The 54,975-nt window shown below is 63.1% G+C and carries 48 protein-coding genes (1 of these 48 only partly in view); 24 read left to right on the plus strand and 24 right to left on the minus strand.

Annotated elements, in window-relative coordinates; all coding sequences use genetic code 11:
* A protein-coding gene (locus MTR64_RS02945) for a cyclic nucleotide-binding domain-containing protein (RefSeq protein WP_243990594.1) crosses the window boundary here: on the minus strand, nt 1-1,346 show its 5' portion. Its footprint begins 1,144 nt before the window's first position; the window shows 1,346 of its 2,490 coding nt (coding positions 1-1,346); it begins with the start codon at nt 1,344-1,346; its stop codon lies off the left edge, out of view.
* Nucleotides 1,347-1,432: 86 nt separating this feature from the next.
* Here MTR64_RS02945 and MTR64_RS02950 point away from each other — a divergent pair, with 86 nt between their 5' ends.
* Nucleotides 1,433-2,365: a tetratricopeptide repeat protein gene (locus MTR64_RS02950; protein ID WP_243990595.1), complete on the plus strand. Its 933-nt coding sequence runs from the start codon at nt 1,433-1,435 to the stop codon at nt 2,363-2,365.
* A 7-nt stretch (nt 2,366-2,372) separates the two neighbouring features.
* Here MTR64_RS02950 and MTR64_RS02955 read toward each other — a convergent pair whose 3' ends face one another.
* Complete coding sequence (locus tag MTR64_RS02955) at nt 2,373-2,936, minus strand: Pycsar system effector family protein (RefSeq protein ID WP_243990596.1); 564 nt, start codon at nt 2,934-2,936, stop codon at nt 2,373-2,375.
* A 6-nt stretch (nt 2,937-2,942) separates the two neighbouring features.
* The gene (gdhA, locus tag MTR64_RS02960; RefSeq protein WP_243990597.1) at nt 2,943-4,298 is read right to left on the minus strand and encodes an NADP-specific glutamate dehydrogenase; all 1,356 of its coding nucleotides are present in this window, start codon (nt 4,296-4,298) and stop codon (nt 2,943-2,945) included.
* Between the two features lie 454 nt (nt 4,299-4,752).
* Here gdhA and MTR64_RS02965 point away from each other — a divergent pair, with 454 nt between their 5' ends.
* From MTR64_RS02965 to MTR64_RS02975, 3 genes are read left to right on the plus strand one after another with little or no spacing between them, the layout of a single operon-like run.
* The gene (locus MTR64_RS02965) at nt 4,753-5,901 is read left to right on the plus strand and encodes an efflux RND transporter periplasmic adaptor subunit (protein ID WP_243990703.1); all 1,149 of its coding nucleotides are present in this window, start codon (nt 4,753-4,755) and stop codon (nt 5,899-5,901) included.
* A 7-nt stretch (nt 5,902-5,908) separates the two neighbouring features.
* A complete protein-coding gene (locus MTR64_RS02970; RefSeq protein ID WP_243990598.1) occupies nt 5,909-9,106 on the plus strand; it encodes an efflux RND transporter permease subunit in 3,198 nt (1,065 codons plus the stop codon).
* The gene (locus MTR64_RS02975; protein WP_243990599.1) at nt 9,103-10,518 is read left to right on the plus strand and encodes an efflux transporter outer membrane subunit; all 1,416 of its coding nucleotides are present in this window, start codon (nt 9,103-9,105) and stop codon (nt 10,516-10,518) included. The genes MTR64_RS02970 and MTR64_RS02975 overlap by 4 nt, the downstream gene beginning before the upstream one ends.
* Here the strand turns inward: MTR64_RS02975 and MTR64_RS02980 are convergent.
* The 3 genes from MTR64_RS02980 to MTR64_RS02990 form a co-directional block, all read right to left on the minus strand.
* Nucleotides 10,509-11,555: a dihydrodipicolinate reductase gene (locus tag MTR64_RS02980; RefSeq protein WP_243990601.1), complete on the minus strand. Its 1,047-nt coding sequence runs from the start codon at nt 11,553-11,555 to the stop codon at nt 10,509-10,511. The two genes, MTR64_RS02975 and MTR64_RS02980, sit on opposite strands and share 10 nt — an antisense overlap.
* Nucleotides 11,556-11,682: 127 nt before the next feature.
* The gene (locus MTR64_RS02985; protein WP_243990603.1) at nt 11,683-13,971 is read right to left on the minus strand and encodes a TonB-dependent receptor; all 2,289 of its coding nucleotides are present in this window, start codon (nt 13,969-13,971) and stop codon (nt 11,683-11,685) included.
* A gap of 137 nt (nt 13,972-14,108) precedes the next feature.
* On the minus strand, nt 14,109-15,779 hold the full coding sequence (locus MTR64_RS02990) for an MFS transporter (protein ID WP_243990605.1): 1,671 nt from the start codon (nt 15,777-15,779) through the stop codon (nt 14,109-14,111).
* A gap of 240 nt (nt 15,780-16,019) precedes the next feature.
* Between MTR64_RS02990 and MTR64_RS02995 the strand changes: the two genes are divergently transcribed.
* Nucleotides 16,020-17,270 (plus strand): acetyl-CoA C-acetyltransferase, encoded by a 1,251-nt coding sequence (locus MTR64_RS02995; protein ID WP_243990607.1) that lies wholly within the window; start codon nt 16,020-16,022, stop codon nt 17,268-17,270.
* A gap of 33 nt (nt 17,271-17,303) precedes the next feature.
* Nucleotides 17,304-17,792, plus strand: coding sequence for a MarR family winged helix-turn-helix transcriptional regulator (locus tag MTR64_RS03000; protein ID WP_243990609.1), 489 nt, complete (start codon nt 17,304-17,306; stop codon nt 17,790-17,792).
* A 133-nt stretch (nt 17,793-17,925) separates the two neighbouring features.
* On the opposite strand, the gene MTR64_RS03005 is transcribed toward MTR64_RS03000, so the two are convergent.
* Entirely contained in the window at nt 17,926-18,246 is a 321-nt protein-coding gene (locus MTR64_RS03005; RefSeq protein WP_243990611.1) for a hypothetical protein, read from the minus strand.
* Nucleotides 18,247-18,582: 336 nt separating this feature from the next.
* On the opposite strand from MTR64_RS03005, the gene MTR64_RS03010 reads away from it, so the two are divergent.
* The 6 genes from MTR64_RS03010 to MTR64_RS03035 all read left to right on the plus strand — a co-directional run bounded on the left by MTR64_RS03010 (nt 18,583) and on the right by MTR64_RS03035 (nt 25,598).
* Nucleotides 18,583-19,812 carry a CaiB/BaiF CoA transferase family protein gene (locus MTR64_RS03010; protein ID WP_243990613.1) on the plus strand — a complete coding sequence of 410 codons (1,230 nt, stop codon included), beginning with the start codon at nt 18,583-18,585 and terminating at the stop codon, nt 19,810-19,812.
* Between the two features lie 46 nt (nt 19,813-19,858).
* Nucleotides 19,859-21,085, plus strand: coding sequence for a CaiB/BaiF CoA transferase family protein (locus MTR64_RS03015; protein ID WP_243990615.1), 1,227 nt, complete (start codon nt 19,859-19,861; stop codon nt 21,083-21,085).
* Between the two features lie 61 nt (nt 21,086-21,146).
* Nucleotides 21,147-21,437, plus strand: coding sequence for a hypothetical protein (locus MTR64_RS03020; RefSeq protein WP_243990617.1), 291 nt, complete (start codon nt 21,147-21,149; stop codon nt 21,435-21,437).
* Between the two features lie 42 nt (nt 21,438-21,479).
* The gene (locus MTR64_RS03025; protein WP_243990619.1) at nt 21,480-22,979 is read left to right on the plus strand and encodes a class I adenylate-forming enzyme family protein; all 1,500 of its coding nucleotides are present in this window, start codon (nt 21,480-21,482) and stop codon (nt 22,977-22,979) included.
* Entirely contained in the window at nt 22,969-24,177 is a 1,209-nt protein-coding gene (locus tag MTR64_RS03030) for a CoA transferase (RefSeq protein WP_243990622.1), read from the plus strand. The genes MTR64_RS03025 and MTR64_RS03030 overlap by 11 nt, the downstream gene beginning before the upstream one ends.
* Entirely contained in the window at nt 24,171-25,598 is a 1,428-nt protein-coding gene (locus MTR64_RS03035; protein WP_243990623.1) for an amidohydrolase family protein, read from the plus strand. Before MTR64_RS03030 ends, MTR64_RS03035 begins: the two co-directional genes overlap by 7 nt.
* Here the strand turns inward: MTR64_RS03035 and MTR64_RS03040 are convergent.
* Nucleotides 25,524-26,477: an enoyl-CoA hydratase/isomerase family protein gene (locus MTR64_RS03040; protein WP_243990625.1), complete on the minus strand. Its 954-nt coding sequence runs from the start codon at nt 26,475-26,477 to the stop codon at nt 25,524-25,526. The genes MTR64_RS03035 and MTR64_RS03040 overlap by 75 nt on opposite strands.
* A 331-nt stretch (nt 26,478-26,808) precedes the next feature.
* On the opposite strand from MTR64_RS03040, the gene MTR64_RS03045 reads away from it, so the two are divergent.
* Nucleotides 26,809-27,615: a helix-turn-helix domain-containing protein gene (locus tag MTR64_RS03045; protein WP_243990631.1), complete on the plus strand. Its 807-nt coding sequence runs from the start codon at nt 26,809-26,811 to the stop codon at nt 27,613-27,615.
* Nucleotides 27,616-27,716: 101 nt separating this feature from the next.
* Here MTR64_RS03045 and MTR64_RS03050 read toward each other — a convergent pair whose 3' ends face one another.
* Together MTR64_RS03050 and MTR64_RS03055 are read right to left on the minus strand one after the other, a co-directional pair.
* Nucleotides 27,717-29,057, minus strand: coding sequence for an amidohydrolase family protein (locus MTR64_RS03050; protein ID WP_243990632.1), 1,341 nt, complete (start codon nt 29,055-29,057; stop codon nt 27,717-27,719).
* A 44-nt stretch (nt 29,058-29,101) separates the two neighbouring features.
* A complete protein-coding gene (locus MTR64_RS03055; protein ID WP_243990633.1) occupies nt 29,102-29,803 on the minus strand; it encodes a DUF2889 domain-containing protein in 702 nt (233 codons plus the stop codon).
* A gap of 300 nt (nt 29,804-30,103) precedes the next feature.
* Here MTR64_RS03055 and MTR64_RS03060 point away from each other — a divergent pair, with 300 nt between their 5' ends.
* Nucleotides 30,104-32,314, plus strand: coding sequence for an acyl-CoA dehydrogenase (locus MTR64_RS03060; RefSeq protein WP_243990634.1), 2,211 nt, complete (start codon nt 30,104-30,106; stop codon nt 32,312-32,314).
* A 12-nt stretch (nt 32,315-32,326) separates the two neighbouring features.
* Entirely contained in the window at nt 32,327-33,151 is an 825-nt protein-coding gene (locus MTR64_RS03065; protein ID WP_243990635.1) for an enoyl-CoA hydratase/isomerase family protein, read from the plus strand.
* An 89-nt stretch (nt 33,152-33,240) separates the two neighbouring features.
* Here MTR64_RS03065 and MTR64_RS03070 read toward each other — a convergent pair whose 3' ends face one another.
* From MTR64_RS03070 to MTR64_RS03100, 7 genes are all read right to left on the minus strand, one after another.
* Complete coding sequence (locus MTR64_RS03070; protein ID WP_243990636.1) at nt 33,241-33,972, minus strand: TetR/AcrR family transcriptional regulator; 732 nt, start codon at nt 33,970-33,972, stop codon at nt 33,241-33,243.
* A gap of 76 nt (nt 33,973-34,048) precedes the next feature.
* Nucleotides 34,049-35,530, minus strand: coding sequence for an aldehyde dehydrogenase family protein (locus MTR64_RS03075; RefSeq protein ID WP_243990637.1), 1,482 nt, complete (start codon nt 35,528-35,530; stop codon nt 34,049-34,051).
* 64 nt (nt 35,531-35,594) lie between these two features.
* Nucleotides 35,595-36,335, minus strand: a complete 741-nt coding sequence (locus MTR64_RS03080) for an SDR family oxidoreductase (RefSeq protein WP_243990644.1) — start codon at nt 36,333-36,335, stop codon at nt 35,595-35,597.
* Nucleotides 36,336-36,493: 158 nt separating this feature from the next.
* Entirely contained in the window at nt 36,494-36,940 is a 447-nt protein-coding gene (locus MTR64_RS03085) for a MarR family winged helix-turn-helix transcriptional regulator (protein ID WP_243990646.1), read from the minus strand.
* 64 nt (nt 36,941-37,004) lie between these two features.
* Nucleotides 37,005-37,433, minus strand: a complete 429-nt coding sequence (locus tag MTR64_RS03090; protein ID WP_243990648.1) for a nuclear transport factor 2 family protein — start codon at nt 37,431-37,433, stop codon at nt 37,005-37,007.
* A 14-nt stretch (nt 37,434-37,447) separates the two neighbouring features.
* The gene (locus MTR64_RS03095) at nt 37,448-39,160 is read right to left on the minus strand and encodes a class I adenylate-forming enzyme family protein (protein WP_243990650.1); all 1,713 of its coding nucleotides are present in this window, start codon (nt 39,158-39,160) and stop codon (nt 37,448-37,450) included.
* Between the two features lie 102 nt (nt 39,161-39,262).
* Nucleotides 39,263-40,246: an MDR family oxidoreductase gene (locus MTR64_RS03100; RefSeq protein ID WP_243990652.1), complete on the minus strand. Its 984-nt coding sequence runs from the start codon at nt 40,244-40,246 to the stop codon at nt 39,263-39,265.
* On the opposite strand from MTR64_RS03100, the gene MTR64_RS03105 reads away from it, so the two are divergent.
* Nucleotides 40,245-40,394: a hypothetical protein gene (locus MTR64_RS03105; RefSeq protein ID WP_243990654.1), complete on the plus strand. Its 150-nt coding sequence runs from the start codon at nt 40,245-40,247 to the stop codon at nt 40,392-40,394. The genes MTR64_RS03100 and MTR64_RS03105 overlap by 2 nt on opposite strands.
* Nucleotides 40,395-40,404: 10 nt before the next feature.
* Here the strand turns inward: MTR64_RS03105 and MTR64_RS03110 are convergent, their stop codons facing one another.
* A complete protein-coding gene (locus MTR64_RS03110) occupies nt 40,405-41,040 on the minus strand; it encodes a TetR/AcrR family transcriptional regulator (protein WP_243990656.1) in 636 nt (211 codons plus the stop codon).
* A 196-nt stretch (nt 41,041-41,236) separates the two neighbouring features.
* Nucleotides 41,237-42,523, minus strand: coding sequence for a phosphopyruvate hydratase (gene eno / locus MTR64_RS03115; protein ID WP_243990658.1), 1,287 nt, complete (start codon nt 42,521-42,523; stop codon nt 41,237-41,239).
* Between the two features lie 176 nt (nt 42,524-42,699).
* Between eno and MTR64_RS03120 the strand changes: the two genes are divergently transcribed.
* The 5 genes from MTR64_RS03120 (at nt 42,700) to MTR64_RS03140 (ending at nt 44,846) form a co-directional block, all read left to right on the plus strand.
* Entirely contained in the window at nt 42,700-43,215 is a 516-nt protein-coding gene (locus MTR64_RS03120; protein WP_243990660.1) for a hypothetical protein, read from the plus strand.
* Between the two features lie 18 nt (nt 43,216-43,233).
* On the plus strand, nt 43,234-43,629 hold the full coding sequence (locus tag MTR64_RS03125; protein WP_243990661.1) for a phage holin family protein: 396 nt from the start codon (nt 43,234-43,236) through the stop codon (nt 43,627-43,629).
* Nucleotides 43,629-43,952: a hypothetical protein gene (locus MTR64_RS03130; protein ID WP_243990662.1), complete on the plus strand. Its 324-nt coding sequence runs from the start codon at nt 43,629-43,631 to the stop codon at nt 43,950-43,952. The genes MTR64_RS03125 and MTR64_RS03130 overlap by 1 nt, the downstream gene beginning before the upstream one ends.
* On the plus strand, nt 43,939-44,493 hold the full coding sequence (locus MTR64_RS03135) for a hypothetical protein (RefSeq protein ID WP_243990663.1): 555 nt from the start codon (nt 43,939-43,941) through the stop codon (nt 44,491-44,493). The genes MTR64_RS03130 and MTR64_RS03135 overlap by 14 nt, the downstream gene beginning before the upstream one ends.
* Before the next feature lie 131 nt (nt 44,494-44,624).
* Complete coding sequence (locus MTR64_RS03140) at nt 44,625-44,846, plus strand: DUF4170 domain-containing protein (protein WP_243990664.1); 222 nt, start codon at nt 44,625-44,627, stop codon at nt 44,844-44,846.
* Between the two features lie 97 nt (nt 44,847-44,943).
* Here MTR64_RS03140 and greA read toward each other — a convergent pair whose 3' ends face one another.
* From greA to carA, 5 genes are all read right to left on the minus strand, one after another.
* Complete coding sequence (greA, locus tag MTR64_RS03145; protein WP_243990665.1) at nt 44,944-45,420, minus strand: transcription elongation factor GreA; 477 nt, start codon at nt 45,418-45,420, stop codon at nt 44,944-44,946.
* A 106-nt stretch (nt 45,421-45,526) separates the two neighbouring features.
* Nucleotides 45,527-48,850: a carbamoyl-phosphate synthase large subunit gene (gene carB, locus MTR64_RS03150; protein WP_243990669.1), complete on the minus strand. Its 3,324-nt coding sequence runs from the start codon at nt 48,848-48,850 to the stop codon at nt 45,527-45,529.
* 53 nt (nt 48,851-48,903) lie between these two features.
* Nucleotides 48,904-49,281 (minus strand): hypothetical protein, encoded by a 378-nt coding sequence (locus MTR64_RS03155; RefSeq protein WP_243990671.1) that lies wholly within the window; start codon nt 49,279-49,281, stop codon nt 48,904-48,906.
* Nucleotides 49,278-49,541 (minus strand): hypothetical protein, encoded by a 264-nt coding sequence (locus tag MTR64_RS03160; protein ID WP_243990673.1) that lies wholly within the window; start codon nt 49,539-49,541, stop codon nt 49,278-49,280. Before MTR64_RS03160 ends, MTR64_RS03155 begins: the two co-directional genes overlap by 4 nt.
* 32 nt (nt 49,542-49,573) lie before the next feature.
* On the minus strand, nt 49,574-50,740 hold the full coding sequence (gene carA, locus MTR64_RS03165) for a glutamine-hydrolyzing carbamoyl-phosphate synthase small subunit (RefSeq protein ID WP_243990683.1): 1,167 nt from the start codon (nt 50,738-50,740) through the stop codon (nt 49,574-49,576).
* 161 nt (nt 50,741-50,901) lie between these two features.
* Here carA and MTR64_RS03170 point away from each other — a divergent pair, with 161 nt between their 5' ends.
* From MTR64_RS03170 to rpoD, 3 genes are all read left to right on the plus strand, one after another.
* The gene (locus tag MTR64_RS03170) at nt 50,902-51,354 is read left to right on the plus strand and encodes a GatB/YqeY domain-containing protein (protein ID WP_243990685.1); all 453 of its coding nucleotides are present in this window, start codon (nt 50,902-50,904) and stop codon (nt 51,352-51,354) included.
* Nucleotides 51,355-51,379: 25 nt separating this feature from the next.
* Nucleotides 51,380-53,248, plus strand: a complete 1,869-nt coding sequence (gene dnaG, locus MTR64_RS03175; protein WP_243990688.1) for a DNA primase — start codon at nt 51,380-51,382, stop codon at nt 53,246-53,248.
* A gap of 57 nt (nt 53,249-53,305) precedes the next feature.
* On the plus strand, nt 53,306-54,975 hold a 1,670-nt coding region (gene rpoD / locus MTR64_RS03180), incomplete at its 3' end, for an RNA polymerase sigma factor RpoD (protein WP_243990690.1).

Here is a 54,975-nt window from a genome sequence, read left to right on the forward strand (position 1 = left end):
GTCGCGCCGCGGCGGCGGCCCGAGATCAGGCCGACCTCGCCGAAAATCGAGCCTTCCTGGATCGGCACGGTGATGCTGGGATTGTCCTTGACGACTTCGACCAGCACCGATCCCTGCCCGATGGCAAACAGCGAGGAACCGGGCTCGTTGCGCTCGAACACCGCCTGCCCCTTGGTGAAGGCCTGGACATCGGAATCGAGCATGAGTTCGCGCAGCTGCAGCGCCGAGATGTCACGGAAAATGTCGATCTTCGATCCGAACAGATCGAGCCATTCGGACACGCTGCGATTGCCCGGCAACGGCGCGAACTTTTCGGCCAGGATCGGCTCATCGGCCGGCTTGAGCGTCGCATTGCCGTTCAGGAACTCGACGACGTCATAGCCCTGGTTCATGCAGTGCTTGATGAGCGGGTAGCCGGCCAGCGCGCCAATCACGTGAATGCCGGGGCGCGTCGTCTCGAACACCGGCGACAACACCGGAAAGGCCTCACGCTCGGGGCTGGTGAATTCGACCCCGCAAGCCTCGACGAACTTGCGCGGCGGTGCAGAACCGGTGCGGGCAATGATGCGGTCGCACCTGATCGTCTCCTGTCCGTCGCGGGTATCGAGCACGAATTCACCTGCCCGCACTTCGGCAGGCGTGGTCTCGTAGCGGACGATGACCCGTCCGGCGGCTTCCGCCTCCTGCAACAGCTTGACGTTGGCCGCCTTGGCGCGCGCGAATTCGGTGCCTCTGTTGAGGATCGTCACCACGTTGCCCTGCGCCGGGTCCGCCGCAAGGCCAAGCGCGTTCTCGATGCCCGCGTCACCCGTGCCGACCACGGTGATGTGCTCGTCGACGTATTCAGTGGGATCGTCGAGCTGGTACTGCACATGGGGCAGCTCGGCGCCACCGCAACGCAGCAGATTCGGGTTGCCCTGCGTGCCGATGGCCAGAATCACAGCTTCGGCCCGGATCGTATCCCCACCCTTCAGCGACAACACGAAAGCGCCCTTCTCGCCCTCGATCTTCACGACATCGGCATTGTAGCGGACATCGATCTTCAGGCTGGCAGTCTGTTCGTCCCAGATATCAAGGATGGCTTCGCGCTTGCCCGCCTCGAAATCGAGATCGGAGCGCAGCACCAGAGAGCTGGGCGTCGCCATGACGTGCTTGCCCTTCTGGTACTTGTAGATCGTGTCCGAGAGGTGGTCGGTCTTTTCCAGCAACACGTGGCTGATGCCAAGTTGCGCGGCACGGCCCGCGGCACTCAGGCCAGCGGGACCCGACCCGACGATGGCAATGCGTACTCTGACTTCCACCACTTCCCCCTCGCCGCCGCTTGCAGCCATCACCGGCGATTGCATTCCCCTGCAAAAGCCCGCATCTGGCGCGAACACCCTGCCCGGCAAATTCCGGCGGTCGATAAAGCAGTAATGGACGGAAATCGGCGATGACACAACAGAGCAAGAACAGAATTCGTTTCGATCGCATCGCCCTGATACTGGCCGCATTGATTGTTGCGGGCATCGTTACCTATCGATTCACCACCAAACCCGGCGGGACTGCGATGTCTTCCGCCACTGCAGCCCAGAGTGCGCCGCAAACTCTCGCCGATCTGGAAAAAAATACGACCGATCATCCGGATGACAGCGAGGCATGGCGGAACCTCGGCGTTGCGTATTACAGCGAGCAGCGTTTCGCGGACGCTGTGCGCGCCTATGATCGCGCCGCCACACTCAAGCCCGACGATGCCGCACTGTGGTCGGCGCTGGGCGAAGCGCGCGTGATGGCGAGCGACCATGACCCAATGCCCGCCGATGCAGCCGCCGCGTTCACCAAAGCACTGGAACTGGACCCCAAGGACTCCCGCGCGCGCTATTTCGATGCTGTCAGGAAGGATCTGACCGGCGACCATGAAGCGGCGCTGACGCAGTGGCTGGCCCTGCTGGCCGACACGCCATCCGACGCCCCCTGGCATAACGATCTCGTCCGCACGATCGACCAGGTGGGCAAGATCAACAAGATCGACGTGGCGGACCGGATCGCCACCGCACAAACGCAGGCCCCTGCCCCGTCGTCACAGGCGGCCTCAATGCCCAAAGCGGCACAGGCCATTCCCGGGCCGACGCAACAGGATCTCGCACGCGCCTCGGCCATGCGCCCGGACGACCAGCAGGCGATGGTTCAGGGAATGGTCGAGCGGCTGGAAAACCGGCTGAAGGATGATCCGTCGAATGTCGACGGCTGGATCATGCTGATGCGCAGCCGTACCACTCTGAACGAGCCGGACAAGGCCGCCAGGGCCCTGTCGGACGCAATCGCCGCCAATCCCGCCAAAGCCGATTACCTGCGCCAGCAGGCAGGCGTGCTCGGCATCCGGTAATGCCGGCTCAGATCGGCGGAGCCACGCTTACGCTGCCAAACAGCAGATAGACAGCCAGTGTTGCGGTAAGACCGAAAAGGAAAATCCGGTAGGCGTAGCCGAGGTACCGGTACTTCTTCTTCTGCAGCACCTGCCCGTTCTGATAGACATCGCGCAGCATCGTGCGGAACATCCCCTCGTCGGTGGCAAGGCGTTCAACCACGAGTTCGGTAAATTCGTGCTCCGTCATCTGCGTGAACACACCGAAGAACAGAATGTTGGACGTGTCCAGATCCAGCGGCGGCTGGCGGGTGGCCGGCATCACCACCATGACCGCACAGACCGCCGAGAGGAACGCAAAGCAGGACAGGACGAGCAGCGGCAGCGGCAGATGACCCTGGCTCGACTGCCCCACGGTGATGGAGAAGACGATGAAAGTCGCCCCCATAAGGATGCTGGCCTTCTGGTCCGCCATCTGGCTGAGCACCAGATGCGACTGGATGGCCGTGCGCACCAGCTGCACGGCCTGCGTGGGATATGTCTTGCGCTGCGCCGACGGCCCACTGGCCGCCGGTATATCAACGTCTGCCATGCCCCCTCATACCACGCCGAAGGCCAGCATGGCATCGGCAACTTTCTTGAAACCGGCGATATTGGCGCCTTTCACGTAGTCGACATAACCGCCGCCCCGGTCACCGTATGTCAGGCAACGCTCGTGGATGCCTTTCATGATATCCTTCAGCATGTCCTGCAGCTCGGTCTCGGTCCACGAACGCCGCGCGGAATTCTGGCTCATCTCGAGACCGGAAACGGCAACGCCACCCGCATTGGCCGCCTTGCCCGGCGCGAACATGATTTTTGCTGCCTTGAACGCGTGCACGGCCTCAAGATCAGAGGGCATATTGGCGCCTTCGGACACGGCGATGCAGCCATTGGCGATCAACGCCCGCGCATCATCTCCCAGAAGCTCGTTCTGGGTGGCGCAAGGCAACGCGACGTCACAGGGAACATGCCAGGGCGTCTTGCCCTCATGGAACGTCGCCCCGGGGAACTCGTCGACATATTCCGAAATACGGCCGCGGCGATGGGTCTTGTGATGCTTGACCCAGTTGATCTTCTCGAGCGTCAGCCCATCAGGGTCGTGGATGAAACCGCCTGAATCCGACAGCGTCACCGGCTTGCCCCCCAGATGCACGATCTTTTCCGCGGCATGGGTCGCGACATTGCCCGATCCTGAAATCACCGCTGTCTTGCCCTCAAGGTCCATCCCCTTGGCCGACAGCATGTTGGCCATGAAGTAGACCGCGCCATAGCCCGTCGCCTCGGGCCGGATCAGCGAACCGCCATATTCGAGGCCCTTGCCGGTCAGAACGCCGGTGAAGTGGTTGGTTATGCGCTTGTACTGGCCGAACATGAAGCCGATCTCGCGCCCGCCCACGCCGATGTCACCCGCCGGCACATCGACGTCGGCGCCGATGTGCCGATAGAGTTCAGTCATGAACGACTGGCAGAAGCGCATGATCTCGCGCACGCTCTTGCCCTTGGGATTGAAGTTCGATCCGCCCTTGCCTCCACCCATGGGCAGACCGGTCAGCGCGTTCTTGAAGGTTTGCTCGAAGGCGAGGAACTTGAGCACGCTTTCGGTCACCGACGGATGGAAACGAATGCCGCCCTTGTACGGTCCGATTGCGTTGTTGTTCTGCACGCGCCAGCCCCGCTGCACGCGGATGTTGCCTTTGTCGTCTTCCCAGCAGACCCGGAAGCTGACGACGCGATCCGGCTCTGCAATGCGGCGCAGGATCTGCTGTTCGTGGTACTCCTCCTTGTCGCCAATGAAGTCGAAAATATCCTCCGCGACTTCCTGCACGGCCTGAACGAATTCCGGCTGATAGGGATTGCGCCGCTTCACGCCTTCCATAAAGCCATTGAAATCAACATGGTCTGAAACCGCCATGGTACTCCCCTCTTCATTTCAGGCTCGTGCCTGCCACCTGTTTTTCGAGCAGGACAGTAGTCGCACAAATCATGGCCGTACAGACGATCCGTCGAAAATTTTTAAATGCCGACCAAGACTTAACCTGTCAGTTGAAGAACTTGTACTGCAAGAGCTGAGACCATGAATGCCGTACAAAGGCCCCTGCCCTCCGGGACCGTTTCCCCATGTGCTGTGCCCGTACATCCTGACCAGCCGGCACGAAATGTCCCGGCCCGACGACTTTGCCCCGACACGTGACAGGACAACGTCATAGTTCGTCGTAAAGTGTCGCAAGCGCGTATGGGTGCTTGCAGACGGCCCGGAATGCCTCGATAGCGCCCTCAGTGGTCAGAAAGCATAGAAATTGAAATCCATTTCAACCTCCCCCTCCGCCCCCCGATCGCCCAACATTTCGTTCCGTCTTACTCTCGGCCTGCTGCTTGCGTCCGGTCTCGCCGCCTGTTCCAACGGAAAGAATGACGAGCAGAAGCGCCCGGCCGCACAGGTCGGCTTCGTCGTCGCGGCTGTTTCCGAAGTCCCCGTAGGCGTTTCGCTAAGCGGCCGCACCGTGGCGTTCGAAACATCGGAAGTCCGCCCCCAGGTTGCCGGCGTCATCCGCAAGCGATACTTCACGGAAGGAGGCTACGTCCGCGCCGGACAGCCGCTGTTCCAGATCGATCCCAGCCTCTACCAGGCAGCCGTCAATCAGGCCCAGGCCAACCTCGCCAGCGCGAGGGCCTCAGCCGATGCTGCAGGAGCGAAGGCCGATCGCTACAAGCCGCTGGCCGACATGGAAGCTGTCGCCAAGCAGGATTATACCGATGCCCTGGCCAGTGCCCGCGTCGCCAAGGCCTCGGTGGCGCAAATGGCGGCAGCGCTCGACACGGCCAAGGTCAACCTGCGATTCACGACTGTGCCCGCGCCGATCAGCGGCCGTATCGGCCGTTCACTGTTCACTGTCGGCGCCCTTGCGAGCGCCAGCCAGACCGATCCTCTGGCGGTGATCCAGCGGACTGACCCCATCTATGTCGACATGCAGCAATCCGCTGCTGAACTGACGGCCCTGCGCCGCAAGCTTGCCGCAGGCGGCGTCAAGCCCGGCAACACGCAGGTCCGGCTGAAACTGGATGACGGGACGGAATATGCCGCTTCCGGAACGGTCCAGTTTTCCGAAGTGACAGTCGATGAAAGTACCGGAACCGTCACCCTGCGCGCTCGCTTTCCCAATCCGGACGGGATGCTGCTGCCCGGAATGTTCGTCACGGCCATGTTCGATCAGGCCACTGACCCGAACGCCATTCTGATCCCGCAGAACGCAGTCCAGCGCGATTTCGACGGCAGCGCCTACGTCATGGTAGTCGGCGCCGGCAACAAGGCCGCGCGCCGCACCGTAACAGCCGACCGTACTTACGGTTCGGACTCGGTGGTCACCTCTGGCCTGCAAAAGGGCGACAAGGTCATCGTGCAGGGGCTGAACGGACTCAAGCAAGGCGTCACGATCAAACCGGTCGAAGCTTCCAGCCCGCAACCTGTGGTGCCGGCGAAGGCAGGCGGCGACACTTCCACGAACAAGGGTCATTGAGCCCAGTATGTCGCGTATTTTCATCGACCGGCCCATCTTCGCATGGGTTCTCGCAATCGTCGTGATGCTGGCGGGCATCGGTGCACTGAAATTCCTGCCGAATGAACAGTATCCGGACATCGCTCCGACCCAGGTCAACATCCGTGCGACCTATCCCGGCGCCTCGGCGGAAACGATCGAAAACAGCGTCACCCAGATCATCGAGCAGCAGCTTACCGGCATCGACGGGCTGCTCTACTTCAGTTCGCAATCCTCCAACCGCGGGCAGGCCACGATCAGCGCGGTCTTCGCCAAGGGCACCGACCCGGACATTGCGCAGGTCCAGGTGCAGAACAAGGTCCAGACCGCTCTTTCCCGGCTGCCGCAATCGGTGCAGAATCAGGGCGTGCGGGTCACCAAGTCGAACCCCGACCAGCTTCTCCTGGTCGCGGTCTATGATACGACCGACACACGCTCCAATCAGGATGTATCGGACTACCTGTCGTCCAACATCCAGGATCCCCTTTCACGGATCGAAGGTGTCGGCGAAGTCAACGTCTTTGGCTCGCCGCACGCCATGCGCATCTGGCTCAATCCCAACAAGCTGGCAGCCGTCTCGCTGATGCCCAGCGATGTGATCTCTGCGATCCAGGCGCAGAACACCGAAGTGGCTGCAGGTGAACTCGGCGGCCTTCCTGCACCGGCCGGTCAGGCCATCGATGCCATCGTCACGGCCGGCTCGCGGCTACAGACGGTCGAGCAGTTCCGCGATATCGTGCTCAAGACCAACAGCGATGGCTCTACCGTCACCGTAGGCGATGTCGCACGCGTCGAAATCGGGGCCGAAAGCTACACGGCTTCCAGCCGGTTCAGCGCCCATCCCGGTGCAGGCATCTCGATCTCGTTGTCCCCCGGTGCCGACGCGCTGGCAACAGCGGAGGCCGTGAAGGCCAAGATGGAGCAGCTCTCCGCCAACATGCCCGACGGGTTGGAATACACCTACGGAAACGACTCCACTGAATTCATCAAGCTTTCGGTTTCTGAAGTTGAGAAGGCGCTGTTCGAAGCGATCATCCTCGTTGTGATCGTAATGTTCGTGTTCCTGCAGAGCTGGCGCGCCACACTTATCCCCGCGATCGCGGTACCGGTCGTGCTGCTCGGCACTTTCGCGATCTTCTATCTGGTCGGCTTCTCGATCAACACGATGACACTGTTTGGCCTCGTGCTGGCGATCGGCCTGCTGGTCGACGACGCCATCGTCGTGGTCGAGAATGTCGAGCGGCTGATGGAAGAAAATCCCGGCATGTCGGCGCGCGAGGCCACCATCAAGTCGATGGAGGAGATCCAGGTCGCGCTGATCGCCATCGCGCTTGTGCTTTCGGCGGTGTTCCTGCCCATGGCCTTCTTCGGCGGATCAACCGGCGTGATCTACCGCCAGTTTTCGCTGACGATCGTCTCGGCCATGGTGCTTTCGGTTCTCGTCGCGCTGATTCTGAGCCCGGCCCTGACGGCGACGCTGCTCAAGCCCAAGCAGGCAGACGGTCACACCGTACCGCCCCAAATCGAACACCGCGCCCCGAAACTGGCCCGCGGCTGGGAGAAGTTCCACACCGCGTTCAACAGCTCCTTCGAACGCGTGACCAACGCCTATGTGCGCCGAACCGAGCGAGTGGTCGAACACAAGTGGCGGTGGCTGGGCGTCTTCGCGCTTGTCTGCGTTGCCACGCTGATGCTGTTTGAACGTTTGCCCACCGGCTTCCTGCCCAACGAGGATCAGGGCAACGTTATGGTCCAGTGGCGCATGCCCGCCGGCACACCTCGCGAAAAAACCGAGAAAATCCAGCGCGAGGTGGAAAACTACTTTCTAACGCACGAAAAGAACAATGTGCGCGGCATCTTCACTGTTGCCGGTGGCGGCATGGGCGCCACGGGACAGAACACCGGCCAAGGCTTCGTCAAGCTCAAGTACTGGGACGAGCGGAAGGGTCAGGAAAATAGCGCGGATGCTATCGTTCAACGCGCGTCCGTCGCCTTCCGCGGCCTTCGTGACGCACAGGTTTTCACACTTGTCCCCGGTGCAATTCGCGGCCTCGGGCAATCTTCAGGTTTTACGCTGGAGCTGCAAAATCGCACCGGAATGAGTCGCGAGAAATTCGAGCAAGCCCGTGACAAGCTCCTGAGCGAGGCAATGCAAGACAATCGACTCGCCAGCGTTCGCCTGAGCGACCTGCCCGACGTTTCGACCCTAAAGGTCAGCACCGATACGCGGGCACTGACAGCATATGGCCTCACTGCAAGCAATGTGAACTCCACTCTCGCCACAGCCTGGGGTGGAACGTACGTGAACGATTTTATCGACAAGGGCCGTGTCAAGAAAGTCTATGTGCAGGGCGATGCCCCGTTCCGCTCGCGTCCGGAAGATCTGTCTCAATGGTTCGTGCGCGGGACTGCCGGTCAGATGGCTCCCTTCTCCGCCTTCTCGACCGTTGGCTGGTCAACCGCACCGAGTTCGACATCACGCTTCAACGGCCTTCAGGCTTATGAATTCTCTGGCACACCCGCACCAGGAGTCAGCTCGGGTACAGCGATGGATGTGATGGAAAAACTGGCTTCGGAAATCCCCGGCACCAGTGTCGCCTGGTCGGGTTCCTCCTATCAGGAGCGGCTGTCCTCGGGACAGGCGCCGGTGCTCTATGCGCTGTCACTCCTGGTCGTATTCCTTTGCCTCGCCGCACTCTATGAGAGCTGGTCGATCCCAGTGGCCGTCGTCATGGTCATTCCGCTTGGTCTGCTGGGCGCCATTGCGTTTACCACGCTGCGCGGGTTGCAGAACGACGTGTACCTGCAAATCGGCCTGCTTACGACCATGGGCCTCGCCGCCAAGAACGCCATCCTCATGATCGAATTCGCCGAGCAGGCCGAAAAGCAGGGGATGCGTGTGATCGAGGCGGCGCTGCTGGCGGCGCGCATCCGCTTGCGCCCCATCCTGATGACGAGCTTTGCCTTCATCTTCGGCGTGCTGCCACTGGTCACGGCCACAGGCGCAGGTGCCAACAGCCGCATTGCGATCGGCACCGCCGTGGTGGGCGGCATGCTGACCGCAACCCTGCTCGCGATCTTCTACATCCCGCTGTTCTTCGTGCTCGTGCGCCGCAGCGTACGCGACGGGCTTGCCGCCACCAGAAACTGGATGCGCAAGCACGACCTTTCCGGAGACGCGGCATGAGGATCATCATCAAGTCGATGAAACCGGCACTCTGCATACTACCCGCCCTGGCTTTGGGCGCCTGTTCGCTGGCACCCAAATACGTCGCGCCGGGACAGCCGGTGCCCGCTTCCTGGCCAGCCGGCGATGCCTATCTTGCCCAGAGCGAGGCGGGGCTGCCGCTGGTTTCGTACAGGGATATCTTCACCGATCTCCGCCTCCAGACCCTGATCGAGCAGGCCCTGCTCAACAACCGGGACCTGCGCGTAGCCGCGGCCAATGTCGCGGCAGCCCGCGCCCAGCTGACGGTCACGCGCGCCAACCAGTTTCCGGCCCTCAGTGTAAGCGGCACGGCAACCCGCTCCGAAACGGGCGGCGTCACGAGTGGAGACGGCTGGTCCTATTCAGCACAGGGCGGCATATCGAGTTTCGAACTGGACCTGTTCGGCAAGCTCCGGAACGCAACCGAAGCGCAGCGCAATACCGCCCTTTCGACAGAAGCTTCGGCGCGCACGGTACGCCTGAGCCTCGTCGCCAATCTGGCACAGGCCTGGGCCGCCTATGCCGCCGACAAGGATCTGCTGGCGATCGCGCAATCCACGGTCGCCAATGCCGAGGATAGCGTCCGGCTGACCACCGCGCGGCTCAAGGGTGGCATCGCACCGCGCACCGACCTGAGCCAGTCACAGCAGGTGCTGGAAACGGCCAGGGGCGATGTCGCATCGCAGACGACCGCGCTGGCACAGGACGTCAACGCCATACGCCTGCTGGTAGGGGCAGATTTCGACCCGTCGCTGCTCCCCGGCGGTATGGATGAGGTCAACAAGGGACTGGCGGTGCTGCCTGCCGGCACCAGATCAGAGGTCCTGCTTCGTCGGCCGGACGTGGTTTCCGCAGAATATGATCTGCGTGCGGCCAATGCCGATATCGGCGTGGCGCGAGCCGAACTGTTCCCCAGCATCTCGCTGACCGGCCTCCTCGGCTTTGCCAGCGATGCGCTCTCGTCCCTGTTCGATCATGGGTCTTTCACCACAACGGCGAGCGGCACGGCAAGCTGGTCGATCTTCAATGCGGGCGGCAAGGCGGCCAATGTAAAAGTGGCCAAGGCCCAGCGCGACGCTGCACTGGCCACATACGAGAAGACGATCCAGACCGCTTTCAGCGAAGTGGCAGACGCGCTGGCAGATCAGGGCACCCTAACCGAGCGGCTCCGCGCCGCAAGCGCCTACACGGCCGCTGCGCAGGATACCGCGCGACTGACAGAGGCGACCTACAAGCAGGGCATCGCCAGTTCGCTGGACAATCTCGATGCCCAGCGCAGCCTCTACACCGCACGCAAGGCGGAAGTGGCCGTGCATCTGCAAGCGGCCACCAACCGGATCACACTCTACCGCGTGCTGGGCGGCGATCAGGCAACGGCTCGTCAGGAATAGAGCGGAATGATCTGTGGCAGCTCCACCGTGGTGCGGATGCCCGGTGCTGCTGCGCAAACCGCCGGGATCGCGTTGATCGGCCGATGCGCCGTCAGCCCGGGAGTGTAGGCGGCGTAATCTTCCTCGGCGACAGGAAAGGTGATGTCGATTTTCACCGGGGTATCGCCCTCGGTGGTGATCCGCCAGCCGGATTCGCGCAGGTCCCAGTCCTCGTTCTCGATATCGGTGGTGACGTACCAGTTGGCCCGGAAGCGCAGAACCGGTTTACCCTTGTGCTTGCAGGTGATGGTGGTGCGCATGGCGCCCACCGTGCCCGCAGGCACCGTGCCAGCCGCGATCTGAAGGTCGGACTTCGTCGCGGACAGTTCGCCGAAAGCCTCAATCTCATCGGCAGGCAGCCCTATGGCGTCCGCCACTTGCGACAGCGAGCTGCCGAAGTCCCCCTTGAGATGCTCGGCACGGCGCTGGTCGAACGGCGCCATCGGGGCCGCAAAGCCCATGATGTGGAACAGCATGTCCGGGGAATCGCGGCTGGAAACGTCGGCGTATTCGTCGATCGTCAGCAGGCCATGCTCACGCTGGAGCGAGAGCAGAGGGATCGCCAGCGCCTCGGTCACGAAACCCGGACTGGAGCCGGTCGAATAGATCGACGTGCCGCCCCGGGCACAAGCCTCCTCGATCCGTGCCCGTTTCGCGGGATCCATCATCGGCGGATAGTGGAAGTCGCCGCGCGTGGTGACGACGTTCTTGCCCGAGGCGAGCAGCGCGCACAGCGCGTCGTAGTCGGTGCCCTGCGGCATGAAGAGCACGCAATCGGCGTCGAGCGCGACAATCTCCTCAAGAGAGTTGGTGGCCTTGATCCCGGTCCCGGCATCGAGCCCGGCCAGTTCGCCAGCGTCCTTGCCCGCTTTTTCCGGCGAGTTCACCCACAGCCCGGTCAGTTCCATGCGCGGATGTTCGATAATGGCGCGAAGCGCCCGGCTTCCGATGTTGCCGGTGGCCCACTGGATCACACGGTAAATTCTGTCTTTTCGCATGTGTCATCACTCCTGCCGCGCCAAAGAGCAAACGCCGGGCCAGATGAAGCCGGCCCGGCGTTTCCGTCGTGCTGATAAGGCCAGCACGGCTGCCATTCACACAATCCCCGGATGGGGACGCATGGGATCAGAACTTGAAACCGACTTCCACGCCATAAGTGACCGGCGAGTTCCACGTGGCGCCCATGCCGTAGTTGGAATAGGTGGCCAGCGTCACGTAGCGGCTGTTGGTGACATTATCCCCCCACAGGGCGATGAAGTACCGGTCATCGGCGCCGTTCCACTGCGCCCGCAGCGAGAGCGTTTCGTACCCGTCCTGCTTGAACTGCGTGCCCGAGGGCCCGAAGTAGAAGCTCGACGTGTAGTAGAGGTTACCCGACAAAGCGAGTTCGCCGGTTCCGATGTCGATACCATAGCGCGCGCCGAGCGATCCGGTGAACTCGGGAGTACGCTGCATCCGGCTGTCACGAATGTCCTGGCCGAGGACAAGGAACGTGAGGTAGTTCGGGGCGCAAATGTTCGTCTGAGTATATGCATCTAGATCGGAACAGCGGGTATAGACCGGCGCGTTGTCGAACTTGCGGTAGCGGGCATGAACCCATGAGGCGCCGCCGTTAAGCTGGAAATGCGGGGTAACCTTGTAGGTGAACTGGCCTTCGAGACCATAGATGCGCGAGTTGGCCGCATTGACGATGGCCGCCGTTCCCGCCTCGTAAAGCGAAACCTGCAGATCCTTGTAGTCGTAGTAGAACGCGGCGGCTTCCAGCGAGAGACCGCTAACACTGTACTTGGCGCCGACTTCAAAAGCGTCGATCGATTCCGGCTTCACGCGGTTGCATTCATAGGGCGAATTCTGACAGGTTCCGCCCACATCCATGATCGCTGCCTTGTAGCCCTTGGTATAGGAGGCATAGATGCTGGTATCCTGATCAAGCTTGTAGCGAAGCACGATACGCGGGGTGATCTTGTCCTTCTTCGCGGCGGCAACCGCACCGGGTTCGCAGTCCGCGATATAGACCCGGCCGTTCACCGGCGTGCAGATGTCCCCGTTGGTCAGGACGATCGGCGTGTTGGACAGGTAGCGGGTGTTAAAATACGCGTCATCGACCTGATCGCGGGCATAGCGGACACCCGCGGTGACGAAGAGCTGCGGCATCACTTCATACGTCGCATCGAGGAAGGCCGCATAGCTGCGCGTCACGGTGCCCGAACCGCCAAAACGGATACGGCTGTTGGGATCCGATCCGAGGTTGTCGATGAAGGTGAGGTACTGGTCCGAGTTCTCAAAATAGAACAGACCCGCCGTCCACTGCAGTGGACCGCCCGGCTTGGAGTTCAGGAGGAATTCCTGGCTCCACGTCTCATTGTTGTTCGGCAGACCGAGTTGCAGGATGTCCAGCCCGGAATAGTCGATTTCGATCGACTGGTTCACCTTCTCGTTACGATACTGCGAAAGCGAGGTAAGATCCGCAAAACCAAGATCCGCCCGCAACGTGACCTGAACCACATCGCTGTTCGACCGGAAGAATTCCGGGATCGAGCCGCTGGCGATCTTGTTCTTGTCGGTGGTGTAGGTTCCCGGGATTCCGCCAAAGGGCGCTGCCAGGCCAAAATCGCTGGTATTCAGCGTGTTCTGCAGATTGCCGCGGGGATCGTCATTCTGGGAATGCGACCAGCGCACCAGCAGGTCGATGCTGTCGGTCAAATCAGCCTTCATGCCGACCCGCAGGCCCCAGTTCTCGTAGTCCCCGACGCGCTTGCCGGTGCTGATGTCGTGCTGCCAGCCGTCGCCGCGAAGAAGCTGTCCCTCGACCGAGAAGGCCACCCGGTCGGACACCGCGAAGTTCATCAGGCTACGCGCCTTGAACTCGTTGTAGCGGCCGAACGACAGCTTGCCTTCCACCGTGTTCCCATCCGTCGACGGTTCACGCGTGGTTACAAGGATCGCGCCGCCAGTCGTATTGCGGCCGAAAAGCGTGCCCTGAGGCCCCTTGAGCACCTGAATGCTGTCGACACTGAGCAGGTCGAAATCAGCAGCAAGCGGATTGGGCGAATAAAAGCCATCAACGTAGATACCAACATTGGCGCCGCCACCCGATGTCGTCACCGCCGTGCCAATGCCGCGAATGCTGGGCTGCACGAACCCGCCACCATTGGAATCGAAACGCAGCGCAGGCGTAACCTTGGCAATGTCAGCCAGTTCCGTGACGTTCGCCGTAGAAAGCGCATCGCTGGAAATGCTGGTGATCGAGATTGGCACATCGACCTGCGCTTCGGCGCGGCGCTGTGCGGTCACGATGATCACATCATTGTTTGCAACCGCCTGTTCGCTCTGCTGGGCAAACGCCTGGCTGGGGCACAGTGCCGTCACCCCCATGAGACCGAAAATGGACGCAGTTGTCCTCAGTGCTTTCACGGTATCCCTCCCTCTTAGTTATTCATTTCAGACTAGAGCGATGCCGCGCAATTTTCCAGTACCCGGCTTGACACTTGTCGAATTTAATCATCCGTGCAGCTTTGCTGCAACAGATGCAGCATCTTGAGAACTGCCGTTCAGGGACCGATGTAACCCACGGTTTCCTGATGCGGATCGTACGACTCTGCCTTCCAGCGGACGGAGCCGAACGGCCGCTCCAGACGGCGGTGAACCCGGCGGCCTTCCTTTGACCGATTGTAGGAATCGGCCTCGGTCTGCACATCATAGTCGGCCTGCGTGTAACGGCCGCGCATCCGCAGGTAATCACCCCATGTCGGGCAATGATACCTCTCGGTCCACAATGCCGGATTGGCGATGTCGCGCGCAATCGACCAGTCGAAAGCGCCAATCCGGCTGCGCATCCCCTGCATCCGCATCATGACACCATAGAAGTCGCGTGCCTGCTCGGGATCGACATCGTATTCCACCTCGACCACGACGGGGCCTGAGCGCATCGTCAGCGCCAGCCCCACTTCCGGTTCGTAACCGATGTCGATGGAATCGGTGTCCATCATCTGGTCCCGGGCGATCGGCAGCACCCAGCCGAGCAGGGCCGTCGCGCAGACGGCGACACCCGACGCAACGACCGCGAAAGCGACATCGTTATGCGCGGCGACCACACCCCAGCCCCACGCGCCAATGCCGATTCCGGCCGTGATCGCCGACGAGAACAGCGACAGCGCGCGCGCCGTAACCCAGCGTGGCGCGGACAGTTGGACAGTCACGTTCAACATGGCGATGGTCAGGATATTGCAGGCACCCACGACCAGGAACGCCGCGCACGACACCGCCAGCGAATGGCTGAACCCGATGGCCACGAGAGCGATACCGGAACCCACGGCAAAGAGACGCACGGCCAGTTCGGTCGACAGGCGGGCGCGAATGGCGCTGACGAAGAGCGCACCGCCGACCGCACCCATGCCCTGCGCGCCCAGCAGGATGCCGAAAGTCGCGGCATCGCCGTGCAGCAGGTCCTTGGCGATCAGCGGCGCCAGCGCAGAAGCGGTTGCCGTTGAAAGCCCGAACGCGAGTACACGCGCCAAAGCCGTGCGGATCGCCGGTGCATGGAGCGCGTAGCGCGCACCGCCAATCATCGCGCGGTCCAGCCGCTCCGGCGGCAGGCGCGAAGGCACATGCGCGCGCCGCCAGAACACGAAAGCGGTCAGCAACGGCAAATAGAGCACCGAGGTCATCCCGAATACCGTCTTGGCACCATAGATGACGACGATCAGACCGCCCAGCGCCGGCCCGAAGCTACGGGCGAGGTTGTAGCTGATCGTGCCGAGCGCCACGGCCGCAGGCAGATGCGCACGGGAAACCTGTTCCGGAATGGAGGCCTGCCAAGACGGCGAATAGAGAGCCACGCCTGCGCCGATCAGCACGCAGAACGACAGCAGAATCCACGGCGTGATCAGCCCGAAGTGCGAAATCGTCGCGAGTACACCGGCACAGACAGCACTGAATCCCAGCCCGCTGATCGCGATGCGGCGGCGGTCGAACATGTCGGCGATGGCCCCGGCAGGCAATGTGACCAGCATCAGCGGGACCATCATTGCCGTCTGCACCAGAGCCACCATGCTCGGCGAGTTCGACAGGCGCGTCATTTCCCACGCGGCCCCCACACCGAGAAACAACTGCCCAAAGTTGGAGAAGAGGCTGGCCGACCAGATGTTGCGGAACACCGGCTCCCGCAGCGGCGCAAAGGCGCCGCCGCTTTCCGGATCGCGAACCTCCGTATTGTCGCTCATCCTGCCTTCGCCCCCTGTCTGTCGTATTTGCACACGATCTTGTCCCGGGCCTGAAATACGTCAAGCCGCGCATCGCTAAGACGATCGATTGGCGCAACCTATCCCCGGCACAATATACTGACCCACGATAGCAATCGCCGCCGCGATAGGGCGGGCCGGACCGATTGCTTTTCCTCATGCAGCCTAGCATGACCGGCGCAAACAGCGCTGATGCGCGAAGGGATTTCGAGGAGACCGACCGTGACCGAAGCCTACATCATCGATACCGTCCGGACCCCGCGCGGGATCGGCAAGATGGGCAAGGGCGCGCTCTCGCAGATGCATCCGGAACACCTTTCCGCCACCGTTCTGGCCGCCCTGAAAGAGCGTAACGGTTTCGACACTGCCGACGTCGACGATGTGATCTGGGGGGTTTCGGCGGCGCTTGGCCTGCAGGCCGGCGACATCGGCCGTATGGCCGCGCTCGATGCAGGTTACGATGTGCGCGCGGGCGGCGTCACTCTCAACCGCTTCTGCGGCTCCAGCATTACCTCCACCAACTTCGCGGCGGCCATGATCATGTCCGGCATGGCGGGCCTGATGGTCTCGGGCGGCATGGACATGCTCTCCTACGCCAATGCTTACGGCATGAAGATGCGCGAAGCTGGGTTCGGCGGTGGCATGGGCGTCGGCAATCCGCGCCTTCAGGCCAAACACCCGCAGTCGAACCAGGGTGTATGCGCCGATGCCATTGCGGCCATGGAAGGCATTACCCGCGCAGAGCTGGAGCAGCTCGGCGTCGAAAGCCAGCGGCGTGCCGCCATCGCGCTTGCCGAAGGCCGCTTCGCCAAGTCGACCATCGTCGTGAAGGACGATGAAGGCAACGTCATCCTCGACCACGAGGAATATCCCCGCCCGGACACCACCGCCGAAAGCCTGGCCCAGTTGAAGCCCGCCTTCGAGATGTTTCTGAACATGCCCTCGCAGCCGGGCGGCAAGACTTATGCGGAACTGATCAACCAGGTCTATCCCGGCGTCGATATCAAGCCGATCCACCATGTCGGCATTTCCTCGGGCGTTGTGGACGGCGCCGCGGCGATCCTGCTCGCCTCGAAGGACTACGCCGAGAAGCATGGCCTCAAGCCGCGCGCGCGCATCGTTGCGATGGCGGAAACCGGCGACTGCCCGACGCTGATGCTCAACGGCCCCGTCCCCGCCGCCAAGAAGGTTCTGGAAAAGGCCGGTCTCACCAAGGATGATATCGACACCTGGGAAGTGAACGAAGCCTTTGCCGTCGTGGTTGAAAAGTTCATCCGTGACCTTGATCTGGACCGCACCAAGGTCAATCCCAACGGCGGCTCGATCGCTCTCGGCCATCCTATCGCAGGCACCGGCGCCATCCTGATCGGTACGGCACTCGACGAGCTCGAGCGCACCGGCGGACGCTATGGCCTCATTACCATGTGCGCCGCGGGCGGCATGGCCCCGGCGATCATCATCGAGCGCATCTGATCACCGGCCCCGCCGGACAGCAAGGAGTGACGCGTGGCGATCGACGCCGAAAATAAGCCGACAGAACCTCTAAAGGACCTGTTCGGCATCCGTGAGGAAAGTCCCAAGCGGCAGGTTGGCCTGCGCATGACGATCATCGCGCGTCTCCAGCGCAACAGCTTTGACCGCAAGGTCGCGGCACTGAACGTCACCCGTTCTCAATGGGCGATGATCGCAATCGTTTCGCGCCATCCCGGCTCCACCCAGCGTACGATCGCAGAATTCCTGGAGATGTCGGAAGCCTCGGCCGGGCGTCTGATCGACAGGCTATGCGCCGACGGGCTGCTTGAACGCCGCGACCGCCGCGATGACCGGCGCGCCCGAGCCGTTTACGTGACGGATAAGGCTGAACCCCTGCTGGCCAAGCTGGGAGCCATCGCGTCCGAGAGCGAACAGCGCATGTTCAGCGGGTTTTCGGATCAGGAGATCGAACAGCTGCTGAATTTCATGGACCGCATCTACGAAAACGTCAGCCGCGGGTAACCAGGTGTCAGGCCCAACATTCGGATAAGTGCCGGATCCTTCCGAAAGGAACGGCGGACCAATTTTTTTGAAAGCACAAACAGAAAGGGCGGCCGCAAGGACCGCCCTTTCCGTCTTGAGAGCTCGTAAAAGCTTACTTCGCGCTGGCGACTTCCTTCTTCGACAGCGAGGTGGTCACCTTGCCCTCGACTTCGCTCACGGTCGAAGCAGGAACGGTCACCAGACGGCCGTTCAGAATGACCTGCGGGTTGCCGTCCGCATTGACGCGGTAGATCGGGGCAATGCGGTAGCCGTTCGAAGCGTAGAGCATCATGCCGGCGTTCAGCTGAACCGGGGCAGCGGCTTCTTCAGTCACTTCGTGAACGGCCTGGGTCGTTTCAGCGAAGACCGCAGTCGGGACGAAAGCGAGGGTCGCGACAGTGGCGAGGGCGGCGAGAGGGGCAAACTTGTTCATCGTGCAAACTCCAAAATGTTTTGTGCGTTTCTGCAACTTACTAACCTAGGTTAGGAGTTGCCTCCCCAAAAGTCAATTGCAATTGTTGCAAACGCAAAAGCAGTTTCCTCAACACGCAAAAACTAACGGTTTTCCAGACATTTCCACCTCTGCTGCGGCGCATCATTTGTTTGCAAGAGGCGCGAATCTCCTCCCCATGATCGTCCGCACGATGGGGTCCGAGGTTGATCCTCAAGGGGTTTCCGCGCAAATCGGAGAGAACTTCAGAACCGGCTCCTGCAGCTCGTTTTCACGAGCATCAGGGGACGCAAGAACATATCTAGGGACTGGCAGCAAATGTCGACAAAGGTCATGGAGGGCGTGCGGGTCCTCGAAGTAGCACAGTTCACCTTCACCCCCGCCGCCGGTGCGATTCTCGCTGACTGGGGCGCGGACGTGATCAAGATCGAGCACCCGGTGCGCGGCGACACGCAGCGCGGCTTCCTGAACATGGGCGGCGTCACGCTCGACCCGCAGCGCCACACCTTGTTCGAGCACCCCAACCGCGGCAAGCGCAGCGTCGGCATCGACCTGTCCACGCCGGAGGGCCAGGAAGTGCTCTACGAACTTGCCAAGCAGTGCGACGTATTCCTGACCAACTACCTTCCGCAGGTGCGCCAGAAGAACAAGTTCGACGTTGAACATATCCGCGCCGTCAATCCGGACATCATCTACGCGCGCGGCTCGGCGCTCGGCAACAAGGGCCCCGAACGTCTGGTCGGCGGCTTCGACGGCACCTGTTTCTGGTCGCGCAGCGGCGTTGCCTATTCGATGACCCCGGAAGAACTTCCGGGCCCGCTCTCACAAGGTATTCCGGCGTTCGGCGATTCCATCGGCGGCATGTTCATCGCCGGCGGCATTTCGGCCGCGCTCTATCACCGTGAGAAGACTGGTGAGACTTCCGAACTCGACGTGTCGCTGCTGAGCACCGCGGCATGGGCCTCGGGCGCACTGATCGCGCAAGTTGCGGAAACCGGCGTGCTCACCCGCAATCCGATGCCGGGTTCGGGCGGCGCGGCGCGCAATCCGTTCATGGGCAACTACCAGACCTCGGACAACGGCACGATCAACCTCTGCACGATTTCGCCCACCGGCCACATCAAGAGCCTGTTCGAGCATATCGGCGTTCCCGAAGCGGCGGACGATCCACGCTTCTCCGATCCGCGCGCGCTGTTTGAGAACGCCGGCGCCGCGAGCGACATCCTGGTGAAGGCTTTCGCCGAAAAGCCGTTCGAATACTGGCGCCAGCATCTCAAGACCTTCTCAGGCCAGTGGGCTCCGATCCAGAGCTTCGCCGACCTGCTCACCGATGAACAGGCCCTCGCCAACGACATGATCGTCGAAGTCGAGGCGGCCGACGGCGGCGCCCCGCTCAAGTTGGTCCGCGGACCTGTGCAGTGGAACGGCGAAGCGCTCGAAACCACCCGCTCTCCGCAGGCATCGGAGCACACCGAAATCGTGCTCATGGAAATGGGCGTCGAATGGGACAAGATCGAAGAATGGAAGGCCAAGGGCGCCATCGCCTGAGGCGGCGCACTTTTTCCTGAGCCTTTAAAGGGAGACGAAAGCGGACATGAAGCAGGTGATGAAAGGCGTCAGGGTGCTCGAAGTCGCCCAGTTCGTCTTCGTCCCTGCGGCCGGAGCGGTTCTGGCGGACTGGGGCGCCGACGTCATCAAGGTCGAGCATCCCGTACGGGGCGACACCCAGCGCGGGATGCTGACGATCGCGGGGGCCAGGCTTGATCCCGTCGTCAACCCGATGATCGAGCATCCCAACCGGGGCAAGCGCAGCATCGGCATCGACGTCGCCACACCTGAGGGGCAGGCCCTGATCTACGAGTTGGCCAAGAGCGCCGACGTGTTCCTGACCAACTACCTCCCGTCTGCCCGGCAGAAGCTCAAGATCGACGTCGAGCATATCCGTGCGGTCAATCCGGACATCATCTATGCCCGCGGCAGCGGTTTCGGCGACAAGGGACCGGACCGCGATCGCGGCGCCTTCGACGCCACCGCGTTCTGGATCCATTCGGGCCTTGCCCATGCATGCACACCGCAAGAGTTTGACGTGCCACTGACCATGGGCGTGGGCGGGTTCGGCGATTCCATCAGCGGGATGTATCTGGCAGGCGGCATCGCTGCAGCACTCTATAACCGCACGCAGACAGGCGAGACATCCGAAGTCGACGTGTCGCTCTTCAACAGCGCGATGTGGTCGATGGGTCAGGTGGCCGGCACCTATCTTCACACAGGCAAGATGATGCGCGTCAGCACCCCTCAGGCTGGCGGCGCTGCAGTCAATCCGTTCCTTGGCCATTTCAAGACTGCCGACGGGCGCGTCATCAGCCTGTTCATCATGGTCCCCGGCCCTTACATCCGCGACACCTTCACGCATCTCGGCATTCCCGAGGCCGCCGACGACCCGCGCTTTGCCGATGCTCTTTCGCTAATGGAAAACAGCGCAGCAGCGAGCGAGCTCATTACCAGTGCCATTGCCGCAAAGCCGTTCGCCTACTGGTGCGAGCACCTGCAGACCATGCGCGGCCAATGGGCCGCCGTGCAGACTATGCTGGACCTTGGGAGCGACCCGCAGGCGATCGCGAACGACACATTCATGGAAGTCGACCCGATTGACGGCTCATCGCCCATGCGGATCGTGCGCAGTCCGGTTCAATTTGATCACGAACCCTTTGCAACGCCTCGTGCCCCGCAGCTATCGGAACATACTGAGACGGTACTGCTGGAGCTCGGCCTTGAATGGGACGATATCGAGCGCCTAAAGTCCAGCGGTGCAATTGCATGACGGACCGCAAGCCCCACATGCAAAAAAACAAAGCAGATAACACGATACAAAGGAAATCGAGATGAAGCCTGGAACCCGCCTGAAGAGCGCCGCCTGCGACACCGAAGTCATGGTGATCCGCTGCGCCGACGGCCAGATCGAATGCGGCGGTGCACCGATGGGCGAAGCCAAGCCCGCTGAAGCTGCGCCGCTGTCCTCCGACTTCTCGGCCGGCACACTGATGGGCAAGCGCTATGTCGATGCCGACGGCAAGTACGAGCTGCTCTGTGTGAAGCCCGGCAAGGGCTCGCTTTCGGTCGATGGCGTCGCGCTGGTCGTCAAGGACGCCAAGCCGCTCCCCGCTTCCGACTGATCCCGGCAACAGCCCAACGTTACGCCAAGGCCGCAATAGACAATGAACATCGCTCTCCTTCTCGAAATGGCGGCAGAAGCCGCATCCGACCGCGTCGCCCTCGTATGCGACGGCAAGCGGTGGACTTACGGAGATCTGCTCGATGCCGCGCGCGGCGCGTTCGAGCTGATCCAGGAAAGCGAGGCCGAATACGTCGCCCTGCTCGATGAGAGCAGCGAAGCGGCAGTGATTGCCGTGTTCGGTGCAGCGCTTGCCGGCGTGCCCTACTGCCCGCTCAATTACCGCCTGCCCGACGCCGACCTTGCCGCCCTGCTTGGCCGGGTCGCCCCGGCGCTGGTGGTCGGCGACGAGGAACGCATCACCCGCATCGCGGGCGATCAGGGCCACACGATCTTCTCGCGCGAGGAATTCACGCTCAAGGTGCAGGAAACCGTGCCCGAGCCGGATTCGCGCGAATACGATCCGGGCGAAGGCATAGCCATCCAGCTCTTCACCAGCGGCACCACCGCAGCGCCCAAGGCTGCGATCCTGCGTCACTCGAACCTGCTGGGCTACATCCTCGGCACCGTCGAGTTTGCCTCCGCCGACGAGGCCGACGCCGCGCTGGTCGTCGTGCCTCCGTACCACATCGCGGGCATCTCGGCGCTGATGAGCTCGATCTACTCGCTGCGCAAGATCGTGATGCTGCCTAACTTCTCGCCCGAAGGCTGGCTGGAACTGGTGCATAGCGAAGCCGTCACCAACGCCTTCGTGGTGCCGACCATGCTAGCGCGCATTGTCGATGCCATGGAAAAGGGCGTGACCGTAAACACCGGCAGCTTGCGCGCCATTGCCTATGGCGGTGGCAAGATGCCGCTTGAGGTGATCCACAAGGCGCTCGAGCGCTTCCCCGGAGCTGGCTTCACCAATGCCTATGGCCTCACCGAAACCAGCTCGACAGTGGCTCTGCTCGGCCCGGACGATCACCGCGAGGCGCTGGCATCCGACGATCCCAAGGTCCGTGCGCGCCTGACTTCGCTGGGCAAGCCCATCCCAACGGTCGAGATGCAGATCCGCGGCGAGAACGGCGAAGTGCTCGGTCCCAACGAGGCGGGCGAAATCTATGTGCGCGGCGATCAGGTCTCGGGCGAATACAAGGAAAAGAGCGCGCTCGACGCCGAGGGCTGGTTCCCCACCCGCGACGCCGGGTACATGGACGAGCACGGCTACCTCTTCCTCTCGGGCCGCGCCGACGATGTGATCGTGCGCGGCGGCGAGAACATGTCGCCCGGCGAAATCGAGGACGTGCTGCTCACGCACCCCGCCATTGCCGATGCCTGCGCCTGCGCCATTCCCTCGGTGGAATGGGGGGAAACCGTAGGGGCCGCCCTCGTCACCCGCGAGGGGCATGACGCACCGAGCGAGGATGAACTGAAAACCCTGGTCCGCTCACGGCTGCGCTCCTCGCGCGTGCCCGAGAAGATCAGGTTCGTGGACGAGTTGCCCTACAACGAAATGGGCAAGCTGCTGCGGCGCAAGGTCAAGGAAGTCCTTGCCAACTGACATCCAGCCATCCGGCCCGGCGCTGCCACTGGCGCGCTGGGCCGGCCGGCAGCTCAGAGCCATGGCGCATGACTATGGCCTGCCAGCAATTGCAGCACTCGACGGTGCAACGCTGATGGGCGAGCGCGGGTCGAACAACGGCTATACCATCAGCGGACGCACTTCAGCGGGGCTCGGCGGAAGCCGCCTGCTGCCAACCCGTGACGGCGGATGGTTCGCTCTCACGCTGATCCGCGACATCGACCGCGAGTTGCTGCCCGCCCTGTTTTGCGATGCCGGTTTCGATCACACTGCCGAAGGCGCGATCGATGCCGCGGTGGTCCGCTTCGATTGTGCCGAACTGGTTGAGCGCGGGAGAGCGCTCGGTCTGCCGGTAGCTTCGGCTGACGAATTCCCTGCCTCGCCACCCGTTGAAGTCATGGTGCAAGGCGAACATCGCCAACGCGTAGGAGGTGACCGACGGCTGGTTATCGACCTTTCCGCCATTTGGGCAGGCCCGCTGGCCGGACACCTGTTCTGGCAGGCCGACATGGAAGTCGTAAAAGTCGAGAGTCGCACACGCCCCGACCTGATCCGTCGCGACGATCCAGCAACTTTCGACCTGATCAATCAGGGCAAGGCCAACATTCTCGTCGATTTCGCCAGCGAGCAGGAGAAAGCCGCACTTATTGCCCTCATCCGCCGCGCCGATGTGGTCATCGAATCCTCTCGCCCACGCGCGCTCCGCCATCTCGGCATCGACGCCGATGCGCTGGTGCGAGAGGTGCCCGGGCTTGTCTGGCTTTCGGTCACCGGGCATGGTGCAAGTGAGGAACCCGCCAACTGGGTCGGCATCGGCAATGACTGCGGCGTAGCGGGCGGCCTTTCGCGAGCCATGGCCGAGCTGACCGGTGAGATCGGCTACGTGGGCGATGCCATTGCCGACCCACTCACCGGCATCGTCGCCGCGCGCGAAGGCCTTGCCGCACTGCGCAGTGGCAAGGCCCAGCGCATCGGCCTGTCGATGAGCGCGATCGTTGCCATGGCTCTAGCCGAGGAACAGGCTCACGACCGGGCGGCCTTAGACGCCGAACTCCGGGCGTGGGGCACCTCGGTGGGAGCACCCTTCCCTAACGTCCCGCGCCGCGCCATTCAGGGCGAAGTGCGAGCAACCGGCGCCGACACTGCCCGTTATCTGCCGGAACTCGCGCAGTGCTGATCCGCAACGCAGAAGTTTGGGGTATTGGCCTGCAGGACGTCCGGATCGCGGGCACCAGCATCGCCGAGACCGGCACTTTGCCTCCCCTTCCCGGCGAAGCCGTCGTGGACGCCCGTCGCGGCGCGCTGCTGCCCGGTCTGCACGACCATCATATACACCTCGCCGGTCTCGCGGCGGACAAGGCCTCGATCGCTTGCGGACCACCGGACGTCAGGGACGCCGAGGGCCTAGCCCGCGCTCTGGCGCGACCTGGCGCTGGCTGGATCAGGGGCACCGGGTTTCACGAGAGCGTTCTGGGCGGCACCTTGCCCGACGCCGCCACGCTCGATCGGCTCGTCCAGCACCGTCCGCTGCGGCTGCAGCACCGGACCGGCCGGATGTGGCTGCTCAACTCTCTGGCGCTTGACGACTTGCTGTCGCGATCCGTACCACCCGATGGCCTCGAACGTGAAAGCGGACGTTTCACCGGCCGCCTGTTCGACGAGGATGCATGGCTGCGTCAGGCGCTGGGCAGCCGCCCTCCCGATTTTGGCGAGGTAAGCCACAACCTCACCGCCTGTGGGGTTACCGGCGTGACCGACATGTCCCCGCGCAACGACCCGGAAATGGCCCGGCACTTCGCCGCACAGATAGCCGGGGGATCATTGCTGCAAGCGACCTTACTGGCAGGCGCGCTTTCGCTCGCCGAAGCGCCGCAGGAAGGCTGGCGCCTCGGTCCGCTCAAGCTCCATCTGCACGAGGCCGCTTTCCCCGACTTCGAGGACACGCTTGCGTTCATCCGCGCAGGCCACGCGCAAGGACGGCCGCTGGCGGTCCATTGCGTGACCGAAGCCGAACTCGTCTTCACGCTGGCATTGCTGGAGGAATGCGGCGCGCTGCCCGGCGACCGAATCGAACATGTCTCGGTAGCACCACCCGAACTGGTGGCGCGTATGGCCGCACTGGGCGTGCAGGCGTGCGTGCAGCCGCACTTCATCGCTGAACGCGGGGATCGCTATCTGGCAGATGTCGAGCCGCGCCATCACGGTGACCTTTACCTGCTGCGCAGCTTGCACGACGCCGGCCTCGCCCTGGCAGGCGGCAGCGATGCGCCATACGGCCGCCACGATCCCTGGACCGCGATGGCTGCGGCCGTCAGCCGCAAGACGTCAGGCGGGGCAACCATCGGCGCTGGGGAGGCGCTCACACCTGAGGAAGCCTTGTCGCTCTATCTCGCCGATCCGCTTGACTTCGCCCGGCAGCGCCGCATCGCACCCGGCGAAACGGCCGACTTGTGCCTGCTCGACTGCCCGTGGACACAAGCGCGGGAACGGCTCACCAGTTCTGACGTCGCGGCGGCGTGGATTTCAGGAAATCTCGTCCATCAACGCATCGATCAGCCCCCAATCGAGTGCCCGGCTGGCCTTGATACGGCGCCCTGACAGGATCATCAGCAAGGCCCTCTGGCGCCCGATGCGCCGCGTCAGCGACACACAGCCGCCTGCGCCGGGCAGGATGCCCATGGCCAGTTCTGGAAGCTGGAACCAGGAACGGCGCGTGGCGGTAATCCTGCGCGCATAGGCCGCCAGTTCAAGCCCGGCACCCACACAGGCACCGTCGACCTCCACTTCGAGCCGTCCGGCGCACCGCACCGCCTCTCGCGCCGGAAGCGTCAGGCAGCGAATCCGGTGGGCCGTGGCCGGATCGGTCGTCGTGCCGAATTCCGAAAGTTCCGCGCCGAGGCTGAACGCCTTGCCCTTGGCTCGCAACACGATGCGCGCAATCGTCTCGTCGACATTGGCCAGTCCGAAAGCCTCGTGCAGGCGATCGCGCATCGCACGGTCAATGGCATTGCCCGCCTCCGGCCGGTCAAGCGTAACGACAAGATCATCATTGACGCGTGACAGATCGACACGCCCTTCCGGCTTGGCTTCGCGCAACGGCTGCACGGCTATCCATGCCCTGTGGGCTGCACTGCCCTGCAACATGGCATAGGCCATGGATTCCGCTGCAAGCCCCTCTTCGAGTGAGAGCGACGGCACCAATCGCAGGAGCTGCGTGACCGCCGCAGCAGCCAACGGCTGGCGCGCGATGGCATCGGCAATGGCGGCGGCCTCAAAACCGGCTTCAACGATTGTATCCATCCGGTGCGCCAGGCGATGATCGCGCGGTCCAATCCCGATCACCGGGCACGGCGGAAGCACCAATTCCGAAACATCGTTCTCCTCCTGACCGAGATCGACGAAGGCTGCTGGCTCGCGCCACTGCCCGGCTTCTCTGGCCAGATCCGCCGCTGATACCCCGAGTACCCCGAAAAACATGGCTTTCGCGTTACTCCCTCACGTCTGACGTTTGTCGTGCGCCAGCCATGGCCTGCCGGATCGGCATTGACCAGCCCCGTTCGTAGTTCGACAATCACCCTCAGGATCATGCCGGTGTGCCGGACCCCTCACATCGCAATGCTTCCGAATGCAAGTTTCTTGAGCCAGTATATATATCGCCCCCTTGATCAACAGCATTGTTGATGCTAACCAAGCTGAGCAAAAAACGAATTAAGCTCATTTTTTCTGGGCTCGACTCGGACAAAATGAAACCGGGACCCACTCGGGGAAGAAGCGAATTCCACATCCACTCGGAGGGAGGAGAGACCTCATGGCTGGTAAGTCGTCGTCATCATCGAACAAGGCAAAGATCGCGCGCAGGGTGATCGAGGTACTGGAGTACTTCGACGACACGCACCGGGAAGCGACGGTCATGGATATCGTGCGCCGGTATAACCGGCCTCAGTCTAGCACCTCGGAGCTCCTTTCCAGCCTCGTCGAGCTGGGCCTGCTTCGCAAGGATCCCTATTCCCGCGCCTACAGCCTCACGCCGCGTGCGGCGCTGCTCGGCACCTCCGGCCAGCCCGAGCTGGTTCGCGACGGGCGCATCGTCCGCCTCATGGACCGCCTCGTTTCGCAAACCGGCCTGTCGGTCGCGCTGCTCTCGATGGTGGGCCTCGATGCCCAGATCGTCAGCTGGCGCCACAGCCCGCGGGCACTGGCCGCCACGCGGGAACTGGCCGGCGGCGTGAAGGAACCACTGGTCGGCACCGCGGCAGGCTGGCTGATGCTTTCGACCGTGGCGCGCCAGCGCTGCGAAGGCATGGTCCGCCGCCTCAACGCAGAAGCGGACGAGCTGAGCAAGTTCAACTTCTCGGACATGATGCAGCGCATCGACGCCTGCCGCGAGCCGCGCCACGTGTTCGGGCCGACCGGCTTCAATACCGGTGCCGATTCCCTCTGCGCACTGCTCCCGCGCCAGCCTGAAGGCCATCCGCTGGTCGTGGCCGTGGTTTATGGCAAGGACGACAAGGTCAATCCGGACGGACTGATCCAGTGCATGGGCGACGCGATGCGCGCCAGCCTGCCGGACCCCGAAGTGACCACGAACGTGGAGCAGTTCTCGCACGCCGCCTGACACGGCCGCGGACCGCCCTCGGCGCAATCACCCTATCCCAACGAAAAGGGGCCCCGCGAGAGTTCTCGCGGGGCCCCTGATCATTTGGAGCCAGGACGCCGTCAGGAGTCCTGATCGGCCATGCGGCTCAACCGGTCCGCATCCTCATGACGCATGAACATCTTCATGATGTCGCCCGAGGTGACGGGACGCACTTCGCCTTCAGCCAGCGGGCGTTCGCCCAGCGAGGACTTCGGCGTGGTATCGACGCCCTCTTCCTCGGCCTTCTTGCGCAGCGCGCCGACGGTCAGCTGTTCCTTGGGAATGTGCTTGAACGGATCGAAGCGGAACCAGCGCATCGCGTTGCCGTGCGTGATCTTGTCGATCTGTGCGTCGGTCAGGTGCTTGATGGTCGGCCACAGGCGCTCGGGCACTTCCGGCCAGAGCGTGTCGGAGTGCGGATAGTCGCACTCGTAGGCGATGTTGTCCTCACCGATGTAGTCGACGTTATCCAGGCCGAAGGCATCGTCAATGAAGCAGTTGAGGAAGTGCTTCTTGAACATGTCGCTCGGCTTGGTGTTCTGGAACAGCGAGTGCGTCCAGTACTTGTGGCGCGAATTCGAGAAGTCGGCGCGCTCCATGAAGTAGGGCACCCATCCGATCGAGCCTTCCGAAAGCGCGATGCGCATATCGGGATAGTCGTGCAGCGCCTTGAGATTCAGCCAGTCCGACGCGGCATAGGCGATCGACATCGGCATCGTCGAAATCCACGCCTCGATGGGCGTTTCCATCGACGCGTGCGGCGCCGGATTGCCGCCACCGATGTGCAGGCAGATCGTCATGTCGAGATCGTTGATCGCCTTGTAGAAGGGATCCCAGTACGCGTTGTGGATCGACGGCAGACCCTGGCAGGTCGGGTTCTCGCTGATCGAAACGGTGTAGCAGCCCTTGTCGCTCACGCGCTTCAGCTCGGCGATGGTCGCGTCCATGTCCCAGGTCGGCAGGATCGCGCAGGGAATGAACCGTCCCGGATGGGCTGCACACCATTCGTCGATGTGCCAGTCGTTGTAGGCAGAGACGTGCTTCACCGCGAGCTTCTTGTCCGGCACGCGGTGCAGGCGGCCGCCGGCGAAATCGAACACCGAACCGAAGTTCAGCGACGCGGCGATGCCGTTGATGTCCATGTCCTTGACGCGCTCATCGACCATGTAAACGCCGTCACGCAGCTGATCGAGCGAAGTCGGCTCCATGCCGTATTCCTCGAACGGGCGGCCGACCACGGCATTGAGCGCCACCGAAGCGAAGCTCTGCCCCTGATAGACCCAGATATCCTTGCCGTTGTCGTCCTTGACCATCTTCGGCGCGGATTCGAGAAGTTCGCCCGAAAGGTGGTTCTTGAACATGTCGGGCGGTTCGCTGATGTGATCATCCACACTGATGATCACCATATCATTCATTTCCATATGACTTCTCCCACTTGGTAGTATTCGCCGAATATTCCCCGGTTTCAGGAACCGAAGACCGCCTCGAACCTGTCACGCAGGCCTTCGAGCGGTTCGCGCCCGCCTGCGCTGAAATCGTGTATCCCGCCAGCCATGCGCGCCTGCGGCGCGCGATCCGGCTGCATGGTAAAACAGCTTGGGCGCAGGCCCAGGGAGGCCTGGCGCTGCTCGTCCGTCATCTTGCGCCCATGAGCAACAAGTGAAGCCCATTGCAGCAGCCGGGCCGCTTCCCGGCTCTCGCCCTCAAGGCCCGCGATCCAGTCCCGCATGGTAAGCGGCGACAGACCGGCGAGTGATGGCGGCTCCACGAACCGTCCGGCCCGCTCTGTCCATCGGTGCACCACCCGGCCATCGCGCCGGATTTCCAGTTCGCGCTCCTCCCCGCCATCGGCATCGCGGGGATCGCTGATAAACACTTGGTATTCGAGCGGCGCGGAATCCAGAGCATGAGCGGCGCCGATCACGGCAAGATCATGCAGATGGGTGCAGTTCGCCTGCTTGTCGCGCCGGACCGTCACGTCCTTCAGGAGTATGCCTGTGAAGGTCTTTTCGAGGACTTCCGCCGCACCGGGGCAGACTGTCCAGGGAACACGGTCCATCAACGGCTCCGCCGCCAGCACGCGGCTGCCGTCATGCCGCAGCCGCACCGCCATACGATGCAGATCGTCTTCCAGCATGGCCACGACCGCTCCATCGGCCGGCTCCACGCGCAAAACGCGCCGGTAACCGGGCAACGAGGTCAAAGGCCTCTGTTCGCTGACTTGCGAACCGGACACGCTTACTCCCATCTGTGTTACGGGTCCCCCGGCATCCAGTCACCGGGGGCTGACGGCGGCAAATGTAACTTGCTCCACCCCGCCAAGCCATATGCCCCGCTCGCCATCGCGCGAGCGATTGCGTGGTATGGCGGATTGAACGGCTCTGCGGTCTATGGTCAGGACCAATCAACACGCGGGCCTGTCCCGCGCCGAACCGAGCGACAACAATAAGCCCCGGGATAGCCTGTCATGAATTTCGATCTCACCGACGAACAGGAAATGATGCGCGACACGTTCGCGCGCTTCCTTGACGACAACTCAAGCCCCGCCCAGATTCGCAAGGCGCTGGAAACAGGCGGCTTCGATTCCGCGATGTGGGCGGGCCTGGCGGAACTTGGCGCGTTCGCCATGCGCGTCCCCGAGGATGCCGGCGGCATGGGCCTCGGCCTTTTCGACGCCGGGCTGTTGATGGAAGAAGCCGGCCGCACGCTGGCATCGGGCCCGCTGGCTGAAGCCCTGGTGGCAGCACGCCTGCTCGGCCTCCTCGGCGGTCAGGACGAACTGCTCGAAAGCGCAATCAGCGGTGAAAAGGTCGTGACGCTGGCCATGCAGGACGCGGCCGAATTCCCGAAGCAGTGGATTGCCGGCGGCCTGGTGGCCGACGCCGTGGTGGCCCGCAAAGGCAGCGACGTCGTGCTGGTCACGGTTCCGGCCGACGCGCGGATCGCGGAGCCTAACCTGGCTTCGACCCCCATCGCCGAACTCGACCTGGGCGCGCTGGAAACCACCGTTCTGGGGAGCGGTGACGACGCGCTGGCAGCGTTCGCCAGCTGCGTCGAGGAATGGAAGCTGCTGATGGCGCTGGCGCTTTCGGGACTCAGCCGTCAGGCGCTGACGATGGCTGCGGAATATGCGGGCGAGCGCAAGGCCTTCGGGGTGTTCATCGGCACCTTCCAGGCGCTGTCGCACCCGATGGCGGACCTCATCTGCGAGATCGATTCCACCAAGTTTCTCGCCTGGAAGGCGATGCGCTCGATTGCCGATGGTGAAGCGGCTGCAGGCGCACAGGTTTCGCTGGCACTGTGGTATGCCGCCGGAACCGCGGGCCGTACCGGACGGCACGCCATCCAGACCTTCGGCGGCATCGGGCTGACCGTCGAACACGACATTCACCTCTACAACCTGCGGGGCAAGGCCTGGCCGCTGGTCGCTGGCGATCCCGAGGACTGGCTCACCGAAGCCGGACGGCGCCTCTATGCGGGTGAACCTGCCAGCCTGCCCGACGTCGGCGAAGTTCCGGTCGAGTTTGACCTCGGTGAGGATGCCCGCGCGATCCAGCAGGAAATCCACGATTTCTTCGCCAGCAACGTCACCGACGAGCAACGCGAGACATTCCACTACTCGTGGGAAGGCCACAACCCGGTCATCCACAAGCAGCTGGTCGAGGCCAATCTCGCCTACCTGCAGCTGCCCAAGGATGTCGGTGGCCGCGGGCTCTCGCCCTACGAGGTGACCGCCGCGCGCGATGCCTTCGAGGAAGAGGGCTGGAACAATCCCGTCGCAGGCGTGGCGCAGATGGTCGCACTGATCATTTACCGGTTCGGCACCGACGAGCTGAAGCGCGACGTGCTGACAAAGGTCATGTCGGGCGACGCAATCTGCTCGCTCGGCTACTCCGAGCCGGGCTGCGGTTCGGACGTCTTCGCAGCGCAGTGCAAGGCGACGCAGCAGGACGACGGCTCCTGGCTGATCGACGGCACCAAGATGTGGACCAGCGGCGCCAACCTCACCGACTACGTTCTGATGCTGTGCCGCACCGATCCGGACGCGCCAAAGCACAAGGGCCTGACGATGTTCATCGTCCCGCTCAAGGCCGAAGGCGTCACTGTGCAGGGCGTGCACACGTTCATGGACGAGCGTACCAACGTCACCTTCTACGACAACGTGCGTATCCCCGACACCTGGCGCCTGGGCGAGATCAACGGCGGCGGCCGCACGATGGCGGCCAGCCTTGAGCTGGAGCACGGTGGCGGCTTTGCGAAGGTGCAGCGCGTGCTGCTCGAAAGCGCGGTCGAATTGTGCCAGGAAATCCCGGTGGCGGGCGGTGGCAAGCTGATCGATACCGTCAAGGCACAGACGCGGCTGGCACGCACTTACGCGAATGTTCTCGCTGCCGAACTCATCGCCTACCGCGCCAACTGGACCCAGGTCCACGGCAAGGGCAACGGTGCTTACGGCCCGATGGCGAAGATGTTCTCATCCGAGCTTTTCATCATCGATTCGCGTGACCTGCTCGACCTGACGGCGCCCTATTCGCTCTCCAAGCGCAAGGGCGCGGCAGGTGTCGTGAACCTCGAATACCGCCATGCCCACGGCACCACCATCTACGGCGGTACCAGCCAGGTGCACCGCTCGATGATCGCCGAAAAGGGCCTCGGCCTGCCGCGGTCGCGCAATTGAGGAGGGGGAAGCATGTCTGAAGAAGCGCCGCACCTGCTGATCGACGACACGTCCGAGCCGGGCATCATCATCTGCACGCTGAACCGGCCCGACAAGCTGAATGCCATCAGCCGTGACATGATGGACCTGCTTACAGAGGCCGTACTGCGCTTGCGCGATACGCCAGAACTCAAGGTCATGCTGATCCGCTCCACCGGGCGCTATTTCAGCTCCGGCGCGGACCTTCGCAGCGGCAACCAGAACGTCGTTTCTCCGGTTTACGGAAGCAGCTCCGCGCGCGGCATCCGCGAAAACCACCGACTCAACCTCAACAACATGCAGCAGTTGTGGGATGAGATGGAGCATATCGAAAAGCCGATCGTCGTGGCGCATCATGCGATGTGTGTCGGCGGCGGGCTCGAAATGTCGCTATCGTGCGATTTCCGCCTTGCCGCCAAGAGCGCCGGCTACGCCTTTCCCGAAGGGCTCTTCGGCGTCCTGCCGGCCTCTGGCGGCGTCTCGCGCCTCACGCGGATTTGCGGTCCGCACTGGGCGCGCTGGCTGATCATGGCGAACAAGCCGGCACCGGCAGACATGGCCTTTACCATGGGACTGGTGCATCAGGTCTACGAGGACGAGACGTTCGAGCAGGAGGTGATGGACTTTTGCCGTCACCTGGCCAAGCAGAACGGCGAGCAGATGGGCGCGGCGAAAGTCGCCATCGAGCTGTGCGCCGAAGTCGGCCGCGATTCCTCGCGGCATGTCGAGCGCATGGCCAATTCGAGCCTCATGCTCAATCCCGACTTCATCAATGGCATGGAACAATACCTGAAGGGCGTGGGCGGCAAGAAGAAGTAGCCGCCTGCTTCATGCCCCGGCAAAAAGCCCGGCACGGTTTGGACCGGCCGGGCTTTTTTGTATGCCGCATGGACGCAGCACAGAAATGGTCAGTGCGAAAGGTAGCGTGATCCCGAACGGCCGTCGCGGATGGCCAGTTCCATCAGCCGCGCGCCGGGCACGAGGAAGCGGTCTTCGCTGATGTGCGGCCCCATGCCGACCTCCCGCCGAAGGTCCTGATCGGTTGCGACCGTGATCGATCGTTCGACACCGATCATAACCATCGTTGCCATGGAGGTATCCGCACCGTCCGACGGGGTTTCGCGGCCCATCTGGTTCACGAGCAGGGAAATGATAGGCCGCGTGCTGTCGATCCGGTGCGCCAGCATCCGCGCGTCGCGCTGGTCAGACAGTGCATTGCGCATGTGCAGCAGCCGCGAATGGAGCAGCCAGAAATCGTGATAGGCCCGGACAAAGCGGTAGCAGCAATCGAACAACTCATCATCCGGCCAGCGTTCGCGCAGGAGATGCAGATACGCAGCCTCGGCCGTCGCCATGACCGGCTCCAGCACCGCGAGCAGCAGTTCCGTGAGATCGGTGAAGTAGTTGTAGAGCGAGGTCATGCCCAGCGATGCCCGGCGCGCCACCGAACTCAGCGTCACGGGTTCACCCGGCGAATCTATCAGTTCGATCGCCGCCGCCAGAATGCGCTCACGCGTGACTCTGCCCTTGCGGCCAAGCTTTTGGCCATTGAGGTTATGGCTCACTGACGCGCAAGCATCAGTTACAGCAGCAGCCAGCTGCGGGGGCAGCCCCGCCAGACTGGGCGATTCCTGTTCCATCGCCACACCCATCCCCCAAAGTTCCTGGGAGGGCAAGCCCGGTTCGGCCGCCCTCCCATCGTATCAATATTCTAGATCAAGCCGGTTCGGCCATGCCGACCGGCCAGGCTACCATCTTGATATCGGTGTATTCCTCAATGCCCTCGACGCCCCATTCGCGGCCCATGCCGCTGGCCTTGAAGCCGCCGAAGGGAATGTCGCCGGCAATGCACATGCCGTTGTTCACGCTCATCGAGCCGGTCTTGATCCGGCGCGCCACGGCCATGGCCCGGTCGTGGCTGCCCGAGACGCCGCCCGAAAGGCCATACGAGCTTTCGTTGGCGATGCGGATGGCGTCTTCGTCATCCTCGTAGGGAATGACGACCAGCACCGGACCGAAGATCTCTTCCTGCGCGATGCGCATGTCGTTGGTGACATCGACAAAGCAGGTCGGCTCGACGAAGTAGCCGCCGCCCTTGTCCGGACGGATGTTGCCGCCCACGAGGAGCGTTGCGCCCTCTTCCTTGCCGAGATCGATGTAGCCCTTCACGCGCTCCATCTGGCGCTTGGAAACAACCGGGCCCATAATGTGCGCCGGGTTGCTGACATCGCCCCAGTTGTCGCCGAACTGACCATAGGCGCCCTGCAGGATCATCTTGGCTTCTTCGTAGCGGCTCTTCGGTACGAGCAGGCGCGATTGCACGGCGCAGCCCTGTCCGGCGTGGAAGACGAGGATAGTCATCCCCACGTCCATCGCAAAGTTCGGCGCATCATCGAGCACGATCTTGGCCGACTTGCCGCCCAGTTCGAGGAACACGCGCTTCAGGGTCGGGGCGCCCTGCTCCATGATGCGCTTGCCGACGCCGGTCGAACCGGTGAAGGAAATCAGGTCGACGCGCGGATCAGTCACCAGCATTTCACCCGCCAGCGCCGGATCGGCGCCGAACACGACGTTGAAGACACCATCCGGGAAGCCGGCTTCCTTGGCCAGCTCACCAAAGATCGCGCCCATGCCCGGCGTGTCCGGTGCGGGCTTGAGAATGACTGTGCATCCAGCGAGCAGCGCCGCGACGACCTTGCCAATGTTGACATAGAGCGGCACGTTCCAAGGCGTGATCGCGCCGACGACGCCGATCGCCTCGCGCAGGCCGAGCCGCTTGTGGATCATGCCGAACGCGGGCTTCTCGCCGTAGTCGACTTCCCAATCGATCTTGTCGAACACGGCCATGTAGTCGTCCCAGCCGTCCAGAGCCATGTCGACATGAGCCTTGTTGACGGCACCGAGCGCCGCACCGGCTTCATGCACCGCCAAGTCGCCCAGACGCGCGCGGTTCGCTTCGAACAGCTCCCGGTACTTCTTCACCAGCGCCACGCGCTTTTCCGTGTTGGTCGACCAGTCGGTGGTGTCGAACGCGCGGCGGGCCGCGGCGATCGCGGCGTTGACGTCCTCGGCGGTGGCATCGGCCGCCTTGCCGACAGTCTCGCCGGTCCAGGGGCTGATGACATCGAAGGTGCCGCCACCGGTGGCATCGCGCAGCTTGCCGTCGATGTAGAGCTTGGCATCAGGAAGGGTGGTCATGGGGTGTTCCTTGGCAAGTGTCGAAACAGGTCAGAGACGTTGCGGATAAATCTGGGCGGATTGCTCAGGAGGGTCTGCGGGCACCGACCGTGACGAGCGAGAGCTTCACGTCCGGCGGCAGGTCAAGCACGGCGCGGAACACCCCGGTCACCGAATTCGAATGCGAAACCGGCCGCTGGGTAAGATCGATGCCGTTCTTCACACAGCCCATGTGGAAGCGCATCGCCGCCTGCTGGTCCCAGTTCGGCGGTTCCTTGCCTTCGTCGTACATCGGCCCGGCGCGCACGGTCGTGACGCGAATGCCGGCTTCTTCCAGTTCTGCTTCAAGGGCGGAGCTGAACATCTCAAGGCCGGCTTTGGTTGTCTGATAGAGCGACAGCATCACGAACGGGACGGCAACCGACTCGCTGCCCACATTGATGATCTGCGCGCCCGCTTCCATCATCGGGATCGCAGCCCGGCAGCAGTAGATCGGACCGTTGAGGTTAGTGGCGATGATCGAGTCGATCTGCTTGTCCGTCGCCTCGGCAACGGTGAACGGCTCGTAGACCGCGGCATTGTTGATGAGCACATCGATCTTGGGGTGCTTCTGCGCGATGGTGGCAAAGGCGGCGCGCACGGAATCGGCACTGCCGACGTCGCATTCCACGGCCATCGCCGGGCCGCCCAGTTCATCGGCAACGGCCTGAACCTTGGAAAGTGTCCGGCCCAGCAGAATCACGGTTTCACCTTCGGCGGCAAAGCGGCAGGCCAATGCCTTGCCAAGGCCCGCACCGGCTCCGGTGATGACGACAGTCTTGCCCAAAGTACCCTCCCAAGTTCAAAATCCAGCGCCATGGCGACATGCCAATCAAAACGCGCCGGGTTGATTTCCAGACTAGATAGCCACTCGGCAAGGCGATGCCTATCGCAGTCGCGATAGTTGGCATGACCCACGCCGGGCCACGCCCGCGCGATACCTGATCAGTCCTCCCAGGAGGCCGCCGCGGCAGGCCTGCCGGTGAGATTTTCCAGCATCGTGTCCAGAATGCGCAGCAGGTCGGCCTGATCTTCCTGCGAAATGCCGTTCAGGGCGGCATTGGAGGTCTCGATGGCAAGGGGATGCAGCCTTTGCACCATCTCGCGCCCGCGCGCGGTCAGGAACAGCCGCCAGGCGCGCCGGTCCGCCGGATCGGAACGGCGTTCGACCAGGCCCGCGTCCTGCATACGGTCGATCATCCGGCCCGCGGTAATCGGCTCGACTTCAAGGATTTCGGCAAGGCCGCCCTGCTTTATGCCCTCGTGCCGCATGAGCACACTGAGAACCTGCCACTGCGGCCGCGTAACCCCGATCTCCCGAGCGCGTTCATCGAAAGCGCGGCGCATGAGCCGCGCGACTTGTGCCAGGACCGTGCCCACCCTGCGTTCCATCGCGCGAGAACTAGTAGGCTTGCTTAGTATTGACCAGATAATTCTTGCCCGCCGCGGCGCCGGTTCAGGCTGGCCTGGGGTCCATTTCAACGATCAGACGTGTCAGCGTCTGGTGCGCGATCTTCCAGCCCGCGGCCGTGCGCACGCAAATCTCGTGGTAGTGCCCATAGCCCGTCAGGCCGAAATCGTCTTTGACCACCCGGTCCTGCATCGCCCACACCACTTCGGCGCGGTCTCCGTCCACGGTGATCTGAGGCGAATGGACCTGATGCGCGGTTTTGGCGTCGGACAGCGAGTGGCGCACCATCGCCACGAACTGCTCACGCCCTTCTTCCAGCGGCCCGCCGCTGGGACGCGTATCGACCACGCAGTCCTCGGTGAAAAGCTGGCTCCAGCCTTCCCAGTCCTTGGTATCGAGCAACCGGCAATAGGCAGCCTTGAGATTGCAGATTGCCAGCCAGTCGGCGAAGCCGGGCGTTTGCGCTTGGGTCATTATCTCTTCCCCGTTCAGCCGGCGGCGGCATCCATGGCTTCAAGCCGCTCGGCAGCGAGCTTGCGCAAGTCCGCCGTCTTGATCTTGGCGCTGCCGGTCGTCTTGAGGTCGCTTTCCTCGACGAAAAGCACACGGCGCGGAAGCTTGTAGCTGGCGAGCTTTTCCTTGGCGAAATTGCGGATGGCGGCATCGTCGAGGCTGGCGCCTTCATGCGGGACGATGCACGAAACGACCAGTTCGCCAAGAAGGTCATCGGGCACGCCGACGGTCTGCGAAATCTTCACGCCCGGGCATTCGCGGATCACCGCGTCGATTTCCAGCGGAGAGACATTGGCGCCGCCGGTCTTGATGATGTCGTTCAGGCGGCCTTCCCAGTACAGGCGGCCCTCGGCATCGACATAGCCGCCGTCGCTGGTGCGCAAGAAGCCTTCGTCATCGACCGATTCCGACAGCGGCTTGCCCAGATATCCGAGCATCAGCGTCGGCCCCTTCACGGCTATTTCACCGCGCTCGCCGACCGGAACCGTCGCTCCGGTCAGGGGCTCTACGATCTTGATGATCGAACCGGCGGTCGGCAGGCCATGGCTGCCACGGGTCTCTTCCTCGGGAGTATTCGCGGGATAGACCGTAATGAGCGTGAAGGTCTCGGTATTGCCGTAGGCCGATTCCGGCTGGCACCACGTCGAATGCACGGTCGGATGGCGCGCCAGCGTCGTGCGTTTATCGACATACTTGAAGCTCGACAGATCGACGCTGGCATAGTTCGGCGCCGCTTCGAGCTGGGCCCACTGGTGCGGCCAGGCGACAGGCATCGTCACCTTCTCCAGCTCCATCAGCGAGAGCGCCTCTTCCGCATCGAACCAGCGCTGAAGCACGAGCACACCGCCAGCCGCAAGCGTTGCGCCCATACCCTGGCAGAAATTGCCCGACCAGAAGAAACCGTTGGCGGCCCAGGTGCGCGGCGCCTCATCGAGATCGTACCATTGCGCCCAGCGCCAGGCCTGCAGGCACGCGCTGCGATTGGCCGACAGCACGCCCTTCACCTTGCCCGTCGATCCCGAGCTGAACAGCAGGATTCCGGGATCGGCGGGCGAAACCTGTTCGGCCCGGGCTGCAACGAGAGCGGGATCAACCTGCTCCCCGCGGGCCAGGAACGCCGCAGTGCCTTCGATGCCCCCCTGCGTCTCATCGCTGTCGATGAACGCCACATGCGTGAGGAAGGGATAGCGCGTGGAACGGACGGTCCCGGGCGAGCCGCCTGCGAATGCAGGTTCGAGGCCAATGAGCATCTCGCCGTAGTCCTTCTTGAGCACCTTGCGCTCAAGAAGCAGAATCGAGACGCCCGAGAGGGTCAGAACCTCGTCGAGCTCTGCCGGGGTGAAGAATGTGCTGATCGGAGTAGGAACACACCCTGCCAGCGCCGCGCCAAAGACGTTGGAGAGAAATTCGGGCCGGTTGGTAGCGATCACGCCGACACGGGTTCCCTTGCCGGCGCCGCAGGCCACCAGCGACCGGGCAACCGCCATGCACTTGTCCCAGAGCTCGGCATAGGTCCAGCGGATCACTTCGCCGTCGAGATGGAGGACCAGAGCCTCCCTGGGCCCATGCGCCTCGCACACCTCGCGGATCAGGCCGGCAAGGGTCAGCGCTCCGATGCCCGGCTCCTCGGTAAGCGGAATCCCGCGCACCACCGACATGCCGTCCACCACTTCGACCTTCGCTGTCATCTGTCCTGTCCCGTTCCGGTTATGTCATACAGCCCGCGCCAGGCGGCGCGGTAAGGCCCGGCACTGCCGGTGGCAGCTGCCGGGCCAAAGCCGATCGGCTGATCAGGCGTTCACATCGACGATGTAACGGCCCTTGACCTCGCCCGACATGAACTTCTTCGCGGCCTCGATGGCATCGCCAAGACCGATGGTCTGGCCGATGGTTTCCAGCGCGGCGGGATCGAGATCCTTGGCGAGACGGTCCCACGCCTTCAGGCGCTTGGCCTTGGGCGCCATGACGCTGTCGATACCCAGCAGCGAGACGCCGCGCAGAATGAACGGCATCACGGTGGCGGGCAGGTCCATGCCCTGCGCCAGACCGCAAGCCGCGACGGCGCCGCCGTAGCGGGTCTGCGCACAGGCATTGGCGAGCGTGAAGCTGCCGGCGGTATCCACCACACCGGCCCAGCGCTCCTTCTGCAGCGGCTTGCCCTTTTCGGACATTTCCGCGCGGTCGATGATGGTCTCGGCGCCCAGCGCCTTGAGGTAATCGGCCTCGGCAGGCTTGCCGGTGAGCGCGGCGACCGAGAAGCCCAGCTTCTTGAGAAGCGCGATGGCGACCGAGCCAACGCCGCCGGTGGCGCCGGTCACGAGCACTTCGCCCTGCTCCGGCGTCACACCCGCGTCGATCAGCGCATCAACGCACAGCGCGGCCGTGTAACCCGCGGTGCCGATCGCCATGGCCTGCGCCGGGGTGAACGCGCTAGGCAGCGGCACCAGCCAGTCGCCCTTGAGCTTGGCCTTCTGCGCCAGACCGCCCCAGTGGACTTCGCCCACACCCCAGCCGTTAAGGACAACGGTGTCCCCGGCCTTCCAGTCGGCATGGCTGCTCTCGGTCACGGTGCCGACAAGGTCGATGCCCGGCACCATCGGGAACTTGCGCACGACCGGCGAGCTGCCGGTGATGGCCAGGCCGTCCTTGAAATTGAGCGTCGAGAACGAGACGTCGATGGTCACATCGCCCTCGGGCAGCGCGCTCTCGTCGAGCTGCTGCAGGGTGACGGTCTGGCCTTCGTCGGTCTTGTCGATCACGATAGCGGAAAACATGGAAAACTCCCTTCCTCTCGGCGGCACAGCGCCCTTCGATCACTTGCGCGGCCAGATACCCGGCAAGGTGCTGGCCGCGATTTGCACCCGCCTGCTGAAAGGGATCAGCGCCGTCGCGTCAATGCCGCCCCGGCGCGGCATCGCCTAGGCGAAGTCCGTTACCGGGCCTTGGCTTCGGCCGCTTCCTTGCGCAGCCGTTCCGCGACTCCCGGAAAGGCCTCGGCCCGCATCGTGCCATACATAGACAGGCGCAGGATCTCGTGGCTGAAACGCCGCGCAAGCTCGCTGCGTTCGGCGTCTCCCGCTGCATGGGCCCGCGCCAGAATCGGCCAGAAAAACACCCCGGCGAGATTGACGACCGACAGCACTTCGGAATCGATGCCCGGTTCGGCCAGATCGGTGGCGGCGAAGCGTTGCAGCGAACCGCAGTATTCGCGCCAGAACGGGTCCTGACTGGGGTCCGGGGAGGCCAGCACCTGCTGCAGCCAGACCCGGCAGATATCCGGGTTCTCCATGGCGAAGTCACACAGACGGTCGGTCAGCTCCGCTACGTCCACCCGCTCAACCTGACGTTCGCCGATCGTTTCCGGATCGCCGAAAACCGCGCGGAACAGCTTGTCCGAAACCCACTGGATCGTGGCCTCGATCAGCTTCTCGCGCGTTTCAAAATGCTGATAGGCGGTGCCGCGATTAACAGCGGCCAGATGGGCCACGGCGGACAGGCTGACACCTTCGACTCCGTCCTTGGCCAGAAGATTGCTGGCCGCATCCAGAATCGTCTCGCGCGTCGCCACAGGGTCCCGCACCCTGCGCTTCGTCCTCGCCTCCATAATCCTGCCCCCGTTGCTCTGAGCGTCGATCATAACGGCGAAACGACTAATCGACAATGTTGACTAGATAGCCATCCCCGCGCCCGCGACAGCGAGCCGTAAAGCCCGCGCCATCGCTGCCGGCGCAGCGACGGCCCGGGCCGCATTGGGGGTTGCCGGATCAGATCTTCAGGCGGCCGAAAGCGCCGGTACCGGCATAGTGCGCCGCCTTGCCCAGCTCTTCCTCGATGCGGATAAGCTGGTTGTACTTGGCAAGCCGGTCCGAACGCGCGAGCGAGCCGGTCTTGATCTGGCCGCAGTTGGTGGCAACCGCGAGATCGGCGATCGTCGAATCCTCGGTCTCGCCCGAACGGTGCGACATGACGGCGGTGTAGCCGTTGCGGTTGGCGATCGAGACCGCCTCCAGCGTCTCGGTCAGCGAACCGATCTGGTTGACCTTCACCAGCAGCGAGTTGGCAAGGCCCTGCTCGATGCCCATGGTAAGACGCTTGGGATTGGTCACGAACAGGTCGTCACCCACGAGCTGCACCTTGTCGCCGACCTTCTCTGTCAGCGCCTTCCAGCCTTCGAAGTCGTCCTCGCTCATGCCGTCCTCGACCGAAACGATCGGATAGGCGGCACACAGGTCGGCAAGGTAGTCGGCGAAAGCAACCGGATCGAGCGAAAGGCCCTCGCCGCTGATCTCGTACTTGCCGTTCTTGAAAAATTCGGTCGAGGCGCAGTCGAGCGCCAGCTGGATGTCGGTGCCCGGCTTAAATCCTGCCTTCTCGATCGACGCCATCACGAAATCCAGCGCGTCGCGGGTGCTGGCAAGGTTCGGCGCGAAACCGCCCTCGTCTCCAACAGCCGTGGCAAGACCCTTTTCCGACAGGCCCTTCTTCAGCGTGTGGAATACTTCCGAGCCCCAGCGCACCGCTTCCGCGATCGAACTGGCACCAACCGGCATGATCATGAATTCCTGAAAGTCTATCGGGTTGTCGGCGTGCTCGCCGCCGTTGATGATGTTCATCATCGGCACCGGCAGGACATGCGCGGAAACGCCGCCGACGTAGGAATAGAGCGGCAGGCCGCGGGCGTTGGCCGCGGCCTTGGCAACCGCGAGGCTGGTGCCCAGAATCGCATTGGCGCCGAGGCGGCTCTTGTTCTCGGTACCGTCGAGATCGATCATCGACAGATCGAGATCGCGCTGGTCCTCGGCATCCATGCCGACCAGCGCTTCGGCGATCTCCGTGTTGACCGCATCGACAGCCTTGAGCACGCCCTTGCCCAGGTAGCGGCTCTTGTCGCCATCGCGCAGTTCGACGGCCTCATGCGCGCCCGTCGATGCGCCCGAAGGAACTGCCGCGCGGCCGAAACTGCCATCCTCCAGCAACACGTCCACTTCAACAGTGGGATTGCCGCGGCTGTCGAGAATTTCGCGGCCGTGGATGTCGATGATCGCGGTCATGGGTACGGGTCTCCTCCTGCCGGCGCAGCTTCGCGCCGTTTCCGGCGCTCTAAGCGGGGGAACCCGGCCTGACAAGTTGCGTTGCAGCAATATCACGCAAGTTGTGTTACGCTATAGACATACCATCTATAGGGTAATCAGCTCCCACCACGAGCCCAAAAAGGAAGGAAACCGCCATGGTCGATCCCGTAGCCCCTACTGAAGACGGCACCGCCAACGCCAAGAATCACTTCACCAAGGCCATGGAAGAAGCCAAGGCCGGTGCTCAGGCACTGGCCGGCGAGTACCGGGAAAAGATCACCAAGACCACCGGCGACTGGTCCGGCGAAGCAAAAAGCAAGTCGGGAGAAGCCAAGGACAAGGCAAACGCCTTTGCCGCCGACGCCAAGGTCAAGGCCACCGAATATGCCAACGAAGGCAAGACCCGCACCAGCCAGGCGATCGTCGGCTTGTCCAAGATGATCGACGAGAATGTCGCCCTCATCGATGACAAGGTCGGCCCCAAGTATGGCGACTATGCCCGCAGCGCCTCGAAGTCGATGCAGGACGCAGCCGCCAGGCTGGACGAAAAGTCGCTCGACGAACTGGGCGAGGACGCCAAGGAATTCGTGCGCAAGAGCCCGGGCCTTGCGGTCGGCATGGCCGTTGCAGCCGGCTTCCTGTTCGGCCGCCTGTTCAAGAAGAGCAAATAAGGCCGCACGACCGAAGCAATGCAGCCTTCCAATGAAGACTTAGCTCCCCTCGCCGACGCGAATGCCGAGGCTGCCGGGGGGCTCTCGTTCGCCGAGGACCTGCGCCAGCTTGCCGACGAGGCAAAGGTTCTGGCGCAGGCCGAATTCGCCTTCCAGAAATCGCGTGCTGCCTATGCCGGTGCGGAAACGAAAGGCATTGCCGGGCTGCTCGTGGTGGCAGCAGTGCTGGTATTCTTTGCCGTCGTGGCACTGGTGACAGGAACCGTGATCGCCCTTGGGCCGCTGCTGGGTCTGTGGGGCGCCATGGCGGCCGTAACGCTCGGACTGATATTGCTGGCCGGGCTGTGCGCGCTCGCCGCCCGGTCGAAGCTGAAACGGATGATGGCCGTGATCGGCGACGAGAAGAGCACCTGATGGGCAAGCTTGCAGACCAGGTCCTCTCCGACCGCGCGGCGCGCGACGCGGCCCGAACCGCATTCGACACGCATTACGCCGCCCTCAAGGCGGACATGGAAGAGCGCGGCATCGCAGGGCGCATCGCCGACGAGACCATGGAGCACGCCAAGGGAATGTTCGACGAAGCCGTGGCTGTCGCCGAAAGCCACCCCGGCGTCATCGGCGGAACCATTGCCGCTTTGCTGCTTTGGTTATTCAGGACCACGATCATCAGCTGGGGCGGGCAGGCGCTCGAGCCCTTGCTGGACAAAGTGAAGGAACTGGGCAGTGACCAAGACTGAGCCGACGAATCCCGTCACCCCCTCGCCCATGGCGAACAATGTCGTCCCCCTGCCAGCCGCAGTCGAGGAACCGCGGCCGTCGGAGAAAGTGCTGACGTTCGTCAAAAGCCATCCCGTGCTCACCGCCGCCGGAGCGGTGGCCGTCGGCGTAGCGATCAGTGCCCTGCTGCCGCGCAAGACCGGACGCAAGGCGCTGGGCAAGGCCCTGAACCTCGCCGAAGCTGCGGGTGCCGCCGCGCTCATGTTTGGCCGCAACGCTGGTGAGAAAGCGCACGATCTCGGATCTGGAGCTAAGACGCAGGCGTCGCTGCTGAGCAGCAAGGCAGGAGATGCAGGCCAATTGGCCGCAGAACAGCTGGAAAAGTACGGGCTCGCCGCCGTCGCGGCCGCCAGTGCACTCGGCCGCGCAACCGCGAAGCGGACTGGCAAGCTGAGCGAGACAGCGGCGGAAAAGGCCATGGAGATCGGTCAAGACGCAGACGGTCGCTCGCAAAGGGTGATCGCTGCGATCAGCGACCTCAGGAAGCGCATGACGCACTAGAAACGGCCATTATTGATAATGGTTTGCATTATCTATTAAAGTGCATCGCACCTGCGATCCGCTCTTGCTCATTGCCCTAGCTAAAACTATAGGGGCCGCTCTCCTCCCAATCAGGAAAGCGGCCCTCTCCGATGCAAAAGCTACATCTTGTCATGGGCGGGCGGGTCAAGGACCCGCGCAGCCTTGAGTTCGTCAATCTCGCTGATATGGACCTTGTCGGCGTCTTCGGCGACTTCGCCGCAGCGCAGGACGCCTGGAAGTCTGCGGCCCAGCGTACGGTCGACGATGCGGAAATGAAGTACGTGATCGTCCACCTGCACCGGCTGCTCGAACCCGAGCTGCCCGAAGGCTGAGGCGCGGCTTCGCGCACGCCCAGGACAAAGAAAAGGGCCGGCAGCGATGCCGGCCCTTTTCTTGTTGTTCGGTGCGGGTCCATCAGACCCGCGCCGGTCAGATGAATTCGATGCTCTGGACGAGGTAGAACTTGTCGCCCGACGGCACCGTCACTTCGATCTCGTCGTCGACCTTGCGGCCGATCAGCGCCTTGCCCAGCGGCGAGTTGTAGCTGATGCGCCCGGCCTTGGCGTCCGCCTCGTACGGGCCGACAATCTGGTAACGCACGGGCTTGTCGTCATCGTCGAGCAAGGTCACGGTCGCCCCGAAGATCACCTTGTCGCCGGAAAGCGTGGTGGGATCGATGATCTGCGCACGGCTGACCTTGTCCTCAAGATCACCGATGGTCGCTTCAACCTGCCCCTGACGCTCCTTCGCAGCATGATACTCGGCGTTTTCCGAGAGGTCGCCGTGGGCGCGTGCCTCCTCGATGGCGTCAACAATGCGGGGCCGTTCCTCGCGCAGCGCCTTGAGTTCCGCGGTCAGCCTTTCATAGCCTTCCGCAAGCATCGGCAGCTTTTCGATACTGGCCATTCTTCTATCTTCCTCCTGTTGCTCTCCGGAACGCTGCGACTACTCGGCTGCCCCGCCCCTCAAGGGGCCGGCCGATCTGCAGCGATGTGGGAGAGCAAGATCGATTTCAGTTATAATAATCCTGCAACGAGCGCACTTCAAGCTGGCTGCCACGCAAGGCGGAAATCGCCTGTGCCGCCGCCACGCTGGCGGCCGCTGTCGTGAAGTACGGCACCTTGCCGGTCAGAGCCGAACTGCGGATCGACTGCGAGTCCTTAAGGCTCTGCCAGCCTTCGGTCGTATTGAAGATCAGCGCGATCTCGCCATCGACGATCTTGTCGACAATGTGCGGACGGCCTTCGGCCACCTTGTTGACCAGTTCCACCGGCAAACCGGCATCGGTGAGATACTTCTGGGTGCCGCCAGTCGCGATTATGCGAAAGCCGTTGGCGACCAGTTCCTTCACTGCGGGCAGGATGACCGGCTTATCGCTGTTTTTGACCGAGACGAACACCGTCCCGCTTTCCGGCAGCTTCATGCCCGCGCCGAGCTGCGCCTTGAGGAACGCGGTAGCAAAATCGCCATCGATTCCCATGACTTCGCCCGTCGACTTCATTTCCGGCGTGAGCACCGGATCGACGCCGGGGAAGCGCGCCCAGGGGAATACGGCCTCCTTCACCGCCATGTAGGGCAGATCCCGCTTGAATGGCGGGAACGTGGCGAGCTTCTCGCCCGCCATCACGCGCGAAGCGATCTTGGCGACCGGCTGGCCGATGGCCTTGGCGACGAACGGCACCGTGCGCGAGGCCCGCGGGTTCACTTCGATGAGGTAGACCACGCCGTCCTTCACCGCGAACTGCACATTCATCAGGCCGCGCACGCCCAGCGCCAGCGCCAGCGCTTCGGCCTGGCGCTCCATTTCGGCGATGATATCGGCCGGCAAGCTGTAGGGCGGCAAGGTACAAGCGCTGTCACCGGAGTGAATGCCTGCTTCCTCGATGTGCTGCATGACTCCGGCGACGACGACCTGCTCGCCGTCGCACAAGGCATCGACGTCGCACTCGATCGCATCGCGCAGATACTGGTCGATCAGCACCGGACTCGAACCCGAAACCTGCACGGCCGTGGCAATGTAGTCGTCGAGCTGCTGCTCGGAATCGACGATCTCCATCGCGCGTCCCCCCAGCACATAGCTGGGGCGCATCAACACCGGGTAACCGATGCGGTTGGCGACCGCGACAGCCTCGTCGCGGCTGCGGGCGATGCCGTTGGCGGGCTGCTTGAGACCAAGCTTTTCGACGAGAGCGGCAAAACGCTCACGGTCTTCGGCAAGGTCGATCGCGTCGGGCGAGGTACCGAGGATCGGGATACCCTCATCTTCCAGCGCCTGCGCGAGTTTGAGCGGGGTCTGGCCTCCGAACTGGACAAGCACGCCGACCAGTTCGCCGTTCTGCTTCTCGACGCGCAGGATCTCCAGCACGTCCTCGGCCGTCAACGGCTCGAAGTAGAGGCGGTCGGAGGTATCGTAGTCGGTCGAGACGGTCTCCGGGTTGCAGTTGACCATGATCGTCTCGAAACCGGCTTCGGCGAGCGCGAAGCAGGCGTGGACGCAACAGTAGTCGAACTCGATGCCCTGTCCGATGCGGTTCGGGCCGCCACCTAGGATCACGATCTTCTTGCGATCCGACGGCATCGCCTCGTCCTCGGGCGCGCCAAAGCTGGGCACTTCGTAAGTCGAGTACATATAGGGCGTGACGGCCTCGAACTCGGCCGCACAGGAATCGATGCGCTTGAACACCGGGTGGACCCCCAGCTTGCGGCGCAGCGCACGCACTTCGTCCTCGCTGGTTGCACCGGCCATGGCGCGCAGTGCGTCGTGCAGCAGGCCGGAGCGCTTGGCCTGGGTCTCGCCAAGGCCTCCGGCCACGCCGACCGAACGAACAGCCAGCGTCGCCAGACGCTTGTCGGAAAAGCCCATGCCCTTGAGACGGCGCAGGCCCTGCGCGTCGATCGGCAACCCGTCCTTCATGATCTTCACCTCTTCGGCGATGATCTCTTCGATGTGGCGCAGGAACCACTTGTCGTAGTGCGTGATCGCGTGGATCTCATCGACTGCGAAGCCTTCGCGGAAAGCCTGCCCGACATTGAGCAGGCGCTCCGGCGTCGCCTTCGACAGCGCTGCGGTGATCGTGTCACGCCCCGCACCCTCGAGTTCAGGCACGCGGTTGAAGCCGTCGAGCCCGGTCTCGAGACCACGCAGCGCCTTCTGCATCGATTCCTTGATGTTGCGGCCGATCGCCATGACCTCGCCGACCGACTTCATCGCAGTCGTCAGCAGCGGCTCGGCGCCCTTGAACTTCTCGAACGCGAAGCGCGGGATCTTGGTGACGACATAGTCGATGGTCGGCTCGAACGAGGCCGGCGTGGCGCCGGTGATCTCGTTCATGATCTCGTCGAGCGTGTAGCCCACCGCCAGCTTCGCTGCGACGCGCGCGATCGGGAAGCCGGTGGCCTTCGAGGCCAGCGCCGACGAGCGCGACACACGCGGGTTCATCTCGATGACGATCAGGCGGCCGTCCTTCGGATTGACAGCGAACTGTACGTTTGAACCACCTGTTTCGACACCGATTTCACGCAGGACCTCGATCGAGGCCGTGCGCATGATCTGGTATTCCTTGTCGGTCAGCGTCAGGGCCGGCGCTACCGTGATCGAGTCGCCCGTGTGGACCCCCATCGGATCCACGTTCTCGATGGAGCAGATGATGATGCAGTTGTCGTGCTTGTCCCGCACGACCTCCATCTCGTATTCCTTCCAGCCGAGCAGCGACTCCTCGATCAGGACTTCGGTGGTCGGCGAGGCGTCGAGGCCCGAGCGCACAATCGCCTCGAACTCGGCCTTGTTGTACGCCACACCGCCGCCGGTGCCGCCGAGCGTGAAGCTGGGACGGATGATCGATGGAAGGCCGGTGCGCTCCAGAATAGCAAAGGCTTCGTCAAGCGTATGCGCGGTACCCGAACGCGCGGATTCGAGTCCGATCTTGTCCATGGCCTCACGAAAGCGGGTGCGGTTCTCGGCCTTGTCGATGGCATCGGCATTGGCACCGATCATGGTGACACCGAACTTGTCGAGTGTACCGTCCTCGAACAGGGCCAGCGCACAGTTCAACGCCGTCTGCCCACCCATCGTCGGGAGCACCGCGTCGGGGCGCTCCTTTTCGATGATCTTGGCGACGACTTCCGGAGTGATTGGCTCGACATAGGTGGCATCGGCCATGTCCGGATCGGTCATGATGGTGGCCGGGTTCGAGTTCACGAGAACGACCCGGTAGCCCTCTTCCCTTAGCGCCTTGATCGCCTGGGTCCCCGAATAGTCGAACTCGCAGGCCTGACCGATGATGATCGGACCGGCACCGATAACGAGGATCGAGGAGATGTCTGTGCGCTTGGGCATGGGAAAGGGCTATCCTGGCTTCTTGGTGCTTGTATGTATTCGTTTGTGAACGGTCAGGCGACCAGTTCGCCGAACGCCTTGTCCCAGAATTCGGGGCCTTCGGCTTCGGCCTGGGCGATGATTGCATTACTGGCCTGCATGTCCTTGATCACGGCACGGAAGGTGTCGGCCTGGAACTGGTGCATCTTGCCGCCGAACTCATTTTCGGTGGTCGCCCAGGCACCCTTCCCGATCATCGCGTCGAGGAACTGCTGGCCCGCCGCCTTCGACTGCGCACGCACCTTCAGGCCGAACTTGCGCGTGGCGATCTGGAACTTGTCCTCGATGATGAGGCTCAGTTCGCCATAGGGATACCAGCGCGTGGCGATGTTGAGGTCGTTGGCCGGGCCAGCAACGTAGTAGGCGATCATGTGGTCGGTAAGATCACTCATGGCTTGTCTCTCTCGGTCTGTCCCTTGATCTTAACTGCGTAGTCGATGCTGACCTGCGGCAAACGCGCCCGCAATTCGCCCAATACGCAGGCCTTCTTCGCTTGCGGCATGCCATGCGGAGGGTCAAACTTCACCTTGTCCACTTCAACCTTGATCGTCTTGGCGGAAACCCCGCACTTTGCGGCCACTGTCGCCACTTTCGCCTCACTCAGCAGTGCAGGTGCCGGCGGCTGTTTCATTTCGCACGCCGCGAGCAGCATGCAGGCCACCGCAAGCAAGGCGCCTGCGTGCTTCAAACCAGCATGTCCACGAACTTTTCGAACAGGTAGAAGCTGTCCTGTGGCCCGGGGCTCGCCTCGGGGTGATACTGTACACCGAAGGCGCGCTTGCCCTTGATCGCGATGCCGCAGTTCGAACCGTCGAACAGTGACACATGGGTCTGCTCCACGCTGTCGGGCAGCGTGGTGTTGTCGACCGCGAAGCCGTGGTTCATCGACGTGATCTCGACCACGCCGTCTTCCATCCGCTTGACCGGGTGGTTGGCGCCGCGATGGCCCTGGAACATCTTGGCCGTCTTTGCCCCAGCCGCGAGACCGAGCATCTGGTGGCCAAGGCAGATGCCGAAAATCGGGATATCGCGTTCCAGCAGGGCCTGAATTACCGGCACCGCATACGCGCCGGTCGCCGCCGGGTCACCCGGACCGTTGGACAGGAACACGCCATCCGGCGACAGTTCGAGTATCTTATCCAGCGGCGTCTCGGCGGGCACCACTGTCACGCGGGCGCCGGCCTTCACCAGATTGCGAAAGATGTTGTCCTTGGCGCCATAGTCGATCGCGACCACATGCGGGCGCGCATCGTGCGGCGAACGGCCATAGCCCTTGCCCAGCGTCCAGGTGGACCCTTCCCAGTCCTCCTTCGCGCGCCGGGACACGATCTTGGCAAGGTCCATGCCTTCCAGCCCCGGCCATTCCTGCGCCTTCTTCAGCAGCGCGGGAATGTCGAACGCACCCTTGGGATCATGCGCGATCACTGCGTTGGGCGCACCGGAGAGGCGGATGCGGCGGGTGAGCGCGCGGGTATCAATCCCGGCAAGGCCGATCTTGCCCTTGCCCGCCAGCCAGTCGCCGAATTCGCCGTGCGAGCGGAAGTTTGAAGCGAGCGTCACGTCCTCGCGCACGATGCAGCCGACGGCGCCCTCGACCTTCGATTCCAGGTCTTCCTCGTTCACACCGACATTGCCGATGTGCGGGAACGTGAAGGTCACGATCTGCCCGGCGTAGGACGGATCGGTCATCACTTCCTGATATCCGGTCATGGATGTGTTGAAGCAGACTTCGCCCACGGCCTCGCCGGTGGCACCAAAGCCACGCCCCCAGACGACGCTGCCGTCGCTCAGTACCAGGACGCCTGTCGCCCCTTCCGGTTTGGGCGCAAGCGAAGATGCGGCGTCGGCCATTATGGGTCGCTCCGTTTGAGACGTTTCTGACGATGAGTGCTAAGGCTCACCCGCTAGACACGGTTGTGCATGGCGTCAAGGCGCGAGGGTGCAATTTAGCGCGCGGCTTGCTAACTTTTGCGCAGCCACGTTTCACAATGCACCAGGAAAATAGAAAAACAATGATTCGCGATTCGATCAAGGCCGCACAGATTTCCGCCATGAAGGCCGGTGACAAGCCGCGCCTTGCCGCCGTGCGCCTCATTCTCGCCAAAGTAAAAGACCGCGACATCGAGCTGCGCACCGCGGCCGAAACGCCGGACGACGATGCCATGGTGATCGACGTGCTGCAGAAGATGGTCAAGCAGCGCCGCGAATCGATCAAGCTGTTCGAGGAAGGCGGCCGCCCCGAGAAGGCCGAAGAGGAAAAGGCCGAACTCATCGTGATCGAGGAATTCCTCCCCGCCCAGATGTCGGAAGAGGAAACGAAGGCCGCGATCGAAGCGATCAAGGCCGAAACGGGCGCGGCGGGCATGAAGGACATGGGCAAGGTCATGGGCCTGCTCAAGGAGCGCCACAGTGCCCAGCTCGACATGGGCAAGGCCAGCGGCTGGGTGAAGGCCGCACTGAGCTAAAGCGTTAGAAAGGGCGGCAGGTCCCGTGCTGACTCCGCAATGGCTCGATCAACTCCGATCCCGCGTCACGCTTTCGACGCTGATCGGCCGTTCGACGCGCCTGCAGAAGGCGGGGCGCGAGTACAAGGCGTGCTGTCCGTTCCATAACGAGAAGAGCCCCAGCTTCACCGTCAACGACGAGAAGGGCTTCTACCACTGCTTCGGCTGCGGCGCGCATGGCGATGCCATCCGCTGGATGACCGACCACCAGGGCCTCGCCTTCATGGACGCGGTCAAGGAACTGGCAGCCGAGGCGGGCATGGACGTGCCCGCGCCCGACCCGCGCGCGGCGAAGGCAGCGGAAAAGCGCGACTCGCTTCACGACGTGATGGCCGCCGCGCAGGAATGGTTCGTGCACAACCTGTCGGGTCCGGAAGGCGACGCGGCGCGGCGGTATCTTGCGACGCGCGGGTTCGATGCGCAAACCGTACAGCGTTTCGGCTTCGGCTATGCACCCGAGGGGCGGCAGGCGCTGAAGGAGGCGCTGTCCCGCTTCCCGCAGCCGATGCTGATTGAGGCAGGCCTGAGAATCGAGGTCGAGGGCCGCGATCCCTATGACCGGTTCCGGGGCCGCCTGATGCTGCCGATCGAGGACGCGCGCGGGCGCGTGATCGCATTCGGCGGACGCATCCTCTCGAAAGAGAAGACGGATGCCCCGAAATACCTGAACTCGCCCGACACCCCGCTCTTCGACAAGGGGCGCACGCTCTACAACCTCCACCGCGCCGCGCCCGCAGCACGTCATTCGGGGCGGATGGTAGTGGTCGAAGGCTACATGGACGTGATCGCGCTGGCGGCCGCCGGGATCGCCGAATGCGTCGCCCCGCTCGGCACGGCGCTCACCGAGAACCAGATCGAGATGCTCTGGCGCCACGTCGAAATGCCCATCCTGTGCTTCGACGGCGATGCCGCAGGCCAGCGCGCGGCGATGCGGGCCATCACCCGCGCTTTGCCCTTGCTGCGCCCGGCCCACTCGCTGCGCATCGTACGCCTGCCCGAGGGACTCGATCCTGACGACTTGATCAAGGCGCAGGGCGCAAAGGCCATGGAAGCGCTGCTCGGCGAGGCCCGGCCGCTGATCGACGTGCTCTGGGAGGTCGAACGTGATGCCCAGCCGCTCAGCACACCCGAGGACAAGGCAGGCCTGAAGGCACGGCTGATGGAACATGTCGACGCAATCCAGCATCCCGACATCGCCAGTCTCTACCGCCGCGAGTTGCAGGACCGTTATTCCGCCTTTGCTTTTCCCAAACGCGAGAGCCGCTGGGAGGGCGGCGTTGGCAAACCGGCCTTCCAGCCCCGGCCGCGCGGCGGAAAGTGGCAGCCCGGCCGCCCTGCTCCCACACCCTCCTCGCCCGAATCTCTCGAACGGCTGCGCAGGGCCATGGCAGGCGGCTCGCGTGACGCGCTGTCCAATGCCGTGCTGGCCGGACTGATCCGCTGGCCGGAGCTGATTTCCCGCCACGCAGAAGCACTTGCTCGCACGCCTGACCTCGATCCGCGTTTTTTCACGCTGCTTGAGTGCAGCGATGCCACGGATGTGCTTGAAAGCCACACCCTCGCCACCATATTGCAGTCAAATGGTCTGGAAGTTCCCGGAACCGCTGAATATTCGGGCCTTCGCTTCGGCTTTCTGGCCCCCGGCGCAAATGCGGATCAGGCGGCAGAGGAACTGGGTCAGGCCATTGATCTCTTGGTCGAGCGTCCGGTTCTGGAGGCGGCTCTGGCACAGGCCACTGCGCGGTTCGAAAGCGAGCTGTCGGAGGAGTCTTTTGCCGAGCAGCAGCGCCTGCTCAAGAGAAAGCTGGAATTTGAAAGTCGCCTCAGGCAAATGGCGAACAGACATGCGTCCTAGTCCGGATTGTATAATTATATATCCGGTTCCGGGGCAGCACGATTTAACGGCGGAAGAATGAGCAAAAACGACAATACCGGCGGCGACAACATCGACGGCAACGACGCACCGCTGATCGACCTCAACGAAGCGTCGATCAAGAAGCTGATCGCGCGCGCCAAGCGCCGCGGCGTCATCACGGTTGACGAACTGAACGAGGCCCTGCCGCAGGACCAGATGTCCACCGACCAGATCGAGGACATCATGGCCGCGATCTCGGAAATGGGCGTCAACATCGTCGAGAACGACGAGGACGCGCAGGGCGAGGACGACGAGGACGAGGTCGAGGAAGTCGATTCGGACGAATCGGCGCCCAAGATGGTCGTCGACACCAAGAAGAAGGAAACCGTCGAGCGCACCGACGACCCGGTGCGCATGTACCTGCGCGAAATGGGCGCGGTCGAACTGCTCAGCCGCGAGGGCGAAATCGCCATCGCCAAGCGCATCGAAGCCGGCCGGGACATGATGATCCTGGGCCTGTGCGAGAGCCCGCTTACCTTCCATGCCATCATCCAGTGGTCCGAAGCGCTCAACAACGGCGAAATGCAGTTGCGCGAGATCCTCGATCTCGACGCCATGCTCTCGAAGGAGCCGGCGCCTGAGAACCTCAACGAGGACGGGGAAGGCGACGACGACGGCGAAATCAGCGAAGCCACCGCCGGCCCCTCCTACAAGGAGGACGATGACGACGAGGAAGAGGAAGATACCTCCAGCGACGACGAAGACGGCGAGGAAGGCTCCTCGCGCCGCAAGGAAGAGGACGACGAGGAGGACAACACTCTCTCGCTCGCCCAGATGGAAGCGGCGCTCAAGCCCGAGGCGCTCGAGAAATTCGCGGCAATCACCGATCTTTTCCAGGCATTCGAGAAGCTCCAGTCCGAACGTCTGGATGCACTTGGCCTTGGCATCGACTTCCCGGCCGCCAAGGAAGACCAGTACCAGCAGCTGCGCGAGGACCTGACCGCGCAGGTGGAATCGGTGCAGTTCCACGCGACCAAGATCGAATATCTGGTCGACAACCTCTATGCCTACAACCGCCGCCTGACCACGCTCGGTGGCCAGATGCTGCGTCTGGCCGAGCGCCACAAGGTCAAACGGGCGGACTTCCTGGAAACCTACGTCGGGCGCGAACTGGACGACACCTGGCTTCCGGAAATGGCGAAGAAAGACAAGAAGTGGGCCGCCTTCGCCGAGAACGAAGCCGACCCGGTCGAGCGCATCCGTGCCGAAGTTGCCGACATCGCGGCGGCAACCGGCATGGCACTCCCCGAATTCCGCCGCATCGTCAACATGGTGCAGAAGGCCGAGCGTGAAGCGCGCATCGCCAAGAAGGAAATGGTCGAGGCGAACCTGCGCCTCGTGATTTCCATCGCCAAGAAGTACACCAACCGCGGGTTGCAGTTCCTCGACCTCATTCAGGAAGGGAACATCGGCCTGATGAAGGCGGTCGACAAGTTCGAATACCGCCGCGGCTACAAGTTCAGCACCTACGCTACGTGGTGGATTCGTCAGGCGATCACCCGCTCGATCGCTGACCAGGCGCGCACGATCCGTATCCCGGTCCACATGATCGAGACGATCAACAAGCTGGTGCGCACCAGCCGCCAGTTCCTCCACGAGCAGGGCCGCGAGCCCACGCCCGAGGAAATGGCCGAGCGCCTGTCGATGCCGCTCGAAAAGGTCCGCAA

It is taken from the genome of Novosphingobium album (ex Hu et al. 2023) (assembly GCF_022832385.1).
In the GTDB taxonomy this organism is placed as follows: Bacteria; Pseudomonadota; Alphaproteobacteria; order Sphingomonadales; family Sphingomonadaceae; genus Novosphingobium; species Novosphingobium album.

Coding starts and splice junctions, on each gene's coding strand:
- MTR64_RS02950 (WP_243990595.1), top strand. CDS start 1,433: ATGACACAACAGAGCAAGAACAGAATTCGTTTCGATCGCATCGCCCTG.
- MTR64_RS02955 (WP_243990596.1), bottom strand. CDS start 2,936: ATGGCAGACGTTGATATACCGGCGGCCAGTGGGCCGTCGGCGCAGCGC.
- gdhA (WP_243990597.1), bottom strand. CDS start 4,298: ATGGCGGTTTCAGACCATGTTGATTTCAATGGCTTTATGGAAGGCGTG.
- MTR64_RS02970 (WP_243990598.1), top strand. CDS start 5,909: ATGTCGCGTATTTTCATCGACCGGCCCATCTTCGCATGGGTTCTCGCA.
- MTR64_RS02975 (WP_243990599.1), top strand. CDS start 9,103: ATGAGGATCATCATCAAGTCGATGAAACCGGCACTCTGCATACTACCC.
- MTR64_RS02980 (WP_243990601.1), bottom strand. CDS start 11,555: ATGCGAAAAGACAGAATTTACCGTGTGATCCAGTGGGCCACCGGCAAC.
- MTR64_RS02990 (WP_243990605.1), bottom strand. CDS start 15,779: ATGAGCGACAATACGGAGGTTCGCGATCCGGAAAGCGGCGGCGCCTTT.
- MTR64_RS03005 (WP_243990611.1), bottom strand. CDS start 18,246: ATGAACAAGTTTGCCCCTCTCGCCGCCCTCGCCACTGTCGCGACCCTC.
- MTR64_RS03010 (WP_243990613.1), top strand. CDS start 18,583: ATGTCGACAAAGGTCATGGAGGGCGTGCGGGTCCTCGAAGTAGCACAG.
- MTR64_RS03015 (WP_243990615.1), top strand. CDS start 19,859: ATGAAGCAGGTGATGAAAGGCGTCAGGGTGCTCGAAGTCGCCCAGTTC.
- MTR64_RS03020 (WP_243990617.1), top strand. CDS start 21,147: ATGAAGCCTGGAACCCGCCTGAAGAGCGCCGCCTGCGACACCGAAGTC.
- MTR64_RS03025 (WP_243990619.1), top strand. CDS start 21,480: ATGAACATCGCTCTCCTTCTCGAAATGGCGGCAGAAGCCGCATCCGAC.
- MTR64_RS03040 (WP_243990625.1), bottom strand. CDS start 26,477: ATGTTTTTCGGGGTACTCGGGGTATCAGCGGCGGATCTGGCCAGAGAA.
- MTR64_RS03045 (WP_243990631.1), top strand. CDS start 26,809: ATGGCTGGTAAGTCGTCGTCATCATCGAACAAGGCAAAGATCGCGCGC.
- MTR64_RS03050 (WP_243990632.1), bottom strand. CDS start 29,057: ATGGAAATGAATGATATGGTGATCATCAGTGTGGATGATCACATCAGC.
- MTR64_RS03060 (WP_243990634.1), top strand. CDS start 30,104: ATGAATTTCGATCTCACCGACGAACAGGAAATGATGCGCGACACGTTC.
- MTR64_RS03065 (WP_243990635.1), top strand. CDS start 32,327: ATGTCTGAAGAAGCGCCGCACCTGCTGATCGACGACACGTCCGAGCCG.
- MTR64_RS03070 (WP_243990636.1), bottom strand. CDS start 33,972: ATGGAACAGGAATCGCCCAGTCTGGCGGGGCTGCCCCCGCAGCTGGCT.
- MTR64_RS03075 (WP_243990637.1), bottom strand. CDS start 35,530: ATGACCACCCTTCCTGATGCCAAGCTCTACATCGACGGCAAGCTGCGC.
- MTR64_RS03085 (WP_243990646.1), bottom strand. CDS start 36,940: ATGGAACGCAGGGTGGGCACGGTCCTGGCACAAGTCGCGCGGCTCATG.
- MTR64_RS03090 (WP_243990648.1), bottom strand. CDS start 37,433: ATGACCCAAGCGCAAACGCCCGGCTTCGCCGACTGGCTGGCAATCTGC.
- MTR64_RS03095 (WP_243990650.1), bottom strand. CDS start 39,160: ATGACAGCGAAGGTCGAAGTGGTGGACGGCATGTCGGTGGTGCGCGGG.
- MTR64_RS03105 (WP_243990654.1), top strand. CDS start 40,245: ATGGAAAACTCCCTTCCTCTCGGCGGCACAGCGCCCTTCGATCACTTG.
- MTR64_RS03100 (WP_243990652.1), bottom strand. CDS start 40,246: ATGTTTTCCGCTATCGTGATCGACAAGACCGACGAAGGCCAGACCGTC.
- eno (WP_243990658.1), bottom strand. CDS start 42,523: ATGACCGCGATCATCGACATCCACGGCCGCGAAATTCTCGACAGCCGC.
- MTR64_RS03120 (WP_243990660.1), top strand. CDS start 42,700: ATGGTCGATCCCGTAGCCCCTACTGAAGACGGCACCGCCAACGCCAAG.
- MTR64_RS03125 (WP_243990661.1), top strand. CDS start 43,234: ATGCAGCCTTCCAATGAAGACTTAGCTCCCCTCGCCGACGCGAATGCC.
- MTR64_RS03130 (WP_243990662.1), top strand. CDS start 43,629: ATGGGCAAGCTTGCAGACCAGGTCCTCTCCGACCGCGCGGCGCGCGAC.
- MTR64_RS03140 (WP_243990664.1), top strand. CDS start 44,625: ATGCAAAAGCTACATCTTGTCATGGGCGGGCGGGTCAAGGACCCGCGC.
- greA (WP_243990665.1), bottom strand. CDS start 45,420: ATGGCCAGTATCGAAAAGCTGCCGATGCTTGCGGAAGGCTATGAAAGG.
- carB (WP_243990669.1), bottom strand. CDS start 48,850: ATGCCCAAGCGCACAGACATCTCCTCGATCCTCGTTATCGGTGCCGGT.
- MTR64_RS03155 (WP_243990671.1), bottom strand. CDS start 49,281: ATGAGTGATCTTACCGACCACATGATCGCCTACTACGTTGCTGGCCCG.
- MTR64_RS03160 (WP_243990673.1), bottom strand. CDS start 49,541: ATGCTGCTCGCGGCGTGCGAAATGAAACAGCCGCCGGCACCTGCACTG.
- carA (WP_243990683.1), bottom strand. CDS start 50,740: ATGGCCGACGCCGCATCTTCGCTTGCGCCCAAACCGGAAGGGGCGACA.
- MTR64_RS03170 (WP_243990685.1), top strand. CDS start 50,902: ATGATTCGCGATTCGATCAAGGCCGCACAGATTTCCGCCATGAAGGCC.